The 41,102-nt window shown below is 71.2% G+C and carries 41 protein-coding genes; 19 read left to right on the top strand and 22 right to left on the bottom strand.

What is annotated here, in order from left to right:
- Positions 1 to 131: 131 nt before the first annotated feature.
- The 5 genes from AB0F10_RS20645 (at position 132) to AB0F10_RS20625 (ending at position 3,383) form a co-directional block, all read left to right on the top strand.
- Positions 132 to 1,352 (top strand): inorganic phosphate transporter, encoded by a 1,221-nt coding sequence (locus AB0F10_RS20645; protein ID WP_360627133.1) that lies wholly within the window; start codon positions 132 to 134, stop codon positions 1,350 to 1,352.
- Positions 1,353 to 1,363: 11 nt separating this feature from the next.
- Entirely contained in the window at positions 1,364 to 1,675 is a 312-nt protein-coding gene (locus AB0F10_RS20640) for a hypothetical protein (RefSeq protein WP_360627130.1), read from the top strand.
- 12 nt (positions 1,676 to 1,687) lie between these two features.
- Complete coding sequence (locus AB0F10_RS20635; protein ID WP_360627127.1) at positions 1,688 to 2,005, top strand: DUF3349 domain-containing protein; 318 nt, start codon at positions 1,688 to 1,690, stop codon at positions 2,003 to 2,005.
- 71 nt (positions 2,006 to 2,076) lie between these two features.
- The gene (locus AB0F10_RS20630; RefSeq protein WP_360627124.1) at positions 2,077 to 2,247 is read left to right on the top strand and encodes a hypothetical protein; all 171 of its coding nucleotides are present in this window, start codon (positions 2,077 to 2,079) and stop codon (positions 2,245 to 2,247) included.
- A gap of 77 nt (positions 2,248 to 2,324) precedes the next feature.
- Complete coding sequence (locus AB0F10_RS20625; protein ID WP_360627121.1) at positions 2,325 to 3,383, top strand: magnesium and cobalt transport protein CorA; 1,059 nt, start codon at positions 2,325 to 2,327, stop codon at positions 3,381 to 3,383.
- Positions 3,384 to 3,427: 44 nt separating this feature from the next.
- Here AB0F10_RS20625 and AB0F10_RS20620 read toward each other — a convergent pair whose 3' ends face one another.
- Positions 3,428 to 3,742 carry a helix-turn-helix transcriptional regulator gene (locus AB0F10_RS20620; RefSeq protein ID WP_360627118.1) on the bottom strand — a complete coding sequence of 105 codons (315 nt, stop codon included), beginning with the start codon at positions 3,740 to 3,742 and terminating at the stop codon, positions 3,428 to 3,430.
- A complete protein-coding gene (locus AB0F10_RS20615; RefSeq protein WP_360627115.1) occupies positions 3,739 to 4,032 on the bottom strand; it encodes a type II toxin-antitoxin system RelE/ParE family toxin in 294 nt (97 codons plus the stop codon). The genes AB0F10_RS20620 and AB0F10_RS20615 overlap by 4 nt, the downstream gene beginning before the upstream one ends.
- A gap of 29 nt (positions 4,033 to 4,061) precedes the next feature.
- Here AB0F10_RS20615 and AB0F10_RS20610 point away from each other — a divergent pair, with 29 nt between their 5' ends.
- The gene (locus tag AB0F10_RS20610; RefSeq protein WP_360627139.1) at positions 4,062 to 4,700 is read left to right on the top strand and encodes a class I SAM-dependent methyltransferase; all 639 of its coding nucleotides are present in this window, start codon (positions 4,062 to 4,064) and stop codon (positions 4,698 to 4,700) included.
- A 111-nt stretch (positions 4,701 to 4,811) separates the two neighbouring features.
- Here the strand turns inward: AB0F10_RS20610 and AB0F10_RS20605 are convergent, their stop codons facing one another.
- From AB0F10_RS20605 to AB0F10_RS20575, 7 genes are all read right to left on the bottom strand, one after another.
- A complete protein-coding gene (locus AB0F10_RS20605; protein ID WP_360627112.1) occupies positions 4,812 to 5,651 on the bottom strand; it encodes a hypothetical protein in 840 nt (279 codons plus the stop codon).
- Positions 5,652 to 5,662: 11 nt separating this feature from the next.
- The gene (locus AB0F10_RS20600) at positions 5,663 to 6,157 is read right to left on the bottom strand and encodes a SigE family RNA polymerase sigma factor (protein WP_360627109.1); all 495 of its coding nucleotides are present in this window, start codon (positions 6,155 to 6,157) and stop codon (positions 5,663 to 5,665) included.
- Between the two features lie 58 nt (positions 6,158 to 6,215).
- Positions 6,216 to 6,806, bottom strand: a complete 591-nt coding sequence (locus AB0F10_RS20595) for a hypothetical protein (protein ID WP_360627106.1) — start codon at positions 6,804 to 6,806, stop codon at positions 6,216 to 6,218.
- Positions 6,803 to 7,633 carry a carbohydrate ABC transporter permease gene (locus AB0F10_RS20590; protein WP_360627103.1) on the bottom strand — a complete coding sequence of 277 codons (831 nt, stop codon included), beginning with the start codon at positions 7,631 to 7,633 and terminating at the stop codon, positions 6,803 to 6,805. Before AB0F10_RS20590 ends, AB0F10_RS20595 begins: the two co-directional genes overlap by 4 nt.
- Positions 7,633 to 8,514, bottom strand: coding sequence for a sugar ABC transporter permease (locus AB0F10_RS20585; RefSeq protein WP_360627136.1), 882 nt, complete (start codon positions 8,512 to 8,514; stop codon positions 7,633 to 7,635). Before AB0F10_RS20585 ends, AB0F10_RS20590 begins: the two co-directional genes overlap by 1 nt.
- A gap of 104 nt (positions 8,515 to 8,618) precedes the next feature.
- A complete protein-coding gene (locus tag AB0F10_RS20580) occupies positions 8,619 to 9,956 on the bottom strand; it encodes an extracellular solute-binding protein (protein WP_360627100.1) in 1,338 nt (445 codons plus the stop codon).
- Between the two features lie 5 nt (positions 9,957 to 9,961).
- Complete coding sequence (locus AB0F10_RS20575) at positions 9,962 to 11,014, bottom strand: LacI family DNA-binding transcriptional regulator (protein WP_360627097.1); 1,053 nt, start codon at positions 11,012 to 11,014, stop codon at positions 9,962 to 9,964.
- 228 nt (positions 11,015 to 11,242) lie between these two features.
- Between AB0F10_RS20575 and AB0F10_RS20570 the strand changes: the two genes are divergently transcribed.
- The 5 genes from AB0F10_RS20570 to AB0F10_RS20550 are packed head-to-tail and all read left to right on the top strand — an operon-like array spanning position 11,243 to position 17,916.
- A complete protein-coding gene (locus AB0F10_RS20570) occupies positions 11,243 to 12,562 on the top strand; it encodes a Gfo/Idh/MocA family oxidoreductase (RefSeq protein WP_360627094.1) in 1,320 nt (439 codons plus the stop codon).
- A gap of 23 nt (positions 12,563 to 12,585) precedes the next feature.
- Entirely contained in the window at positions 12,586 to 13,989 is a 1,404-nt protein-coding gene (gene uxaC, locus AB0F10_RS20565) for a glucuronate isomerase (protein WP_360627091.1), read from the top strand.
- Positions 13,986 to 15,287: an enolase C-terminal domain-like protein gene (locus tag AB0F10_RS20560; protein WP_360627088.1), complete on the top strand. Its 1,302-nt coding sequence runs from the start codon at positions 13,986 to 13,988 to the stop codon at positions 15,285 to 15,287. Before uxaC ends, AB0F10_RS20560 begins: the two co-directional genes overlap by 4 nt.
- A complete protein-coding gene (locus AB0F10_RS20555) occupies positions 15,278 to 16,771 on the top strand; it encodes a mannitol dehydrogenase family protein (protein WP_360627085.1) in 1,494 nt (497 codons plus the stop codon). Before AB0F10_RS20560 ends, AB0F10_RS20555 begins: the two co-directional genes overlap by 10 nt.
- On the top strand, positions 16,768 to 17,916 hold the full coding sequence (locus tag AB0F10_RS20550; RefSeq protein ID WP_360627082.1) for a Gfo/Idh/MocA family oxidoreductase: 1,149 nt from the start codon (positions 16,768 to 16,770) through the stop codon (positions 17,914 to 17,916). Before AB0F10_RS20555 ends, AB0F10_RS20550 begins: the two co-directional genes overlap by 4 nt.
- An 87-nt stretch (positions 17,917 to 18,003) precedes the next feature.
- Here AB0F10_RS20550 and AB0F10_RS20545 read toward each other — a convergent pair whose 3' ends face one another.
- Entirely contained in the window at positions 18,004 to 18,822 is an 819-nt protein-coding gene (locus AB0F10_RS20545; protein ID WP_360627079.1) for a PmoA family protein, read from the bottom strand.
- 175 nt (positions 18,823 to 18,997) lie between these two features.
- Here AB0F10_RS20545 and AB0F10_RS20540 point away from each other — a divergent pair, with 175 nt between their 5' ends.
- A complete protein-coding gene (locus AB0F10_RS20540; protein WP_360627076.1) occupies positions 18,998 to 19,357 on the top strand; it encodes a hypothetical protein in 360 nt (119 codons plus the stop codon).
- Positions 19,358 to 19,401: 44 nt separating this feature from the next.
- On the opposite strand, the gene lpdA is transcribed toward AB0F10_RS20540, so the two are convergent.
- From lpdA to AB0F10_RS20515, 5 genes are all read right to left on the bottom strand, one after another.
- Positions 19,402 to 20,799, bottom strand: a complete 1,398-nt coding sequence (gene lpdA / locus AB0F10_RS20535) for a dihydrolipoyl dehydrogenase (protein ID WP_360627073.1) — start codon at positions 20,797 to 20,799, stop codon at positions 19,402 to 19,404.
- 61 nt (positions 20,800 to 20,860) lie between these two features.
- The gene (locus AB0F10_RS20530) at positions 20,861 to 22,264 is read right to left on the bottom strand and encodes a family 43 glycosylhydrolase (protein ID WP_360627070.1); all 1,404 of its coding nucleotides are present in this window, start codon (positions 22,262 to 22,264) and stop codon (positions 20,861 to 20,863) included.
- Between the two features lie 13 nt (positions 22,265 to 22,277).
- Entirely contained in the window at positions 22,278 to 24,812 is a 2,535-nt protein-coding gene (locus tag AB0F10_RS20525; RefSeq protein ID WP_360627067.1) for an alpha-L-arabinofuranosidase C-terminal domain-containing protein, read from the bottom strand.
- 137 nt (positions 24,813 to 24,949) lie between these two features.
- Positions 24,950 to 25,726, bottom strand: coding sequence for a glycerophosphodiester phosphodiesterase (locus tag AB0F10_RS20520; RefSeq protein ID WP_360627064.1), 777 nt, complete (start codon positions 25,724 to 25,726; stop codon positions 24,950 to 24,952).
- Positions 25,717 to 27,459: an acyl-CoA dehydrogenase gene (locus tag AB0F10_RS20515; protein ID WP_360627061.1), complete on the bottom strand. Its 1,743-nt coding sequence runs from the start codon at positions 27,457 to 27,459 to the stop codon at positions 25,717 to 25,719. Before AB0F10_RS20515 ends, AB0F10_RS20520 begins: the two co-directional genes overlap by 10 nt.
- A gap of 139 nt (positions 27,460 to 27,598) precedes the next feature.
- Between AB0F10_RS20515 and AB0F10_RS20510 the strand changes: the two genes are divergently transcribed.
- The 4 genes from AB0F10_RS20510 to AB0F10_RS20495 all read left to right on the top strand — a co-directional run bounded on the left by AB0F10_RS20510 (position 27,599) and on the right by AB0F10_RS20495 (position 30,594).
- Complete coding sequence (locus tag AB0F10_RS20510) at positions 27,599 to 29,557, top strand: S41 family peptidase (protein ID WP_360627058.1); 1,959 nt, start codon at positions 27,599 to 27,601, stop codon at positions 29,555 to 29,557.
- A 31-nt stretch (positions 29,558 to 29,588) separates the two neighbouring features.
- Positions 29,589 to 29,810 carry a type II toxin-antitoxin system VapB family antitoxin gene (locus AB0F10_RS20505; RefSeq protein WP_360627055.1) on the top strand — a complete coding sequence of 74 codons (222 nt, stop codon included), beginning with the start codon at positions 29,589 to 29,591 and terminating at the stop codon, positions 29,808 to 29,810.
- Positions 29,807 to 30,220, top strand: a complete 414-nt coding sequence (locus AB0F10_RS20500; RefSeq protein WP_360627051.1) for a PIN domain-containing protein — start codon at positions 29,807 to 29,809, stop codon at positions 30,218 to 30,220. Before AB0F10_RS20505 ends, AB0F10_RS20500 begins: the two co-directional genes overlap by 4 nt.
- A gap of 227 nt (positions 30,221 to 30,447) precedes the next feature.
- Positions 30,448 to 30,594 carry a hypothetical protein gene (locus AB0F10_RS20495; RefSeq protein WP_360627048.1) on the top strand — a complete coding sequence of 49 codons (147 nt, stop codon included), beginning with the start codon at positions 30,448 to 30,450 and terminating at the stop codon, positions 30,592 to 30,594.
- Here AB0F10_RS20495 and AB0F10_RS20490 read toward each other — a convergent pair.
- The 5 genes from AB0F10_RS20490 to AB0F10_RS20470 form a co-directional block, all read right to left on the bottom strand.
- A complete protein-coding gene (locus AB0F10_RS20490) occupies positions 30,577 to 31,149 on the bottom strand; it encodes an NADPH-dependent FMN reductase (RefSeq protein WP_360627045.1) in 573 nt (190 codons plus the stop codon). The two genes, AB0F10_RS20495 and AB0F10_RS20490, sit on opposite strands and share 18 nt — an antisense overlap.
- A gap of 92 nt (positions 31,150 to 31,241) precedes the next feature.
- Complete coding sequence (locus AB0F10_RS20485; RefSeq protein ID WP_360627042.1) at positions 31,242 to 31,655, bottom strand: MmcQ/YjbR family DNA-binding protein; 414 nt, start codon at positions 31,653 to 31,655, stop codon at positions 31,242 to 31,244.
- Complete coding sequence (locus tag AB0F10_RS20480) at positions 31,652 to 32,908, bottom strand: FAD-binding protein (protein WP_360627039.1); 1,257 nt, start codon at positions 32,906 to 32,908, stop codon at positions 31,652 to 31,654. The genes AB0F10_RS20485 and AB0F10_RS20480 overlap by 4 nt, the downstream gene beginning before the upstream one ends.
- Before the next feature lie 25 nt (positions 32,909 to 32,933).
- The gene (locus AB0F10_RS20475) at positions 32,934 to 34,139 is read right to left on the bottom strand and encodes an acyl-CoA desaturase (RefSeq protein WP_360627036.1); all 1,206 of its coding nucleotides are present in this window, start codon (positions 34,137 to 34,139) and stop codon (positions 32,934 to 32,936) included.
- 49 nt (positions 34,140 to 34,188) lie between these two features.
- Positions 34,189 to 35,247, bottom strand: a complete 1,059-nt coding sequence (locus AB0F10_RS20470; RefSeq protein WP_360627033.1) for a ferredoxin reductase — start codon at positions 35,245 to 35,247, stop codon at positions 34,189 to 34,191.
- Between the two features lie 83 nt (positions 35,248 to 35,330).
- Here AB0F10_RS20470 and AB0F10_RS20465 point away from each other — a divergent pair, with 83 nt between their 5' ends.
- On the top strand, positions 35,331 to 36,503 hold the full coding sequence (locus AB0F10_RS20465; protein WP_360627030.1) for a helix-turn-helix domain-containing protein: 1,173 nt from the start codon (positions 35,331 to 35,333) through the stop codon (positions 36,501 to 36,503).
- Here AB0F10_RS20465 and AB0F10_RS20460 read toward each other — a convergent pair.
- The gene (locus tag AB0F10_RS20460) at positions 36,484 to 37,062 is read right to left on the bottom strand and encodes a TetR family transcriptional regulator (protein ID WP_360627027.1); all 579 of its coding nucleotides are present in this window, start codon (positions 37,060 to 37,062) and stop codon (positions 36,484 to 36,486) included. The two genes, AB0F10_RS20465 and AB0F10_RS20460, sit on opposite strands and share 20 nt — an antisense overlap.
- 65 nt (positions 37,063 to 37,127) lie before the next feature.
- On the opposite strand from AB0F10_RS20460, the gene AB0F10_RS20455 reads away from it, so the two are divergent.
- The gene (locus AB0F10_RS20455; protein WP_360627024.1) at positions 37,128 to 37,571 is read left to right on the top strand and encodes a nuclear transport factor 2 family protein; all 444 of its coding nucleotides are present in this window, start codon (positions 37,128 to 37,130) and stop codon (positions 37,569 to 37,571) included.
- Positions 37,572 to 38,331: 760 nt separating this feature from the next.
- On the opposite strand, the gene AB0F10_RS20450 is transcribed toward AB0F10_RS20455, so the two are convergent.
- Positions 38,332 to 38,922 (bottom strand): hypothetical protein, encoded by a 591-nt coding sequence (locus AB0F10_RS20450; RefSeq protein WP_360627021.1) that lies wholly within the window; start codon positions 38,920 to 38,922, stop codon positions 38,332 to 38,334.
- An 820-nt stretch (positions 38,923 to 39,742) separates the two neighbouring features.
- Here AB0F10_RS20450 and AB0F10_RS20445 point away from each other — a divergent pair.
- On the top strand, positions 39,743 to 41,102 hold a 1,360-nt coding region (locus AB0F10_RS20445; RefSeq protein WP_360627018.1), incomplete at its 3' end, for an AAA family ATPase.

Raw genomic sequence — 41,102 nt, 5'->3', positions numbered from 1 at the left:
GGGCGCCCGTCGCCGAATGGCGGAAGGCCGGTTACCGGCGCGGGTTAAGGGAGGGTTGACAGGTATCGAACTCTTGGATTGGCCGCCCGCCCCGGCTTTCCATCGATCTTCGCCGGGATGACGATTCAGGAGTGACCGATACTGCCGTTCTTCTCACCCTGGTGGTCGTCACTGCGCTGGCGTTCGACTTCACCAACGGGTTCCATGACACCGCGAACGCGATGGCGACGTCCGTCGCGACCGGCGCGCTCCGGCCCAAGGTGGCGGTCGGCCTTTCCGGGACGCTGAATCTGATCGGCGCGTTCCTGTCCATCGAGGTGGCATTGACCGTCACCAATGCGGTGGTGAAGATTCAGAACCCGGACGGGACCCCGAAGCCGGACCTGATCGGCAACGGCGGCGCCGACCTTTTGTTGATCGTGCTGGCCGGGCTGGTCGGCGGCATCATCTGGAATCTGGTCACCTGGCTGCTCGGGCTTCCGTCGAGTTCGTCGCACGCGCTGTTCGGCGGGCTGATCGGCGCCACGATCGCGGGCCTCGGCTGGGCCGGGGTGAACTGGACCGGCAACGGATCGAAGCTCGACGGCGTGGTCGGCAAGGTGCTGCTGCCGGCGCTGATCTCGCCGGTGATCGCGGGTCTGGTCGCGACGGTCGGCACCTGGCTGATCTATCGGGTGACCACCGGTGTCGCCGCGCGGTTCACCGACAGCGGATTCCGATGGGGGCAGATCGGCAGCGCCTCGCTCGTGTCGCTGGCGCACGGCACCAACGACGCGCAGAAGACCATGGGTGTGATCACCCTTGCCCTCATCGCGGCGGGTGAATGGACCGACACCGGCAACATCCCGTTCTGGGTCAAGCTGGTCTGCGCCCTGGCGATCTCGCTCGGCACCTACCTGGGCGGCTGGCGGATCATGCGTACCCTGGGCAAGGGCCTGGTCGAGATCTCCCCGCCGCAGGGCTTCGCGGCCGAGTCGGCGTCGGCCGCGGTCATCCTGTCCTCCAGCCATCTCGGCTTCGCGCTGTCCACCACCCAGGTCGCCACCGGATCGATCCTGGGCAGCGGGGTGGGCCGGCGCGGCGCCGCCGTGCGCTGGGCGGTCGCCGGGCGGATGGTGATCGCCTGGGCCCTCACGATCCCGGCTGCGGCCGTGGTCGGCGGGGTGACGTGGTTTATCGGCGACCTGGTCGGCGGCCTCCTGGGCGCGCTGCTGATCTTCGTGCTGCTGGTCGTCGCGGCCACGGCGATGTATCTGCGCTCGCGCCGGGCGCCGGTCGACCACACCAACGTCAACGACGAGTGGCAGGAAACCCCCAGCGGGAACCGGACGCCGGTCGGCGCCGGCAACTGAGAGGTCGGACCATGGAGAACCTGAGATTCGCCGCCGACGGCGCCTGGCGGGTGCTCGTCGCCGGCCTCGTCCTCGGCGCCGGCCTGCCGGCGTTGTTCGGGCTCGGCGTGCGGGCGCTGGCCTACGGCGCCGGCGGCGACGCCGAGGTGCACGAGACCGGCGTGACCGGCCCGGTGCCACACCCCATCGGCACCGTCGTCGCCTGGATCCTGTTCGCGGCTGTGCTGCTCGGCGTCGTCCTGGGCATCACGTTCATCGTCGTGTCCGGCCTCGGCAAGACGCTGAGCTTCGAGCACGTCCTCCCGGCGATCGTCGACAAGTGAGGGTGGGCTCTGGTGAGTGACCTGCGGTCGAACTTCCTCAGCCGTGCCGTGGAGTGGCTGCGCGCCGGGTACCCGACCGGCGTGCCGCGGCAGGATTACGTGGTCCTGCTGGGGCTGCTGCAGCGCACCCTCACGGAGGACGAGGTGCACAGGATCTCGCGGGCGCTCGCGGACGAATCGGTCTTCAACGACGAGCCGGTCAGCGCGGACGACATCGAGAAGATGATCAAAGCCTCGGCCCTGCAGCGCGCCCGGCCCGAGGACGTCGCCCGGGTCTCCGCACACCTCGCGGCCGGCGGCTGGCCGCTGGCCGATCCGCCGCGCGACTGAGAGCACCGCCGTCTGTTCACCTTGCCGCTACCACATTGCGGTCACGTCAATCGATACTCGACGGGTGATACGTGAGAAGTTCCGCGAATACCTCGATCAAGAGCAACGACAAGAAGCGCGCCCGCATCAACGCGATGCGGTTCTTCCTCAACCAGTTCGACTACGAGGGCAAGGACACGTCGGTGGTCTACGCCGCGGACCCCCTGCTGGTGCAGCGCGGCCGGGACTCGATCAAGGACTGAGCCCTTTCAACGTGGCCAGGGCGGAGTTCCCGGGGCCAGGTTGAAATTGCTCACTGAGGCGATCGGCGGGAGGCATCATGATCGAGCAAGCGGGAGTGCACCTGCCGGTGGACGCCGAACCGGTCGACCCCGATCTGACGCCCGCGGTGGTGGATTGTGCGCTCTACCGGGACGGAACCCGCGATCCCGGCGTACCGGATGTGTCCGCGCTGTATGAGGAGGCCCGCCGCACCGAGGGCGCGTTCGTGTGGATCGGCCTGCACGAGCCGGACGAGAAGACGTTCGCCGGCATCGCGGAGATCTTCGGGCTGCACCCGCTCGCCGTCGAGGACGTGCTGCAGCAGGAACAGCGGCCCAAGCTCGAACGCTACGAGGACGTCACGTTCCTCATCGTGCGGGCGGCGCAATATGTGGAGCACGCCGAGCTCACCGACACCAGCGAGATCGTCCACACCGGCGTGGCCCGGATCTTCGTCGGCGAGGACTTCGTCGTGACCGTGCGCCACGGCGACGTCGGCGAACTGCGGCCGGTGCGCGCCGACCTCGAGGCCAGGCCGGAGCTGCTGGCGCAGGGCCCGTGGGCGGTCGTGCACGCCGTCTTCGACCGGGTCGTCGACGGCTACGTCGGCATCGCCGACGCCATGCAGACCGACCTGGACGCCGTCGAGGTGTCGGCGTTCAGCCGCAACCCGAACCTCGGCATCGAACAGATCTACCAGTTCAAGCGCGAACTGATGGAGTTCAAGGCGGCCGTCCTGCCGCTGCAGCGGCCCCTGGCCACCATCGTCGACCGGCAGGCCATCACGCTGCCCAAGGAGATCCGCCGCTACTTCCGCGACGTCGCCGACCACCACGCCCGCGTCGTGGAACAGATCCTCGGCTACGACGACCTGCTCACCTCGATCCTGCAGGCCCGGCTCGCGCAGGTGACCGTCGCGCAGAACAACGACATGCGCAAGATCGCCTCGTGGGCCGCGATAGCCGCGCTGCAGACCGCCATCGCCGGCATCTACGGCATGAACTTCGACTTCATGCCGGAGCTGCACTGGCGCTACGGCTACGTCGGGGTGCTCGCCGTCATGGTGCTCAGCGCCTTCGCCCTCCACCGCCGCCTACGCCGAGCCGGCTGGCTCTGACCACACCGGCCCGGCCACTCATCACAAGTCCCCGGGCCCATGTCTCAAGCGATCTGCCGAAGATCGTTGCCGTAGTCGAAGATGATCCGCATCCGGGCGCCCAGCGCCCGCGCGTACCGGCTCAGCGTCGCGACCTCGTTGGCGTCGAGGTCCCCGTTCTCGATCTGGCTGACCCGTCCCGGTGAAACACCCATCAACTCCGCCACCTGCCGCTGAGTCAAACCCAGTCGCTTGCGCTCCTCGGCCAGATGAAATGCACTGATCCAGGCCTCGGTCCGCGCCCGCTCGGCCGCAAGGGCATCGTCGTCCCCATCGTGCAGTTCCGCACGGAGGTCCTCCCAATCGTGGAACTCGCTCACGAGTCGTCCCTCCGCTTCCTCTCCGTAGCCAGCCAACCGTCGTACGCCGCTTCCGCGATCGGGATCGCCGTTTTGTACCACCGAGTCCAGGCGCCGGCCTTGTTACCGGCCACCAGCAGCACCGCCTGCGACCACGGGTCGAAGACGAACAACACGCGGATCGCGACGTCACGGCCCGATCGGGGTCGCAGTTCCTTGAGGTTGCTGATGACCGACCCGTGCAACGTGTCCACCATGGGACGTCCGAGTGCCGGCCCTACCTCGGCGAGCATTTCGATGGCGACGTTCACCGATCGGAAGACGTCCGGGGTTGTCGATAATCGTCGGTATGAGTGTTCGGTATGACGAGGTGCTCGATCCGCTGCGTCAGGCGTATGACACGCGTGCGGACTGGCGGGACGGGCTTGCCAAGGAGCCGTGGAAGGTTGAGGAGCGGCAGGCCTTCCGGGACCGGCTGGCCCCGGGCGCCCGGCTGCTGGAGGTCGGGGCGGGCACCGGGCAGGACAGCGTGTTCTTCCAGCGGGAGGGCCTGGCCGTGGTGGCGGCCGACCTGTCGCCGGTCATGGTCGAGCACTGCCGGGCCAAGGGCCTCGAGGCCCACGTGATGGACTTCCTGCACCTGGACTTCGCGGCCGGCTCGTTCGACGCGGTGTTCGCGATGAACTGCCTGCTGCACGTGCCCAACCGGGACCTGCCGGCGGTCCTCGCGGCGATCCGGGCGGTGCTGCGCCCCGGTGGCCACTTCTTCGTCGGCACGTACGGTGCCGAGGAGAGCCGTGAAGGCCCCATCGACGGTGACCAGCACGTGCCGCCGCGGTTCTTCTCCTGGCGTACCGATGAGCAGTTGCTCGGATTTGCCGCCGCCGCCCGGTTCGATGTCGTCGACTTCCACCCCGTCGACACCGGTCGCGGCTACCGGTTCCAGTCCTTGACGCTGTGCCGCCCTGCCGGCGATTGAGTGTTCCGCGCGGTGGCGAGTTGCGAGCGGGCGTGCGTCAGCGCGAATCCCAGCAGGTTGCCTCGCATGAGTCCCGGGGGCGGGGCCGGGACTCATGCGATCTGGGGTGCCTTACTGGAGGTGGAAGCGGTCGTCGGTGGCGAGGGCGGCGAGTTGCGGCACGGTGAGGGGCAGTTCGTCGAGGGGCTTCAGGCCGCTCTCGAAGTTCGTGGCGCTGCGGGACTGCGCGACGAAGACCACCGTGCCGTCCGGGTACCGGTACGCCGCCCACTGGTCCAGCCGCCGGTCGGTGCCGGGAGTGACCACCACGCCGACCGTCGCCTTTGCGACGGTGGTCCGTTCGCAGGTTCCGCCCAGGCCCCAGAATTCGCGGGCGAGCGCGCACGGCTCCTTGGCGAGCTTGTTGTCCTTGGTGTGCACCTCCACCAGCAGCCGCCCGGTGCCCTTGTCCTTGGCCACGGCGGCGGAGGCCAGGTAGCCCCAGGATCCGTCGCCCTCGACCGCGGCCTGGTGGTCCTGCAGCGGGATTCCGTCGCCTGCGTTGCCGGTGGGCGTGACGTAGCCGTCCGGCACTACCGCCAGGATGCCGTTCAGGACGCGTTTTCCCTGCTCGTAGCGGAGGCCGGAGCGGGCGGTCGCATCCTGCTGCGGCCTGCCGTCGCCGTCGATCGGCCACGACGGTTTGGTGTCGGTGGGCAGGGGGATCGCCGGTTCCGAGGCGGGGGCCGCCCAGGGGGTGGTGTGGTCGCCGGGGAGCAGGTTCAGCCCGGGGCCGGCGGCCGCGATGCCCAGCGTGGCCAGGACCGTTGCGGCTCCGGCGCCGGCCAGCGTCATCCGGCGCCGGGCGGCCCGGCGGCCCGCGGTGAGCGCGGTCGCGGAGTCCATCGGCGGCGGCTCCGGGGTGGCCACCAGGGTGCTGCGCATGGCTTCGCGCAGGTCGTTCTCGTTCACGGTGCCTCTCCTCATTCGGCGTTGACGGGTGGGGGCACCAGCGAGCGCAGCGAGGCCAGCCCGCGCGCCGCCTGGCTCTTGACGGTGCCGGGCGAGCAGTTCAGGGCCCTTGCGGCCTCCTCGACCGACATGTCCTCCCAGTAGCGCAGGACCAGCACCGCCCGCTGCCGCGCCGGCACCGCGGCCAGCGCCCGCATGAGCACCACCCGGTCGTCCGTGTGCGCCTGCGCCGCGGGAAGGTCGACGGGGGTTTCCTGCGGGCGTTCCCGCCGCCACCAGCCCCGCCGTCCGTCGTCGATGAAGGTGCGAATCAGCACCTTTCGGACGTACGGGTCAAGCGCCTCGTGCCGTGCCACCCGGTTCCAATGCACGTAGAGCTTGGTGAATGCGGCCTGTACCAGGTCCTCGGCCCGGTGCCAGTCCCCGCAGAGCAGAAACGCCGTGCCGCGCATGGCCCCTGACCTGGCCGCGAAGTACTCGGCGAACGCCGCGTCGCGATCGCTCATTCTCACCCCAATCCGTGCGGTCCCGGTAAACACGAGCCCGGCACGCCGCGGGGTTGCATCACTCGGCGAGAAATTCTCCCCCGTGGGCCGGCCGGGCGTACCGGCGGGCGACCACGTGGAGCGCGAACAGGGCGTAGCCGGCCAGCACCGGCACCAGGACCGGGTGCACCAGGGCGGCGAGCAGGCCGGCGAGCACGAGCACCCCGGTCGCCGCGGCCAGCGCCCGGGTCAGCGGCACCTCCCGGGCGGCCCAGCGCCACGGCCGCTCCGGGTGGGCGCCGATCGCCACGATCATCAGACCCGCGTACCCGGCGGCGGCCGCTGCCAGGACGGCGGTGAGCACCAGCAGGGGCGTGCCACCGGGCACCGCGCTCCGGCGTACGGCAAGGAGGTCGACGACGATCAGGGCGACCGCCGCCGCACAGGCCGGACCGGCGAGCAGGCCGGGCGCGAGGGCGCGGCGGAAGACGGCCCAGCTCAGGCGCGCCGTCGGCCACCGGTCGTGCTCGAGGTGGTGGTGCACCGCGGCGCTGCCGGCCGCGGCGGCGGCGCCCGCGGGGACCAGCGGGAGCGCCGCCACGGTGACGACCAGGCCGAGCAGCGCCAGGTCGGTCGCGACCTGTACGGTGTCGCGCCAGTCCCGTCTCATCCTTTGAGCCCGCTGGTGTTGATGCCCTCGACGAGCATGCGCTGGAACGCCACGAAGAACATGAACACCGGGATCAGCGAGAGCAGCGACATCGCGAACATCGGGCCGACCGAGCTTTCGCTCGTCGAGTCGATGAACAGGGTGAGCGCCACCGGCGCCGTGTAGTCCTGCAACTCGGACAGGTAGACCAGTTGCCGGAAGAAGTCGTTCCAGGTCCAGATGAACGAGAAGATCGCCGTCGTGACCAGCGCCGGGCGGCTCAGCGGCAGGATGACGTGCTTGAACACCGCGTACGGCGAGGCGCCGTCGATCTTCGCGGCCTCGTCCAGCTCGCGCGGGATGCCGCGCATGAACTGCACGATCAGGAACACGAAGAACGCCTCGGTGGCCAGGAACTGCGGCACCAGCAGCGGCAGGTACGGCCAGTCGCCGCCGACCCAGCCGAGCGTCCGGAACAGGATGTACTGCGGGATGATCAGCACGTGCCCGGGCAGCAGCAGGGTCGCGATCATGATGGCGAACCAAAACTTGCGCCCGCGGAACCTCAACCGGCCGAACGCGTACGCGGCCAGCAGGCAGGACGCCGTGTTGCCGACCACGGTCAGCGCGGAGACCATTGCGCTGTTCATGAAGAAGCGGCCGAATCCGACGTCGAACTTCTGCCAGCCCGCGGCGAAGTTGCCCGGGGTGAGATCGCGGGGGATCAGCCCGATGTTGCTGGCGATCTCCTGCGGTGACTTGAACGAGGTGCCCACCATCCAGACCAGCGGGTAGAGCACGATCGCCAGGATCACGATCAGGATGAGCAGGCGCAGCCGGCTACGCATCAGCGGTCCTCGCCGTCGGAGTAGTGGACCCAGAACCGGCCGGTGCGGAACAGCACCACCGTGATCAGGCCGATGGCGAGCAGGAACACCCAGGCCATCGCCGAGGCGTAGCCCATGTCCAGCTCGACGAAGCCCTTGATGTAGAGGTCAAGGGTGTACATCAGGGTCGAGTCGACGGGCCCGCCGGTGCCGTTGCTGAGCACGAAGGCGGAGGTGAAGCCCTGGAAGCCGTTGATCGTCTCCAGCACCAGGTTGAAGAAGATCACCGGGGACAGCATGGGCAGGGTCACGTTGCGGAACTGCCGCCAGGCCCCGGCGCCGTCGACCGAGGCGGCCTCGTACAGCTCCGTGGGTACCTGCTTGAGGCCGGCCAGGAAGATCACCATCGGGGCGCCGAACTGCCAGATGGCCAGCAGCATCAGGGTCTCCAGGGCCCAGGCCGGGTCGTTCACCCAGGGCGCGCCCTCGATGCCGAACAGCCCCAGGAAGGAGTTGAAGGCGCCGTCGCGGTTGAACATGTTGACCCAGACGATGGCCAGCGCCACGCTGCCGCCGAGCAGCGACGGCAGGTAGAACAGGCCCCGGAACACGCCGATGCCGCGGATGGCCCGGTTGAGCAGCATCGCCACCCCGAGCGCGGCGGCCAGCTTCAGCGGCACGGCGACGAACGCGAACGTGCACGTGACGACGACCGCGTGCCAGTAGGACGGGTCGGCGGTGAACATCCGCTCGTAGTTGGCCCAGCCCACCCAGTTCGCCTCCGACAGGGGGGTGAGCACGTCGTAGTCGGTGAAGCTGAGGTAGAGCGAGAGCAGCATCGGGACTGCCGTGATCGCGAACAGCCCGAGCAGCCAGGGTGAGAGGAACACGTACCCCGGCAGGTTCTCGCTGTGCCTTCGCCCGCGCGGGCCCTGCCGTTCGGCAGGGCCCGGGGGGACGGTTCGGAGTCGGCTCTGTGCCGGTCGCACCGTGGTCACGTCGACCGTCAGCCCTGCCCGATCGCGGCCTTGGCGGCGGCGACGAACGCCGCGGCGCCCTGCGCCGGCGTCTGCCGGCCGAACTGGACCTCCTCGGCGATCCGCACCAGCTCGCTGCGCACCTTGCTGTGACCCTTGATCGGTACGGCCGGAGCCGGCCCGAAGGTCTTGCCCAGCTCGTTCTGGAACGCGATGGTCTGCTTCATGTTCGGGTCGGTGGTGCTGTCCTCGACGAGCTTGCGGATGTCGAGGTTGGACGGCAGGCCCCGGTCGGTTCCGAGGATCATGCCGGCCTCGGGATCGTTGGCGAGGAAGTTCACCACGTCGACGGCGGCGTCCTTCTTCGGGCTGCCGCGGAACACCGAGAAGTACATCGAGGCGCGGGCCCACTGCGCCTTCTGGTCGCCGGGGTACGCGATGACGCCCAGTTCGCTCTCGGTGTTCTTCTTCAGCTCCGGCATCTGGTTGGCCCAGACCCAGGAGGTGTCGGCCTTGCCGGTGACCACCAGCTGCTTGCTGATGTCGGTGGCGTTGCCCTCGTGGATGACGTCCGGGGTGGGCGTGGCACCGCGCGCGCGGGCGCCCTTCCAGAGCTCGAACCAGCCGGTGACGTCCTGCTCGGTGAAGCCGAGCTCGTTGCCCTTGTAGAGGTCCTTGCCCTGCTGGCGCAGCCACACCCAGAACGCCTGGTAGACGGCGCTGGGGTCCTGGGTGCCGGGCACCTTCGTAACCTTGGAGACGTTCTCCGCCCAGGTGATGAAGTCGGCCCAGCTCATCCCGGTCTTGGGCGACGGCAGCTTGTGCTTGTCCAGCAGGGTCTTGTCGAAGACCAGGCCCTGGGTGTTCTCGCCGAACGCGACGCCGGCGAGCTTGCCCTCCACGACGCCGTAGTCGCGCAGGCCGGGCGGGAACTTCGACAGGTCGAGTTTGCCGTTGCCCGAGTACGGGGTCAGGTCGAGGGTGACGTTGCGGCTCGCGTACTCGGAGATGTAGTTGTCGTCGATCTGGAAGATGTCGGGCGCGTTGCCGCCCGCGGTGAGCGTGGCGAGCTTGTCGAAGTAGCCCTGGTTGGCCTGCCAGGTCTTCTTGAAGGTGACGTTGGGGTGCTTCGAGGTGTAGAGGTCGAGCGCCTTCTCGGTCAGCTCGGCGCGCTTCTCCGCGCCCCACCAGAAGATGGACAGCTCGATCTTGCCGTTCGGGTCGCTCGAATCGTCGTCACCGCCGCAGGCGGCGACGCCGAGGGCCAGGGGTATGACCAGGGCCGCGGCGAGAAGCCGTCGCCTGGTCGCGGTACGGTGGCCGCGCGTGGTTTGCGCGATCGCCGTCGGGGTTTTGTCGGGGTGCATGGCGCTCACTCCTTGGCGTAGGAGGCGACAGCGTCGGGGGCGGCGGCAGCCGCGTAGCCCGGATCCGCATGGCTGTGCGGATCCGGGCCCGGTCCCGTCGAGTCGCGGATGACCAGTTCGGTCTGAAGGCTCGCGTGTGCGGTGGTTCGGCGGTCGTCGCCGTGCGCTAGGAGCATGTCGACGGCCGCCCGTCCCGCGGCGGCGGCAGGTGTCGCCACCGTGGTCAGCTTGGGGTGGATCAGGCGGCTCAGCGCGATGTCGTCTATGCCGACGACGCTGATGTCCCGGGGGACCCGCGCGCCGTGTGCGTGCAGGCCCTCGATGAGGCCGATGGCCATGAGGTCGTTGTAGGCGAGCACGGCGGTGACGCCGCTGCGCAGGACGTGCTCGGCCGTGGCCGCGCCGCCGTGCTCGTTGGGCGGGTTGGGGCCGATGACGGTGAGCTCGGCGTCGGCGGCCCGGGTCGCGGTCGCCGCCGAGCGCCGGATCTCCTTGCTGGTCCAGGAGCCGCGCGGCCCGGCGATGAGGCCGATCGAGCGGTGGCCGAGCCCGGCCAGGTGCTCGACCGCGAGCCGGGCGCCCTGCGCCACGTCCATGACGACGGTCGGCAGGCCGGCGATCGCCCGGTTGACGACGACCAGCGGCACCTCCCGGCTGAGCAGCTCGATGAGGCTGTTGCTCATCCGGGGGCTGCACAGCAGGATGCCGTCGACCTGCTTGGCCAGGGCCCGGACCAGGTCCTCCTCGACCGCCGGGTCCTCATTGGAGTCGGCGACGAAGATGTGGTAATCCCGCTGCCGGGCCTGGCTCTCCGCGGCCTTGATCAAGGGTGGGAAGAACGGGTTGGCGATGTCGGCGACGATCAGGCCGACGTTGTACGTGCGGCCGGTGATCAGCGCCCGGGCCGCCCGGTTGGGCCGGTAGCCGAGTTGCTCGGCGCAGGCCAGCACGCGGGTCCGGGTCTCCGGGTTGACCAGGTGCGGCGCCGAGAACGTCCGGGAGACCGTGGAGATGTGCACTCCGGACTCCCGTGCGACGTCGCGAATCGTGGCTGGCACGCCGGCCCTTCCTTCGATGGAGGTGGATGTGGTCGGGGTCACTCTGGTGGCCAATTAATGCAAACGGTTGTAGCTCTGTCAACGGTCATTTATTGCGGCTTCGTGTCCGCTGTCCGCATTGAACTCGCGCCAACACGGATAAATCGCTACAAAGAGGTGCGGATTTCTTGACGACCGGGCATCGACGTGTTTAGTTCTGCTGCAAACGTTTGCAGGAGGTGAGGCGCGGTGGAGGAACGACGGCGCTACGCGTTGGTCGGTGCCGGTGCCCGGGCGGAGATGTTCGTGCGCGCCCTGGCCCTCGATCACGCCGGCACGGCCGAACTGGTCGGTCTCGCCGACGTCAACCCGAGCCGGATGGCGGCGCACAACCGCTGGCTGACCGAGCTCGGCGCCCGGCCGGTGCCCACCTTCGCGCCGGACGGTTTCGCCGCGATGCTCAGCGCGGAACGCGTCGACGAGGTGCTGGTCACCAGCGTCGACCGCACCCACGCCGACTACGCGGTGGCAGCCCTCGACGCCGGCTGCGACGTGATCACCGAGAAGCCGATGACCGTCGACGTCGAGGGCTGCCGGCGCATCCTGGACGCCGTCGAGCGGACCGGCCGCCGGGTGTCGGTCGCCTTCAACTACCGCTTCAACCCGCTGCACGAGGCCGTCCGGGAGGTGCTCGCCGGGGGCGAGATCGGCGAGATCGGCTCGGTCCACTTCGAATGGCTGCTCGACGTGCGGCACGGCGCCGACTACTTCCGGCGCTGGCACCGCGAGAAGGCCAACTCCGGCGGGCTGCTGGTGCACAAGTCCGGGCACCACTTCGACCTGGTCAACTGGTGGCTCGGCGCCGCGCCGACGCAGGTGTACGCCGACGGCCGGCTCTTCTTCTACGGGGAGAACGGGCGCCGGCACGGCTACGCCCGCGACTACCCGCGCGCGCACGCACACCCGGCCGCGCAGGGCGACCCGTTCGCCCTGAGCCTGCGGGACAACCCCCGGCTGCGCGAGCTCTACCTCGACGCCGAGGCCGACGACGGCTACCGGCGCGACGTGAACGTCTTCGCGCCCGGCGTGACGATCGAGGACGACCTCGCGGTGCTGGTGCGCTACGACACCGGCGCCACGATGACCTACCACCTGACCGCGTACGCGCCATGGGAGGGCTACCGGGTCATGTTCAACGGCAGCCGGGGCCGGCTCGAGCTCGAGGTGGTGGAGAGCGACCACGTCAGCCCCGGCGGGGCCGGCGAGGTCAAGGGCGCCGCGCTGCACGGGGTGACCGCCGCCGTCGAGCACGGCCGGGCCTCGCTGACGCTGCGGCCGTTCTGGTCGCCGCCGCGCGAGTTGCCGCTGCCCGCGGCGTACTCCCGGGGCGGGCACGGCGGCGCGGACGTCCGGATGACCGCCGTGCTGTTCGGCGCCGCCGAGGACCCCATGCACCGCTCCGCCACCGCGCGCGACGGCACCCTCGCCCTGCTCACCGGCCTCGCCGCCAACCGCTCCATCTCCACCGGAGCCCCGGTCCGCGTCGCGGACCTGCTCGACCTGCCCTGACCCGCTGCCGATCTGAGGTATCCATGTCCGACCTGCTGTTCGCGGCCGAACCCCGGCAGCGAGACATCGCCCGGGAGCTGTACGAGCTCGTCCGGGAGCTGCCGCTGATCTCCCCGCACGGCCACGTCGACCCCGGCCTGCTCGCCGGCGACGAGCCCTTCCCCGACCCGGCCCGCCTGCTCATCGTGCCCGACCACTACGTCACCCGGATGCTGCTCAGCCAGGGCATACCGCTCGCCCGGCTCGGCGTGCCCAGCCGCGTCGGCGTGCCCGTCGAACAGGACCCGCGGGCGATCTGGCGGCTGCTCGCCGAGAACTGGTACCTGTTCCGCGGCACGCCGTCGCGGCTCTGGATGGAGCGCACGCTGTCCGCCGTCTTCGGCGTCGGCACCCGGCTCGGCCCGGACACCGCCGACCAGATCTACGACACCGTCGCGGAACGCCTCGCCGAGCCCGCGTTCCGGCCCCGCGCCCTGTTCGAGCGGTTCGGCATCGAGGTGCTGGCCACCACCGAGTCGCCGCTGGACGACCTCAGCCGGCACGCCAAGCTGGCCGCGGACGGCTGGGGCGGCCCCGGCGGCCGGGTCATCACCACCTTCCGCCCCGACGACGTGGTCGACATGGAGTTCGACGGGTGGGCCTCGTCGGTGGCCCGGCTCGGCGAGATCACCGGCGAGGACACCGCCACCTACCGGGGATACCTCGCCGCGTTGCGGTCGCGGCGGCAGGCGTTCCAGGCCGCGGGCGCGACCTCGTCCGACCACGGCCACCCGAGCGCGCACACCGTCCTGCTGACCTCGTCCGAGGCGGCGCGGCTGTTCGAGCGGGGCCTGCGCGGGCGCGCCTCGGCCGCCGACGCCGAGGCGTTCCGCGGGCACATGCTCGTCGAGTTCGCCCGGATGTCGATCGAGGACGGGATGGTGCTGCAACTGCACCCCGGCGCCGTACGCAACCACAACCGCAGCCTGCACGCCATGCACGGCCGCGACGTCGGCGGCGACATCCCGCAGGCGACCGACTACGTGAACGCCCTCGCGCCGCTGCTGGAGGCGTACGGGAACGACCCGCGGCTGCGGCTGGTGCTCTACACCCTCGACGAGGACGTGTTCACCCGCGAACTCGCGCCGCTCGCCGGCGGCTACGCCGCGCTGTACCTCGGCGCGCCGTGGTGGTTCCTCGACTCCCCGGACGGCCTGCGGCGCTACCGCGACGCGGTGACCGAGACGGCCGGCTTCTACAACACCGCCGGCTTCGCCGACGACACCCGGGCGTTCTGCTCCATCCCGGTCCGCCACGAGGTGGCCCGCCGCGCCGACGCGGCCTACCTCGCCCGGCTCGTCGCCGAGGGCCGGCTCCCGCTCGACGAGGCCGCCGAGACCATCGCCGACCTCGCCTACCACCTGCCGAAGAAGGTGTTCCGCCTATGACCAGGATCGAATCGGTCGACGTGCACGACGTGCGCTTCCCGACCGCCGCGGCCGGCGACGGCTCCGACGCGATCAACCGCGGCGACTACTCCGCGACCTACGTCGAGCTGCACACCGACGGGCCGCACGCAGGCGCCGGGTTCACGTTCACCAACGGGCGCGGCAACGAGATCACCTGCGCCGCCGCACGCGCCCTCGCCCACCACGTCACCGGGCGCAGCCTCGCCGAGCTGAACGCCGACCCGGCCGGGTTCGTCCGGAGCCTGACCGCCGATCCGCAGCTGCGCTGGATCGGGCCGGAGAAGGGCGTCATCGCCATGGCGACCGGCGCGCTGGTCAACGCGGTGTGGGACCTGCGGGCGAAGTCCGCCGGCGTGCCGCTGTGGCGGCTGCTCGCCGAGCTCTCGACCGACGAACTCGTCGCCTGCGTCGACTTCCACCACATCGGCGACGCGCTCACCCCCGCCGAGGCGGCGGAGATCCTGGACAAGGGCCAGGCCGGGATGGCGGAGCGGCTGGCCGAGCTGACCCGGGACGGATTCCCGTCGTACACCACCTCGGTGGGGTGGCTCGGCTACCCCGACGACAAGGTCCGCGAGCTGGCCCGGGAGGCGTACGCGCAGGGCTGGCGGGCGATGAAGATGAAGGTCGGCGGCGACCTCGAGGACGACGTGCGCCGGGCCCGGCTCATCCGCGACGAGATCGGCCCGGACGCCCTGCTGATGATGGACGCCAACCAGGTGTGGGACGTCGACGAGGCGATCACCGCGATGGGCCGGCTCGCCGAGTTCGACCCGTACTGGATCGAGGAACCCACCCACGCCGACGACATCCTCGGCCACGCCCGGATCAACCGGGCCGTCGCCGGGCTCACCGGCGGGCGCTGCCGGGTGGCGACCGGCGAGGTCGCCGCGAACCGGGTGATCTTCAAACAGCTGCTGCAGGCCGAGGCGATCGGCGTCATGCAGGTCGATGCCTGCCGGGTCGCGGGCGTCAACGAGGTCCTCGCCGAGCTGCTGATGGCCGCCAAGTTCGGCGTGCCGGTCTGCCCGCACGCCGGCGGGGTCGGGCTCTGCGAGCTCGTGCAGCACCTGGCCGTCTTCGACTACCTGCGGGTCGGCACCGCGCTGGACGGACGGATGGTCGAATACGTGGATCACCTGCACGAGCACTTCGAGGATCCGGTACGCACCCAGGGCGGCCGCTACCTGCTGCCGGACCAGCCCGGCTACAGCGCCACCATGCGCGCCGCGTCCATCGCCGAATTCTCCTTCCCCGGCGGCCCGGCATGGCGGTGACCACCACGCCGCTGCTCGGGCTCGGCACCCTGAGCCGGCTGCCGCAGCACAGCCGGCCGCTGCTGCGCCCCGGCGGCGTACCGGCGGGGATCGTCCACCTCGGGCTCGGCGCCTTCTTCCGGGCGCACCAGGCCGTGTACACCGAGGAGGCCGTCGCCACGGCCGGCGGCGACTGGGGCATCGTCGGCGTCGCGCCGCGCTCGGCCGGCATCGTGGCCGGCCTGCTGGCGCAGGACCGGCTGTTCAGCGTGACGAGCCTGTCCGGCGCGGGCCCGCGTACCCGGGTGATCGGCGCCCTGTCCGGGGTCCGGCACGCCGCGGCCGACCCGGGCGGCATCATCGCCCTGCTCGCCGACCCGGCCATCCGGGTGGTGACGCTGACCGTCACCGAGAAGGCGCACCGGCTCGACCCGGTGACCGGCGAACTCGCCGTCGACCACACGCTGCTGGCCGACCTGGCCACCGCGGGGCCGCCGGCCACCATCCCGGGGCTGGTGGTCCGCGGCCTGCTCGCCCGCTACCGCGCCGACGCCGGCCCGATCGCCGTGGTCAGCTGCGACAACTTCTCGTCGAACGGGCGCCGGCTGCACGGAATGGTCGAGCAGGCCCGGGTGCTGGTGCCGGGCGGCACCGGGGCCTTCGGCGACTGGCTGCGCGACAGCGTCACCTTCCCCGGCACCATGGTCGACCGGATCGTGCCCGCGAGCACCCCGGCCACCCTCGCCGTCGCCGAGGCCGCCCTCGGCGCGCGCGACCTGGCCGCGGTGCACGGGGAGCCGTACCGGCAGTGGGTGATCGAGGACCGGTTCCCCGGCGGCCGGCCGGCGTGGGACCTGGCCGGCGCGGTGCTCACGACGGACGCCGGCCCGTGGGAACGGCTGAAGCTGCGCACCCTCAACGGCGTGCACTCGGCGATCGCGTACCTCGGCGCGGTGGCCGGGCGCGAGACCATCGCCACCGCCCTGGAGATCCCGGGGATGCGCGCGGCGGTGCGGCGCTTCGTCGCCGAGGACGTCGCGGTCAGCCTGAAGCCCCCGCCGGGCGTGTCCGTGGTCGAATACGGCGCATCGGTGCTGGACCGCTTCGCGAACCCCGCGATCGCGCACGCGACCCGGCAGGTGGCGATGGACGGCTCGCAGAAGCTGCCGCAGCGGGTGCTGAACACCATCCTGGACTGCCGCGCGGCCGGCGCCACGCCGCGCTGGGCCGCGCTGGTCGTCGCCGGGTGGATGCGGTTCGTCCAGGGCCGCACGGACGACGGGCGGGCCCTGGAACTCGACGATCCGCTCGCCGCCGAGATCCGCGAACGGCTGGCGGCGGCGCCGTCGTCGGCACCGCGGGCCGTCGCCGACGCGCTGTTCGGCCTGGACGCGGTCTTCCCGGCCGAGCTGACCGGCGACGACACGGTCCGCGAGCTCGTGATCGAATGGCTGACCGCCCTCGACCGGCACGGCGTCGAGGCGACGCTCGCCGGGGCGACATGACCGCCCGGGTGGCGCTCGTCGGCGCCAACGGGCACGGCCGGGCCCATCGGCGTCGGATCGCCGAGCTCGAGGCGGGCGGGGTGCTGCGGCTGGTCGCCCTGGCGGACGTCCAGCCGATCGACGAGGTGCCGCCCGGGGTGGCAACCTTCGCGGACCATCGCGCGCTGCTCGCGGCGACCCGGCCCGACATCGTGGTGATCTGCACGCCGCCGCACACCCACCTGGCGATCGCCCTCGACGCCCTCGACGCCGGCTGCGACCTGCTGCTGGAGAAGCCGCCGGTGCCCACCCGGGCGGCGCACGCGATCCTCGAGGCGGCCGCGGCGGAGGCCGGCCGGTCCTGCCAGGTCGGGTTCCAGGCGCTCGGCTCCCTCGCCGCGCGGCACCTCTTCGACGCGGTCGGGGCCGGCCTGCTCGGAACGGTCGGCGCCGTCGCGACGGTGGCCTCCTGGCGGCGCGACGACGCCTATTACGCTCGCGCGCCGTGGTCGGGGCGGCGCAGCGTCGACGGGCGGCCGGTGCTCGACGGTGCCCTGGTCAACCCGCTCGCGCACGCGGTGATGCAGAGCCTGGCGGTCGCCGCCGCGGCGGGCGCCGGCCATCCGGTCCTGCTGGAGGCCGAGCGGTACCGGACCCGGGACATCGAGGTCGACGACACCGCCTTTGCCCGGATCACCTTCGGCGGGGGACTGCGGCTGATGGCCGCGGTGACGCTCGCGGGGGAGGACTTCATCCCGGGCGAGGTCATGGTCACCGGCTCGGCCGGGCGGGCGGTGCTGGAGTATCCGACGGATCGGCTGGTCATGCCGGGGGCGGCGGCGCCGGCCGGCCGTATCGACCTGCTCGAGAACCTCATCGCCCACCGCCGGGATCCCGGCCGCCACCCGCTGGTGGCGCCGCTCGCGCGTACGGCGGACTTCACCACCGTGGTGCAGGCGCTGGCCGGTGCGGGGGTGCCCGCGCCGCATCTGGTCGACGAGGCCTTTGTCACCTCGGTCGGTGCGCCGCCGGGGCGGGTGCGGGTCATCGGGGGCATCAACGCGGTGCTGCGCGAGGCTGCTGAGACGATGCGGCTTCCTGCCGAGTCGGGGGTTGCCTGGGCTGTGCCCGCATTCACCGAGAGTCTGTTGCAGACAACGGGATAGCGGGTGGATTCCATTCGGTTGCGCTTTGACGGTCTGGGCCGGGGGTGGATAGCCGGGCCGTTTCTTTCGGGGGCGGTGCTGCCTGGGTCACGTTGGCAGGGGCTCGATCTGGTCGCGGGTCAATAGGCCGTCTGCGATCAGGACGGTCAGGGTTCGCGACAGTGGGGTGCCGGGGCGTAGGACCAGTTCCTTTTCGAAGGCCAGGGCTGCGCAGACGCCGGCGTAGCCGCCGTTTTCTGTTCGGACGAACCAGCGGTCGTTGTCGGTCAGGCCACGGAATACCAGGGTGTACGGGCCGGGGCCGGTCAGTGCCACCCAAGGGTCGGTGGTGCCGTTTACCTCGTCCTCGCCATCGTGGTTGGCGGTGAACGTGGTTGCGGGGCCGGGTGCGGCGCGCCAGAAGAAGCCGCCGTAGCCGGCGCCGTCCGGGCGGCCGTTCGTCGCCGGGCTGCCGAGCCGGATGTCGCGGGCGCTGCTCAGCTCGTACGAGAAGGTCAGGTTCCAGCCGAGTGGCGCGGGGTCGGCGCGTACCGTGCGGATCTCGGTGAGCAGGACCTCGTTCGCCGGGCTCAGCCAGTGCAGGCGTTCGGCGAAGCCGGCGCCGGGTGCGGGGTCGCCGGGCGTGGGTAGCCACTCCACGTGGGCGATGCGGCCGTGGTCCTCGAGCCAGGTGTAGCCCCGGCCGCGGACGTAGGTTCGGCCGCCCCACAGGTTGACGCCGTCGGTGTCCTGCATCGCGACCGAGACGCCGAGGTGCCAGGGGTGGTCCTCCGGGAGGGTGTCGGTCACCTGGACGCCGGCGAGGGTGCGCACCGGGTGCAGGAAGGGGCGGGGGCCGAAAAGGCGATCTATGTCCGGCTGGGCCTGATATTCCGCGACGACGGAATCGCCGACCATTATTCGCATTCCCGGACGGTATCGCGTTCGGCCGCTAAGGTCGTTACCGCCGCGCAATTTGATCCACTGTGCACCGCGCGGACCCCGTCCCGGAGCCTCCGGGCGGGGCGCGCGATCATCGGACCGGCCGAAGATCGCGGTCGGCGAGCCCCCACGGGCAGCCGGTAACAGAGAGGATGCGTATGTGGGCACCCGCGAAATACCGGATCACATTCTCGACCAGCTGTTCGTCGGCCTGGTGTTCTACGAGGCCGAGCTGACCCTCATGCACTTTGAACCCGGCGGCGCGGCGCTGATCAGCGACGCGTTCGGCGATGTGTTCACCTGGCTGTGGCGGGAGAGCCCGGCCAAGGCGACCATGCTTGTCGCGGACTACCTGGCCGAGCTGCGCTTCTATCACCACAACGCCAACCGGGCCCTCGGGCTCGAGGCGGTGCTGGAGGGCCTGCCGCCCGCGTTGCGCGCGGTGCCGGCCGACGAGGTGACGATGATGCGGGACATGCTGCGCCGCGACGTCCCGATGTACGTCAGCCAGAACGACTAGGCGCCCGTTCCCGGCCGAGCTGGGCCGGCCGGGAGACGAAGCGGCTAAAGATTGATCATGTGGCCGGTCAGGCCGTGGAACGCCTCCTGCAGGGCCTCGCTCAGCGTGGGGTGGGTGTGCACGTTGCGGGCCAGCTCATTCGCCGTCAGGTCCCACTTCTGCGCCAGGGTCAGCTCGGGCAGCAGCTCGGAGACGTCCGGGCCGATCAGGTGGCCGCCGAGCAGCTCGTTGTATTTCGCGTCCGCGACCAGCTTGACGAAACCGGTGGGCTCGGCGAGCCCGTGCGCCTTGCCGTTCGCCGTGAACGGGAACGACGAGACCTTCACGTCGTAGCCCTCGTCGCGGGCCTGCTGCTCGGTGAGGCCGAAGCTGGCGACCTGCGGCTGGCAGAACGTCGCCCGGGGCATCATCCGGTAGTCGCCCAGCGTCATGGTCTCGGCGCCGCCGATCGTCTCCGCCGCCACCACGCCCTGGGCCTCCGCGACGTGTGCGAGCTGCAGTTTCGAGGTGACGTCGCCGATCGCGTACAGGTGGGGGATGTTTGTCCGCATGTGATCGTCGATCTCGATCGCGCCACGGTCGGTGAGCTTGACGCCGGTGTTCTCCAGGCCGAAGCCCTCGACCCGGGGCGCGAAGCCGACGGACATCAGCACCCGCGCCGCCTCGATCGTCTCGCTGCGGCCGTTCTTCGTGTAGGTCACCACGACCGACGAGCCCTTGTCGGTCACCGTCTCCACCTTGGCCGACGCCACGATCGGGATGCCGAGCTTGCGGTACTGCTTGGTGATCTCCTTCGACACGTCGGCGTCCTCGTTGGGCAGGGCCCGGTCGAGGTATTCGACGATGGTGACGTCGACGCCGTAGTTCTTCAGGACGTAGCCGAACTCCATGCCGATCGCGCCGGCGCCGACGATGACGATCGACTCCGGCAGGTCGCGGTCGAGGATCTGCGTCTCGTAGGTGACCACGTTGTCGCTGAGCTCGACGCCGGGCAGCAGCCGGACCGTCGACCCGGTGGCGATGATCGCGTTGTCGAAGGTGATGGTCTTCGAGCCGCCGGAGCCCAGCGCGACCTCGAGGGTGTTCGCGTCGCGGAAGGTGCCCCGCCCGTCGTACTCGGTGATCTTGTTCTTCTTCATCAGGTAGTGCACGCCCTTGACCCGGCCGTCGGCGACCGTGCGGCTGCGGTCGAAGGCGGCACCGAAGTCGAAGCTCACCTCGCCGGTGATGCCGAACGTCTTCGCCTGGGTGTGGAAGATGTGCGCCAGCTCGGCATTGCGCAGCAGGGCCTTCGACGGGATGCACCCGACATTGAGGCACACACCACCCCAGTACTTCTCCTCCACGACGGCCGTCCGCAGGCCGAGCTGGGCCGCACGGATCGCGGCGACGTAGCCGCCCGGTCCCGCGCCGAGGACGATCAGGTCGTAGTGCTCGCTCATGGTGAGTGCTCTTCCGCGTCGACGTCAGATCGGTACGGAAGCAGTATCCCGCAGTACCCGCTCAGCCGAGCAGGAAGACCGAGGCGTCGCCCGTCACCACCGTCTGGTTCCGGTGCCGCAGGTACCGGGTGGCGTCGTCGGCGAGCTGGATCTTGACGCCCCGGCCCTGCGGCAGCCTGCGGAAACGCGTCGGCGTGCCGGCATCGAGGCGCACCACGCCGTCCACCACCCGCACGTGCCGCTCGGGGAGATCGACCGACTGGATCGCCTCGGTGCCGTCCCCGGCGGCGACGAACCGGAACTGGGTGTCCGCGAGCGCGTGGCCGGGCGGGCCGACGACCAGGGAGGAGTCGTCGTGCCGCACGAACCACGCGCTCGCGTCCGCGGGCGAGAGCCGGACGATCGGCCCGCCCGCACCCACCGGCACGCCGAACAGCGGTGTGCCGTCCGGGTGCCAGTAGAGCCGCTGCACCCGGGTGTGCCGGTTGGGGTCGTAGAGCGGGTCGCCGACGATGTCGCGGTAGTCGCGGGCGTGGTAGACCAGCACGTCGGTGACGCCGTCCTCGGCGACGGTGAAGCTGTTGTGTCCCGGCCCGTACCGCCCGGTCGCGGTGTCGGTGACGAAGACCGGGTCCGGCGTCTTCTTCCAGGACGCGTTCGCCAGCAGGTCGGCGCGGGCGTCCGCGGTCAGCAGGCCCATGCAGTAGCGGGCGTCGGTCGCGCTGGCCGAGAAGGTCACGAAGACCCGCCCGTTGCGGACCAGCACCGCCGGGCCCTCGTTGACCCGGTAGCCCTGGATCTCCCAGCTCCGGGTGGGTGTCGCGATCCGGACCGGCTTGCTCTTCAGCGCCCAGGGCGAGCCCATCTCGGCGATGTAGAGGCTGGAGTTCACCGCGATCTCCGGCTCGCTCTGCGCCCACACCAGGTAGCGGCGGCCGCGGTGCGCGAAGGTGGTGGCGTCCAGCGAGAAGCCGTCCCACTCGGTGGCGACCTGGCCGCGCAGCGTCCAGCCGGCCGGGTCGGCCGGGTCGGCCAGCGCCGACTCCAGCACGTACATCCGGATCCGGAAGACGTCGCCGGCGTCGCCCGCGGCGAAGTAGATGTACCAGCGGCCGTCGATGCGGTGCAGCTCCGGCGCCCAGATGTGCCCGCCCATCGGTCCCGTCGCGGGGCGGCGCCAGACCACCGATTCGGTCGCCGTGGCGAGCCCGGCGATGGTGGTCGCCCCCCGTACGACGAGACGGTCGTACTCGGGCACCGAGCCGGTGAAGTAGTAGCGCCCCCGGGTCCGCGGCGTGATGAACGGGTCGGCGCGCTGCTCGATCAGCGGGTCGGCCGTCGGCACACCGTAGATCCGCGCGTCGGAGGGCACGCCACGGTCCAGGGCCGGCCCGGCGAGGGCGCCGACGCCGGCGACGCCCAGGCCGCCGCGGAGCAGGTTACGGCGGCTGATGTCGTTCGTCATGACGGTCTTCCCCTCACTTGGTCCGCAGGCGCAGGAAGGTGACGGAGTTCGGGGCGAACGTCCGGGTGAAGGTGGACGCGATGCCGCCGACGGTCGTGGTGACCGGCTGGATCGGCTCGGCGGAGCGGGTGTTCTGCTCCTGCGGGTCTCCGGTGATGACGGTCATCCGGGCCCGGTCGGCGACCCGGCGGCCGCCGAGGTCGATCGCGGTGACGGCCGGGGTGTCCTGCGCGTTGACGACCTTGACGATGAGCTCGCCGGTGGCGTCGTCGTGCGTGATCACCTGCGCGAACGGCTCGGTCACCTGGTTGTCGGTGAAGCTGCCCCACTCGGTGCCGTTGAGGAACAGCCGCACCTCGGTGCCGCGTACCTCGATCCGGATGTCGTAGGTGGTCCCGGTGGCGATGCTGTTCGGCTTGGCGATCACGATCTCCTTGCCGCCGCCGGCGCCCTTCTGGACGGCGCCCTGCGTGTTGTTCCAGCCGCCGAGGTTCCACCAGTAGAGCTCGCCGGAGTCCTGCACCCCGAACGCGACCAGGAAGCCCTCGGCGCCGGCCTGCTTGGTGGCCTTCAGCGTCAGGTCGTAGTCGGTGGCCGTGATGTTGCCGGCCTTGACCAGGGTGTCCAGCGCGGCGGTGTCGCTCTGGCGGTAGCCGCCGTCGACCACGGACCAGGTGCCGCGGGGCTCCACCGGCGACCACTGCCCGGCGCCGCCCGCGAAGTCGTCCTCGAACAGGACCGCGCCGCCGGGCGTGGTCACCTTGATGTCGTCGTAGGTCGCCGCGGTGGCCCAGGTGGAGAGCCCGATCGCGCCGGTGATCGGCTTCGGCGTGACCACCCTGCCTGTCGCGCGGCTGGGCACCACGCGGTCGCCGACGTTGTTCATGAACAGCTTCTGCATCTGGTAGCTGGTCGAGCCCCAGGACTCGTCGTTGTCGAACCAGATCAGGTCCGGGCGCCACTGCACGTTGTCGACGTTGGCCAGCAGCGGCGCGTACGAGGCCATCCGCACCACGTCGGCGTTGCGCTCCAGCCCGGTCATGTACGACGCCTCGGCGAGCGAGTTGAACAGCTTGCTGTCCAGCGAGGCGTACTCGCCGAGGAAGACCTTCGGCCCGGCGCGGTCGTAGCTGTCGTAGCGCCGGTTGTTGCCGAGGAACCACCCCGGGCTGTTGTAGTAGTGCTCGTCGACCATCGCGACCCCGGCGGCCTTGTTCTTGGCCCACAGGGTGTCGAAGGTCGCGCCCTGGTCGTCCGGCCCGGAGTTGCTCACGACCGTGATGCCCGGGTATTTCGCGGCGATGGCGTCGCGGAACTGCAGGAAGTTGGCGAAGTAGGCGTCGGGCAGGTTCTCCTCGTTGCCGACCGCCACGTGGGTGAGCCCGAACGGCTTCGGGTGGCCCATCCGGGCGCGCAGAGCGCCCCACTCGGAACTCGCCGGCCCGTTGGCGAACTCGATCAGGTCCAGGGTGTCCTGGATGTGCCGCCGCAGCAGCGCCGGGTCGTCGGTCGCCCGGTTCTGCCCGCAGCCGGTGACCAGCGCGGGAACCACCGGCAGCGGCATGGCGCCGAGGTCCTCGGAGAACTGGAAGTACTCGTAGTAGCCCAGGCCGTACGACTGGTTGTAGCCCCAGAAGTTGGCGTTTGTCGCGCGGGTCTCGACCGGCCCGACGGTGTCCTTCCACTGATAGGAGCGGGCCCGCGGGAAGTTCGAGGCCGCGTCGTAGCCGTAGTGGCTGCCGGTGTTGACCAGGCAGCCGCCGGGGAAGCGCACGAAACCGGGCCGCAGCGCCGCGATCTTCTCGGCGAGGTCCCGGCGCAGCCCGTGGCCCTTGAACGTGTCGCGCGGCAGCAGCGAGACCATGTCGAGGCGCAGGGTTCCGGTCCCGCCGGCCAGCACCGACAGCCGGCCGGCGTCGCTGGTCCGGCTCGCCCGCACCGGTACGGCGTAACGGGCCCAGCCGTCGCCCCGCACGGTCAGCCGTACCGGCGCGGCCAGGGGCTCGCCCGCGGCGTCGCGCAGCAGGACGGACACCGTCGTCGGGGCGGGCGAGTCGCTGCGGGCCCACACCGAGAAGTCGTACGCGGCGCCGCGCCGCACCGCGATCCCGGCGTTGTAGCCGGAGTTGGTCACGCCGTACCGCCCGCCGGCCGGGTTGGTCAGGGCGAGCTTGAGGTAGGTGCGGTTGCGCTCGTTGAGGCGGTCCGCGTCGTTCACCGTGGTCGCGGTGCCCGCGCCGCCGGAGTCGCCGCCGGGCGTCCAGCCGGTCAGCCCGTGGTACGACGTGTTGTCCACCGGCAGGAACTCGAACGAGCGGTTGCGGACCAGTTCGGCGTAGAGGCCGCCGTCGGCCGCGAAGTTGATGTCCTCGAAGAACACCCCGTACATGGAGTCGCCGATCGCCGGCCCGGTGGCCGCCGGGTCGACGGTGATCGTGTAGTCGGGCGCGCCGGCGCGTGGTTGTGCCAGGACCGGTGCGGCTCCGCCGGTGGCCGCGATCAGCGTCGCGGCGACGGCGAGTCCGAGAAGACCGCGTGACGGGGACATCAGTGTCCTCCTGTGCAGGGGTGATCGAGCCCCGGGTCGCGGCGTCGACCTACGCCGATGGCAGCGATGGAGGCGATGTGAACGTTAACAACGCGGGTCGATTATCATCGATGTGTCACGCGCCGTCAATGGTCGCGTTACCCGCCGGGCCAGGCGCCCCGGGCGGCGTAGACGTCGCGAAGCACGTCGATCCGGTCGGTCATGATGCCGTCGACGCCGAGGTCGAGCAGCCTGCGCATCTCGGCCGGATCGTCGATCGTCCACACGTGCACCTGCAGCCCCAGGCGGTGTGCCCGGGCCACGAACCGGCGATCGACGACGGTCACCGGGCCGAACCGGACCGGCACCTGCGCCGCGGCGGCCGACGCCGGCAGCCGCGGCCCGGCGCCGGCCAGCGAGGAGACGCGCAGGCGCAGCACCTCGCGCCGGCCGAGCGACGTCGCGATCCCGGGGCCGGCCAGGTCGCGGATCCGGGCCAGCCGGGCGTCGCTGAACGAGGCCAGCAGGACCCGGTCCGCGGCGCCCGCCCGGCGGATCGCCTCCACAGTGGGCCCGGCGGCGTCGTCGGCCTTGACGTCGATGTTGAAGCGCACCCGCGGCCACGCGGCGAGCACGTCGTCCAGGCGCGGCACCGCGCCCGCCCCGCCGACCCGCAGTGCGGCCAGGTCGGCCCAGCGCAGGTCGGCCACCCGCCCCGCGGTGCCGGTCAGGCGCTGCAGGGACGGGTCGTGGAACACCACCGGCACGCCGTCCGCGGTCGCGTGCACGTCCGTCTCCACGTACCGGTAGCCCAGCGCGACAGCGCGCCCGAACGCCTCGGCGGTGTTCTCGTCGCCCTCGGCGGCACCGCCGCGGTGCGCGAACGCCAGCGGGAGGCGCGCGTCGAGAAACGGGAACCGGACCCCTACAGACACGCGTCGTCCAGGTCGGCGAGCAGCGTGTCCCGGCTCTCCAGCAGGTCGAACCAGGTCGTGGTCCGGGGAAGCTCGTGGGTGAAGAAGTAGCGGGCCGCGAGGCGCTTGCCGTCGTAGAACGCGCCCTGCCGGCCGGCCGCGGCCGTCGCCTGCTCCAGCCACATCCACGCGACGACCAGGTGGCCGGCCGCGTTCAGATACGCGGTCGAGTTGGCCAGGGCGGTGGTCGGGTCCGCGTCCGACCACAGCTTGCCGGTGACCTCGACGAGGCGCGCGCAGCCGGCCTCGAGCCGCTGCGCCATCCACTCGAGGTCGGCAGGCGCGCGCCCGGCGGCCGCCCGGATGGTCCGCACCAGCAGGCTCAGGCCCGCGCCGTCCTGCATGATCACCTTGCGGCCCAGCAGGTCGAGGCCCTGAATGCCGTCGGTTCCCTCGTGGATCGGGTTGAGCCGGTTGTCGCGGTAGAACTGCTCGACCGGGTACTCGCGGGTGTAGCCGTAGCCGCCGTGCACCTGGATGGCGTGGTCGTTGGCCTTCAGGCACCACTGCGACGGCCACGCCTTGACGATCGGCGTCAGCACGTCCAGCAGCAGGGCGGCGTCGGCGGTGTCGCCGGTCTCCTGCTCGTCGACGAGCTTGGCCGCGTACAGGATGAGGGCCATGCCGCCCTCGACGTAGGTCTTGGACGCCAGGAGCATCCGGCGCACGTCCGGGTGCCGGATGATCGGCACGGGCGGCGCCACCGGGTCCTTGCCGGCCACCGGCCGGCCCTGTAGCCGCTCCCGGGCGTAGGAGAGCGCGTGCAGGTAGCCGGTGTAGCCGAGGGCGACCGCGCCGGCGCCGACGCCGATCCGCGCCTCGTTCATCATCTGGAACATGTAGGCGAGGCCCCGGCCCTCCTCGCCGACCAGGAATCCCTCGCTGTCGGCGAAGGACAGCACCGCGTTGGTCGTGCCGCGGAAGCCCATCTTGTGGTTGAGCCCGACCAGCTCGACGCCGTTGCGCTCGCCGGGCACGCCGTCCGGGCCGACGACGTGCTTCGGCACGATGAACAGCGACAGGCCCTTGACCCCGGCCGGCGCGCCGGCGGCGCGGGCCAGCACCAGATGCACGATCGTCTCGCTCAGCTCGTGATCCCCGGCGGAGATCCACATCTTGCTGCCGGTGACCCGGTACGTGCCGTCGCCCGCGGGCACCGCGCGGGTGGTGACGTCGCTGAGCGACGAGCCGGCCTGCGGCTCGGACAGGCACATGGTGCCGGTGAACCGGCCCTCCACCATCGGCCCGACGAATCGCGCCACGTGCTCCGGCGCGGCGTAGGTGCGCAGCAGGTTCGCGTTGCCCATGGTCAGCATCGGGTACGCGGAGGTGGCGATGTTCGCGGCCTGGAACCAGGCGAAGCAGGCCCGGTGCACGACGTGCGGCAGCTGCAGCCCGCCGTCCTCGGCGTCCAGCGACCCGGCGAGCAGCCCCGACGCGTTGAACGCGGCGAGCGCCGCCTTGACCTCGGGGATCACCCACGCCCGGCCGTCGGCGAAGCGCGGCTCCTCGGCGTCGCCGCGCTTGTTGTGCGTGGCGAACTCGCGCTCGGCGATCTGCGCGGAGACCTGCAGGAACGCGTCGAACGTCTCCCGGGAGTGGTCGGCGAAGCGGGGCCGCGCGGTCAGCGACTCGACGTCGAGCCATTCGTAGAGCAGGAACTCGAGGTCACGCCGCGAGAGGATGTCGGACACCGTTGCACACCGCCGTTTCACGTTCGGGCACGTCAGCCTCACACTAACGGCGCAATCTCCAGTCAGAGGCCCGACAGGTCTCTCGTGCGGCTCCGCACCGGCTCGTACCGTCACTCTGAGTCGCTATGGAGGTTGCGCTATGTCGATCATGGTGGAAGTCAAGCTGGAGGCCGACCACGGCCTGGGCACGGTGCGGACGATGCCGCAGTTCCGCAGCGCCGCCGAACAGTCGGCGCTGACCGCGGCCGACCGGCAGCTCCTGCTGGACCAGGCCGCCCTGCTCATCGACACCGTGTACGTGCACCTGCTGCACAAGCGCGCCATGTACGCGATCGAGCCCACCCAGCGGCTCAGGCTGCTGCGCCACCGGCTGACCCGGATGAGCGACACGCAGTTCCACGCCGAGCTGCTGCGGATCTTCATCGAGCTGCGCGACCTGCACACCAACTACGTGCTGCCGCGGCCGTACCAGGGGCCGTTCGCCTTCCTCGGCGTGCTGCTCGAGCAGTTCTGGCGCGACGGCAAGCCCGCCTTCCTGGTGTCCAAGACGTTCCCGCACCTCACCGGCGACCCGCAACTGGTGGACGGCGCCGAGATCACCCACTGGAACGGCGCGCCGATCGCGCTCGCCGTGGTCCGCAACGCCGACCGCGAGGCCGGCAGCAACACCGACGCCCGGCTCGCCCGCGGGTGCGAGAGCATGAGCCTGCGCACCCTCGCCCTCTCCGCGGTGCCGGACGAGGACTGGGTCGACCTGCGCTACCTGGTCGACGGCACCGCGCACGAGAGCCGGCTGCACTGGCGGGTCTTCGACACCAGCGCCGACCTCAACGGCCCGCTGCCGGACAACGGCCCGTTCGCCGGACTGACCGTGCCGTCCGCGCACCTGGTCGGCCTCGACCTGCGCACCGAGGTGGTCCGGCAGGCGAAGAAGCTGCTCTTCGTGCCCGCCGCGGTCGACGAGGAGCGCCGGGTCGCCGCGCGGGCCGGCGACGTGCCGGAGCCGACCGCCGAGCAGCTCGCCGCGGGCGAGATACCGACCACCCGCCCGGACGAGCTGCGGGCCCGCGTCGTCACCACGCCCGCCGGCACCTTCGGCCACCTGCGGATCTTCACGTTCCACATGAAGGACCAGGGCATCGAGGCGTTCCTCAACGAGGTGATCCGGCTGCTGGACGTGCTGCCGAGGAACGGCCTGATACTGGACGTCCGCGGCAACGGCGGCGGCTACGTCGTGGCCGCCGAGTTCCTGCTCCAGTTCCTCACCCCGCGCCGGGTCCAGCCCGAGCCGATGCAGCTGATCAGCACGGACGCGACCCGGCAGCTCTGCGCGAACGTCGAGGACCTGGCCGCCTGGCGGGATTCGGTCGAGCAGGCCGTCGAGACCGGCGCGCAGTACTCCAGCGCGATCCCGCTCTACCCGGCCGACGTGGTGAACAGCGTCGGGCAGGTCTACCACGGCCCGGTCGTGCTGATCACCGACGCGCTCTGCTACAGCGCCACGGACATCTTCTCCGCCGGCTTCCAGGACCACGAGATCGGCAAGGTGCTGGGCATCGACGAGGCCACCGGCGCCGGCGGCGCCAACGTGTGGACCCAGCAGAACCTGGTGGACGGCTGGGCCGCGGGCCCGTTCCGCAAGCTGCCCGCCGGCGCGCAGTTCCGGGTGGCGCTGCGGCGCTGCCTGCGGGTGGGCACCCGGGCGGGGGAGCCGGTGGAGGACCTCGGGGTGCGCCCGGACGAGCTGCACCGGATGACCAGCCGGGACCTGCTGGAGGGCAATGTGGACCTGATGGAGCGGGCGGGCGCGATCCTGGCCGCGGGCACGCCCCGCCGCCTCGACGCGGAGGCCGGGCCGCGGACCGCCGCGGGCGTGGCGCTGTCGCTGACCACCGAGGCGCTGACCAGCATCGACGTGTACGTGAACCGGCGGCCGGTGAAGTCCGTCCCGATCACCGACCAGAAGCCGACGCTGCAGGTGCCGCTCCCGGCGGACGGCCCGGCGTCGATCCGGCTGGAGGGCTTCGACGGCGACACCCTGGTCGCGGCCCGCACGGTGGACGTGACGTCCTGGTCGCCGAATGTTGGTAATGTTTGAGAGGATCACACATTACCAACAGGGGGCAGCCGTGGCCGTCACTCAAATCGATCTGGACGATGAGGCACTCGCCGAGGCGATGCGGCTGTCCGGAGCCAAGAGCAAGAAGGAAACGGTCAACCTGGCACTCCGTGAGTACGCGGCCCGCCATCGGCGGATCGCGGCGCTCGATCACCATGCAACGGCCGCCCGGGGATGGGACTACGAAGGCTGGCAGGACCTGCACCGCGCGAACAAGGCACCGACCGAGTGATTCAGTATCTGATCGACTCGTCCGCTGTCTGGCGGATCCTGCGAGACGATGCCCTGCGAGAACGTTGGGCTGATGTCATCTCGGACCACGTGATCGGATCGTGCCGTCCGCAGCGCACGGAGTTCCTCCGCTCCGCTCGCGGACTGGATGAGTACGAGGAAATGACCTCGATGTTCGCCGATCTGTATCCGGACGTCGCTGTGCCCAAGAGCGCATGGCAATGGGTGGACTCCGCTCAGTACCGCCTGCTCCGGGCCGGCGCGCACAGAGCGCTGTCCTGCGTCGATCTGTTGATCTGCGCCTGCGCCGCCATCGGCGGCCTGACGGTCCTGCACGACGACAACGACCTCATCACCGCGGCCCGGCACCTTCCCGACCTGTCCGAGCGCCGGGTCCTCAACCTTCCTTGACGCACCAGTGGCATCGTCAGGCGTCGCCGGCCTCGCCATGAGGCCCGGCGTGGCGCACCCGAGCGGGCCGGTAATCTGCGGGGATGGATGTGAGTGGATGGGTGCTCGTGGCCTGGTGCCGCGCGTCGAGTTACCGCGACGAGAACCCCTGGCGCGTTTGACTGTGCAGCTGGGGCATCGACTGGGAGCCGTTCCGCGGCGACGAGGTGATGCGCACCATGCCTCGCGTGCAACATCCGGACGGCACGTTCGGCTGCCAGCTGGGCTGGTACGTCCGCCAGGCGGCCCTCGACCGCCTGGGCGTCACTCCCGGGCCCGGCCCCGCCGAGCGGATCGGCTGGTGGAGGGCGGGGCCGTCACGACTGCCGGGGTAGCACCGTCAGCACCCGGGCGATGTGGTCGCGGAACTCCGCCAGATAGTTGGCGAGGAATTCCCTGGTGGACTCGTTGGTGACCTGGCCGTCGCCGGGGAAGGTCTCCGGCGTGAAGTGGAGATAGGCCTCGGGTGAGGTCATCTGCCGGGCGTTGCAGAAACTCAGCACCGCGCGCAGGCTCTGCTGCGCGAGCGCGGTGCCGATCGCCCCGATGGAGGCGCCGATGACCGCGGTGGGTACGTGGTCGAAGGAGTTCGTGCCCCACGGCCGGGAGGCCCAGTCGATCGCGTTCTTCAGGGCCCCGGGGATGGAGCGGTTGTACTCCGGGGTCACGAAGAGGATCGCCTGCGAGCGCTGGATCGCGTCCTTGAGGGCTACCGCCTCGGGCGGATAGCTCGCGTCGTAGTCGGGGCTGTAGAGCGGCAGGTCGCGGATCGGGATCTCGGTGAACTCGAGGTCGCCGGGCGCCAGCCGGACCAGGACCTTCGACAGCTCCCGGTTGATCGACTTCGACGAAAGGCTGCCGACGAAGTAGCCGACCTGGTAAGTGGACATCGTTCTTCCTAACCTCGGCTGATCAGAGTCATCCTCCCCACCGCCGAAGCGTCGCGCAGGAGAACCGCGGCTTGGGGCTCCGGCCGGGTGGATCAGCCCGGCGGGTTCGCGCTCAGCCACGCCGCCGCCCGGCGCGGCGACGCGCGGGACAGCCAGGCGTCCTGGATCACCTCGGCCAGTTCCCCGCGGGTGAGCTCGCCGACGCGGGCGGCACGCAGCAGCACGGACGGGTGGCCGTTGAAGTGCGCGGTGGTGAAGAACGGCGACGCCGGGTCCTGGACGAGGGCCTGCTTGTCGGCGTCGGACGGCACCCAGAAGACGATGACGTCGGGGTAGCGCTCCCCGGTGGCGGGGTCGACCGCATCCGGGCGGGGGTTGCGGAAGAACACGAACGACTTGCGGCCCACCTGGTAGACGGGATTGTCGCCGCTGCCGTACTCGATGGTGACGTGTGGCATGCCCGAGGCCAGCTCGTGCACGTCCTCGATCCGGGCGGGTCTGTTCATGGGCGTTCCGGTCGGTCCAGGATCTCGTTCAGCCAGGCGTTGCCGAAGGTGCCGGCCGGGTCGTAACCGGCGACCAGCGCCCGGAAGTCGTCGAAGCGTTCGTAGCGGGAGCGTACCGCCGCCGGGTCCATGGTGAACACCTTGCCCCAGTGCGGGCGGGCCCGCAGCGGCGCGAGCTGCTCCTCCAGCGCCGACACGGCCGGCAGGACCGCGGCGGTGTCGGCGATCCAGGTGAAGTGCAGGCCGAGGCTGTCGCGGTGGTAGTTCATGCTCAGCCACAGGTCGTCCGCCGCCACCGTGCGGATCTCGTTCACCTGCAGGACCGGCGCGATCGTCTCCCGCACCCGGGCGACGGCGTCGATCGCCTCCAGGGCCCGGTCGAGCGGGACCATCCACTCCGACTGGAGCTCCGCGCCCGTGCTCGGGCTGAACTCCATCCGGAAGTGCGGCAGCCGGGCGTGCCACGGGCCGGGCACGCCGAACTGCTCGGTGCTGTTGTCCGCGGGTACCCCCGGAACCGGATGGCGGGGGCCGTCCGCCGGCCGCGCGCCGAACCACGGGCCGTCCGGCATCGCATCGGTGCGCTTGAGCCAGGCGTGGTTGATGTCCGGTCCCGCCCAGTTCGTGAACAGGCTGACGCTGTAACCGGCGCCGAGGATCTCCGGAAGGTCGGATTCCAGGCGTACGCGGGGCAGGTCGTCGAAGACGTACTGGCGGATCTCGAAGGCGGGGACCACGTCGAGGGTCAGCGCCGTGACCACGCCGAGCGCGCCCAGGCCCACCACGGCGCCGTCGAAGCCCTCGTCACCGCGGCGGAGCGTCACCAGCTCGCCGTCGCCGCGGATCAGCTCCAGGGCGGCCACGGCGGTGGCCAGGTTGCCGTTGCGCACGCCCGAGCCGTGCGTGGCGGTGGCGACCGCGCCGGCGACCGAGATGTGCGGCAGCGACGCCATGTTGTGCAGGGCCAGGCCCTCCGCGTGCAGCCGGTCGGCGAGCTCGCCGTACCGGATGCCGCCGTCGACCCGGACGGTCCGGCGGTCCGCGGCGATCTCCACGACGCGCGGCAGGCCGCCGAGGCTGACCAGGTCGCCGGTCGTGTCGGCCATCCGGTTGAAGGAGTGGCCGCTGCCCAGGACCCGCAGCGGCCCGCCCGCGGCGACCAGCTCCTGCAGCCGGGGCACCGTCACCCGCCGGTGCACCCGGCTCGCGCCGAACGTGATGTTGCCGGCCCAGTTACGCACGACGTCGCTCACGGGGCCAAGCGTAGGCGAGATTCGCTCAGGAGCCGACGGTCGCCGGTGCGGCCTCGGCCGCCGGGCGCTGCCAGCGGGTGGCGGGCTGCTTGCGGCCGCTGGCCGGCCGGGGAGCCGCCGCGGCGATCTTGCCGGCGCCGCGGTTGGGCAGCGAGAGCCGGAAGACCTTCGCCCAGGCCGAGCCGACCTGCTTCGGCATCGGGCCGCTGACGTAGTTCAGGCCGTAGCGCTCGAACAGGTCACGGATCTTCGGCGCGACCTCCTGATAGCGGTTGCTCGGCAGGTCCGGGAAGAGGTGGTGCTCGATCTGGTACGACAGGTTGCCGGTCATGATGTGCATGAGGCGGTTGCCGTCGATGTTGGCCGAGCCGAGCATCTGCCGCAGGTACCACTCGCCGCGGGTCTCGCCGTCGATCGAGGTGCGCTCGAAGGTCTCGACGCCCTCGGGGAAGTGGCCACACATGATCACCGAGTGGGTCCAGAGGTTGCGGACCAGGTTCGCGACGGCGTTGGCGGCGAGGGTGTGCAGGAACGAGCCGGTCGCGGCCGACAGCGCCGGGTGCACGACGTAGTCCTTCAGCACCTGCTTGCCGATCTTGCGGCGCACCTGCTTGAGGCGGGCCTTGAACTCCGGCGCCCGGCGCCGCTTCTTGCTCTTGAGGTTGCGGCCGAGCTCCAGGTCGTACGCGGCGATGCCGTACTCGAAGAAGCAGGCGTTGACGAAGTTCCACAGTGGCTGCCCGAGGTAGATCGGGTGCCAGCGCTGGCCCTCGTCGACGCGCATGATGCCGTAGCCGAGGTCGTTGTCGCGGCCGACGACGTTGGTGTAGGTGTGGTGCAGCTCGTTGTGCGAGTGCTTCCACTGCTCGGCCGGCGAGGCGTTGTCCCACTCCCAGGTGGTCGAGTGGATCTTCGGGTCGCGCATCCAGTCCCACTGGCCGTGCATGACGTTGTGCCCGATCTCCATGTTCTCGAGGATCTTGGCGACCGACAGGCCCGCGGTGCCGAGCAGCCAGGCCGGCGGGAACAGCGAGAAGAGCAGGACCGCGCGGCTGCCGAGCTCGAGGCGCCGCTGCACCTTGATCACTCGCCGGATGTACGCGGCGTCGTGCTCACCGCGGCTGGCCACGATCTCGTCCCGGATGGCGTCGAGCTCGAGCCCGATGGCCTCGATGTCCTCGGGGGACAGGTGTGCGATCGGGTTGACGCTCTTGCGCTGCAGCGTGGTCACGGGGGGTCCTCGGTTTCTTCGGGTGCGGGAGCTGGAGCGGGGAGAAGGCTCAGACGTCCAGGTGGCAGGGGCCGGCGGCGGCCGAGATGCAGGTCTGCACCAGCACGTTGTCGCCCTCGACGGCGGTGGTTATCGAGCCGTCGCGCAGGTCGCGGACGGCGCCCTCGGTCATCGGGAGCACGCAGCTGAAGCAGATGCCCATCCGGCAGCCGGACGGCATCAGCACGCCCGCCGCCTCGCCCGCCTCCAGCAGCGGCACGCCGCCGCCGGACTCGATCACGGTGCCGGACCGGGCGAAGGTGACCTTGCCGCCGTCGCCGGTCGCGATCACGGTCGGCCGGAAGCGCTCGACGTGCAGCTGCTCGGTGGCGCCCGCCAGGGCCCAGTGCGCGCCCAGGTCGTCGAGCATCTCGTTGGGCCCGCAGGCCCAGGTCTCCCGGTCGAACAGGTCGGGGACCAGCTCGGCGAGCTCGGCCGGGGTGATCCGGCCGTCGGCGCGGGTGTGCCGCTCGATCAGCCGGATGCGGCCGTCGGCGGCTAACGTGCGCAGCTCGTCGCCGAAGACGACGGCGTCGCGCTCCGGCGCCGAGTGGACGACGACCACGTCGCTCAGCTCGTGCAGGGCGCTGCGCAGCATGCCCATGACCGGGGTGATGCCGCTGCCGGCGGTCACGAACAACACCCGGTCGGGGCGGGACGCCGGAAGGGTGAAGTCGCCGGCCGGGTTGTCCAGGTGCACGATCATCCCGGCCCGGGCGTTGCGGATCAGGTGGTTGCTGACCGCGCCGTCGCGTACGGCGTTGACGGTCACCGACAGCCGGCCGGGCGCGCAGGTCACCGAGTAGGCCCGCCACAGCCGTACGCCGTCGACGTCGACGCCGATCCGGACATACTGCCCGGGCTCGTGCGGGCGCCAGCCGCGGCCGGGCCGCAGCACCAGCGTGACGCTGTCGCGGGTCTCGGGCCGGACGGACACGATCCTCGCCCGCAGCACGCCGGCGTTGCGCAGCGGCGCGACCACGTCGAGGTAGTCGGCCGGCACCAGCGGCGTCGTCAGCAGCTCGACGACGCGCCACGCGCCCGATCGCAGGGTCTGGGTAACGGCCATGCCACAAGGGTGCGGCGTTTTCCCGGCAATCGCCTGACCTGATCTACGTGAATCGGGGCAGCGTTATTGTTCGCAGCGAACAAATGGAGGCTAGTGTGAGTGATGCTCAGTACTTCCAGCTATCCGCGGAGGCGGTCGCTCCCCTGAAGCATGCCCTGCCGGTGGTAGCGGCGCAGACGGTTGAGGCGATTACCCGTGGCGTTCCCGCGTACGCGAAGGCGTTCACCGGCCCGCTCGGCCCGCGGATCGAGCAGGCGGTGCGCGCGGCGCTGGGCACCTTCCTGAACCTCGTGTCCCGGCCGGAGCGGCCGGCCGTGGGTTCGCCGCTCGCGCCGGCGCTCGAGGCCGCGTACGCCCTCGGCCGGGGCGAGGCGCGCAACGGCCGCAGCCTGGACGCGCTGCTCGCGGCGTACCGGCTGGGCGCCCGGGTGGCCTGGCGTGAGCTGGCGGCGATCAGCGTCCAGGGCGGCGAGGACTCCGTGACGATCGCGCACTTCGCTGAGCTGGTCTTCGCGTACATCGACGAGCTGTCGGCGGCGAGCGTCGCCGGGCACGCCGACGAGCTGGCCACCTCCGGCCGGGCCCGCCGCCGGCACCTGGAACGGCTCGCCCAGGCGCTGCTGGCCGGCGAGTCCGAGCACGTGGTCACCGCCGCCGCCGAGCGTGCCGAATGGGTGCCGCCGCAGACCCTGACCGCGGTCCTGGTGCCGGAGCCCGCCACCCGCGCGGCGCTGGAACTGCTCGACGCCCGCACCCTGCAGGCGGCCGAGGGCGGCCCGGAGGAGACGTCCGTGCTGCTCGTCCCGGACGCGCACGGCGTGTCCCGGGCCCACCTCATGCGGCTGCTGGCGGGCCGCGGCGCCATCGTCGGCCCGGCGCGGCCCTGGCAGCGGGTCCGGGAGTCGCTCGCCCGGGCGGTGCGCACCGCCCGGCTCGCGCCCGGCGACGGCGCGGCGGCGGTGGACACCGAGGATCACCTGGTCGCGCTGGTGCTGAGCGCGGACCCGCAGGCGCTGGCCGATCTGCGGGAGAAGGCCCTCGCTCCGCTCGCCGGCGAGCGGGACCCGACGGCCGCCAAGCTCGCCGAGACGCTGCGCGGCTGGCTGCTCCACCACGGCCGCCGCGACGAGGTGGCGGCGGCGCTCTTCGTGCACCCGCAGACCGTCCGCTACCGGATGACCCGGGTACGGGAACTGTACGGCGACCGCCTCCGCGACCCGCAGTGGCTGCTGCTGCTCACCGTCGCCCTGGCGTAGCGGCGGCCAGAAGCTGGAAGCACGGGCGCAGCAGGTCGACGATCTGCTCGGGCGAGGCGCCGGCCAGCCCGCCGAGCCGAAGCAGGTAACGCTCGATGATCACGCCGTGGACGATGGCGCCGAGCAGGCCGGCGCGTAGCTCGGCGTCCGCGGTGGGTATCGCGGCGGCGATCCGGCTGAGCTGGGGTTCGCCGGCCGCCCGGTAGCGGTCGGCGGCGTCGGCGTTGGTGAGCATGGAGCGCAGGACGGCCAGCGAGGCCACCGGCTCGCCGTCCAGCCGCCTGGCAAGCGAGGCGAGCAACGCCTCGGCCACCTCCTCGGCGGTGCCGGCGGGCAACTCGTCGGCGGAATGACGCGTGGCGCGCGAGAAGAGCTCGTCCTTGCTGCCGTAGTAGTGCATGACGAGGCCGGGATCGACGCCGGCCGCCCTGGCCACCGCGCGGATCGTGGTGCGCTCATAGCCGAGTTCGGCGAACATCTGGCGGGCCGCGACGAGGATGTCCTCCTCGGTCCTGCGGCGTTGCTGCGCCCGGGTCGGCTTGGGGCTCGGATCGGTCACCCGTTCATTCTACGGCTGTTGACTGAGGCGATCCTCCCGTTCTACGGTCGTTCAATGAACGCGCGTTGAACGACAGGGGAGCGATGACCGCCACGTCACGCGAGATCGTCGAGCGGCTGCTCCGGGCGGGCCGCGACCTGGATGTCGACACGTTCGTCGACCTGATGGCGCCCGACGGATACATCGAATGGCCGTACCGGCCGCCGGGCGTGCCGGGGCGGCTGCGGGGCCGCGCGGAGATCCGCCGGCACCTGACCGCGGTGGCGAAGGGATTCATCAGGTTCGACGAGTACCGCGACCAGGTGATTCACGAGACCACCGACGCCGAGGTGATCATCGTGGAATACGAGGCGCGCGGAGTCGTCGTCGCGACCGGCGCGCCGTTCCACCAGACGGTGATCGCGGCGATCCGGGTTCAGAATGGCCAGATCCTGTCCTACCGCGACTACATCAACCCACTGCCGTTGATCGAGGCACGCGCCGCCCCGGCCCAGGCCACGGAGCACTAGCCGAGATCTGAACCCCGGTGGCGTTACCTGGCCGACTGGAGCCCGCCGGCCATCGGCCCGCTCTCAGGCCCACCGGCCTTGGCTCCCGACTCGGCGATGGGAGCGGTTCGTGTGCTCGGCGTCGGCGACCTGCCGTCAAACGCCAGAATCACTACGGCACAGCTCTGATCGATCGCGGGAAGCGGCACGTTGCTGGTCGATCGCGTGAAGCGGCACGTTGCTGGTCGACCGCGAGGACCGGCACGTCGCTGATCTGGTCCCGGGATGATCCGGACGTCGCACGACCACATGCCCCGGCCCCGGCGCATCAAGCAGAGAACACGACGGATCGACAGAGACCCGAAGGCCGATGTCACCAACGAAGACCTTGCACCCGAACCGGTCTGGCTCGCGGTGGCCGGTCGCGAAGGTGCGGGCCGAAGCGATGCGCCACCTGTGCGCTGGATGGCGCTCCCATGCCGGTGCGAGTGTGTATGTCGCGTCGGAAGATCTCGGCCCCGGGTAGATGAATTCCGGTGGGGCGCGATTGCGGCGCATCCTTCGCGCGACCCATTTCGCCCGCCGATCGGTGACCCATATCATCCGCCGAGTGGCGGCCCATATCGCTCGTCGAGCGGCGGCGCATTTCACCCACCGTGCAGGCGTCGAATATCGGCATGGCGGGCAACAAATTGTGTTTGGCTCTGGGTCGGCGTTCGCACGGCGACCGTCTCGGACCTGGAAATATTCGATATGATGGAGTGTCACCGCGCCCACCGATTCACAGCGGCCACCCGAATTCAGGAAAAACCCACCGGGACCCGACCGCGGCAGAAGTAGTGCCGGAGGCCCCGCCCGGGAACCGGACGGCGAGGCTGTCGGGCACCCCGGCCACGACGACCGAGGCGCTGCCGCCGGTCGTGACACAAGCCGCATCGGCACCGATGCCGCCACCGATGCCGGTAATGCCGTCCACGGCTGCCGAAGCGATGTCCGAGGTGGCAGCGCCTGCCATGAGGCGTGCCCTGCCGGCGGTGACAGGCGGGCCGGCGACCGAGATGCTCGCGGTTGCCGGAGTGCTGTTGGGCCTGGTGCCGAGCCCGGCGCCGCCGCTGGCTGCGGCGGCGTGACCGGCTGCGGTGCGATACAGGGCCGCGATGCGGAGGGCGCGTGCGATGCGGAGGGCATTCGCGATGCAGGTGGCGACACGGGTGGGGTGGGCACTCGCGGTGCGGCGGTCACGCGCGGCGCGGCGGGTGGGGTGAGTGACTTGGGTGCGGCGGGCTCTCGCGATGCAGATGGCGGCCCGGGTGAGGTGGGAACGCGCGGTGCGGTGGGCACTCGTGGCGCAGGAGGCGACGCGGTGGGGCATGCCGGCCCGCTCTCGGGGGTCGCCGCTGCCAGGGCTGCGGAGCGGCTCAGGCGCAGGCGGCGAAGCTTCTCGCTGTGGCGTTGCTGAAGGCCCCATTTGCGATGACGCTCGTGCTCACGACGAAACTCTTCAGCGGCGGCTGAATAGTTCCGCCTCGCGGCCCGGTCCCGCATCGCCGCCAATTCCGACCTGCCGAACAATGACAACTGTCCCACCGAATAATTCTCCCGCACCCCGCCACGAAATGCCCGTGAATGATCATGCCAACCTTCATTTCGGCAATGCCGGGTCGGTGCGACAATTCCGGCGCGGCTTCACGCGCGTCGAAATGGAACCTGCCATGCCGCCAACGGAACACAGTGCGCTCGCGATTCCATGCCGCAACAGAATACAGTGCGTTCGCGATTCATTACTATGCGTGATTGAGGAGGTGATCACAGCGCGGGGCGCGGGCCCGCTCAGCCGCAAGGGAGGCGCCGGCGGCGAGTTCTGCCGACCACCGGGTCACCCGTGCGGTGCGGGTCTGGCCCGGTGCGGACGACAGCGGGAAGGGCACGGTCCGGCCGGCCGGCGGCGGGGCGCCCGCCCAGCTGCCCAGCTGCTTGATGATCACCGTCGGGCAGGTGACCAGCCGATCAGCACGCCGAGCCCGGCGACCTGCCCGCTGGCGCCGACGAAGCGCACTGTGGACGCGGCGGGATCGTTTCCCGTTGCGGCGACCATCCGTGGCACGCTCCCCGCTGGGCCGGCGCTGCAACGATCCCTATGATTTCTACCGTACTGCTGGGCGAGTGCCGGCCGGGCAAAAGGGATGGTGCGGTTGAATACCGAGATCCGCCCGGCGCAGGTGCACGCGAACGTGCCGATGGTGTCCGCCGCCGACGCCGACCTGCTGCGGGTCCCGCCGGCCACCGGCGGGTGCGGCCTGCCCTCCGGGCATCCACTCGCCGAGATCGTGGGTCGCGCGGAGACCGACCGCCTGGTCGAGGCGATCGACTCCGCTCAGCGGGTGCACGTCCTGACCGGGCCGGCCGGCATCGGCAAGACCACCGTGGCCCGGGCCGCCGCGCTGACCCTGCGGGAGCGCGACCCGGATCGGGCGCTCTGGTGGATCTCCGCCCGCGATCGTGGGTCCCTCGTGGAGGGCCTGGCCGCGTTGGCCGCCGAGCTCGGCGCGGACGACGCCGAGGTCAGCCGGGCGCGGGAGTCCGGTTCCCGCCGCACCATGTGGCGGATCGTCGAGCGGGCGCTCACCGGGCCGGCCGGCGACCCTCGGCGGCTGCTCGTGGTCGACGGCGCCGACGACCCGGACGATCTCCGGTCCGTCCTGGACGGCTCCCGCCGGCTGGTCGCCAAGAATCTGCTCGTGGTGGTCACCACCAGGCTGGGGGACGCCGGCGCCGGCCTCGTCGGCGTGGACCGTACCCCGGTCGTGCTGCTCGACCGCCGCGGCTGCGCGGAGCTGCTGCGCAAGCGGCTGCCCGGCATGGGGCAGGCTCGGTTCGAGGAGATCGCCGATCTCGCCGGCGACGTGGCGGAACGGCTGGACCGGCTGCCCCTCGCCCTGCACGTGGCCGGCACCCGGCACGGCAGCACCCCGGTACAGCACACCCTGCGGGGCCTGCTCGACGCCCTGGACGGGTTGGGTGCGGCGGCCGGGCCGGGCGATGATCCGGTGCGCTGCGTCTGTTTCGCGGTTCAGGTGGCGCTGGAGGATATCCCGGACGCCGGCAAACCCGCCGCGGAGGTGGTCCTGCACCTGCTCGCCGCGCTGGCGCCCGGTCAGCCGTTTCCCCTCGCCGCCCTCGAGGTCGCCGTCCGGCCGCTGGTCGCCGCCGACCTCACCAGCGACGAGCCGTGGATCCCGCTGCTGGAGCGCGGGCGGCGCACGCTCGTGCACTCCGGGCTGGCCGCGCTGGCCGCGTTCGGGATGGACGGGGGGAACCCGGTGGCGTCGGTTCACCCGCTCGTCGCCGAGGCGGTTCGCCGCGCGCCGACGCCGGCCGGCGCGGACCCGTCGGCCCGGTTCGCGGCGACCGCGGTGGACCGGGTGACCCGGCATCTCGGGGACCGCCCGGTCAGCGATGCGACGCTGTCGCTGTGGCGGCTGGTGATTCCGCACGTCGACCACGTCCTGGCCGGCGCCGGCACGGCCGCCGACGAGGTCGCCCTGCGCGCGG

Source organism: Actinoplanes sp. NPDC026623, from assembly GCF_040638275.1.
GTDB lineage: Bacteria > Actinomycetota > Actinomycetes > Mycobacteriales > Micromonosporaceae > Actinoplanes.
The sequence above is the reverse complement of the archived record's forward strand: the minus strand, read 5'-3'. Positions and strand labels throughout refer to the sequence as shown.

Excerpts from the sequence above, each read along its gene's own strand:
- AB0F10_RS20640 (WP_360627130.1), top strand. The coding sequence starts at position 1,364 with ATGGAGAACCTGAGATTCGCCGCCGACGGCGCCTGGCGGGTGCTCGTC.
- AB0F10_RS20625 (WP_360627121.1), top strand. The coding sequence starts at position 2,325 with ATGATCGAGCAAGCGGGAGTGCACCTGCCGGTGGACGCCGAACCGGTC.
- AB0F10_RS20600 (WP_360627109.1), bottom strand. The coding sequence starts at position 6,157 with ATGAGCGATCGCGACGCGGCGTTCGCCGAGTACTTCGCGGCCAGGTCA.
- AB0F10_RS20595 (WP_360627106.1), bottom strand. The coding sequence starts at position 6,806 with ATGAGACGGGACTGGCGCGACACCGTACAGGTCGCGACCGACCTGGCG.
- AB0F10_RS20590 (WP_360627103.1), bottom strand. The coding sequence starts at position 7,633 with ATGCGTAGCCGGCTGCGCCTGCTCATCCTGATCGTGATCCTGGCGATC.
- AB0F10_RS20580 (WP_360627100.1), bottom strand. The coding sequence starts at position 9,956 with ATGCACCCCGACAAAACCCCGACGGCGATCGCGCAAACCACGCGCGGC.
- uxaC (WP_360627091.1), top strand. The coding sequence starts at position 12,586 with ATGTCCGACCTGCTGTTCGCGGCCGAACCCCGGCAGCGAGACATCGCC.
- AB0F10_RS20560 (WP_360627088.1), top strand. The coding sequence starts at position 13,986 with ATGACCAGGATCGAATCGGTCGACGTGCACGACGTGCGCTTCCCGACC.
- AB0F10_RS20555 (WP_360627085.1), top strand. The coding sequence starts at position 15,278 with ATGGCGGTGACCACCACGCCGCTGCTCGGGCTCGGCACCCTGAGCCGG.
- AB0F10_RS20550 (WP_360627082.1), top strand. The coding sequence starts at position 16,768 with ATGACCGCCCGGGTGGCGCTCGTCGGCGCCAACGGGCACGGCCGGGCC.
- AB0F10_RS20545 (WP_360627079.1), bottom strand. The coding sequence starts at position 18,822 with ATGCGAATAATGGTCGGCGATTCCGTCGTCGCGGAATATCAGGCCCAG.
- lpdA (WP_360627073.1), bottom strand. The coding sequence starts at position 20,799 with ATGAGCGAGCACTACGACCTGATCGTCCTCGGCGCGGGACCGGGCGGC.
- AB0F10_RS20530 (WP_360627070.1), bottom strand. The coding sequence starts at position 22,264 with ATGACGAACGACATCAGCCGCCGTAACCTGCTCCGCGGCGGCCTGGGC.
- AB0F10_RS20525 (WP_360627067.1), bottom strand. The coding sequence starts at position 24,812 with ATGTCCCCGTCACGCGGTCTTCTCGGACTCGCCGTCGCCGCGACGCTG.
- AB0F10_RS20510 (WP_360627058.1), top strand. The coding sequence starts at position 27,599 with ATGTCGATCATGGTGGAAGTCAAGCTGGAGGCCGACCACGGCCTGGGC.
- AB0F10_RS20490 (WP_360627045.1), bottom strand. The coding sequence starts at position 31,149 with ATGTCCACTTACCAGGTCGGCTACTTCGTCGGCAGCCTTTCGTCGAAG.
- AB0F10_RS20485 (WP_360627042.1), bottom strand. The coding sequence starts at position 31,655 with ATGAACAGACCCGCCCGGATCGAGGACGTGCACGAGCTGGCCTCGGGC.
- AB0F10_RS20470 (WP_360627033.1), bottom strand. The coding sequence starts at position 35,247 with ATGGCCGTTACCCAGACCCTGCGATCGGGCGCGTGGCGCGTCGTCGAG.
- AB0F10_RS20465 (WP_360627030.1), top strand. The coding sequence starts at position 35,331 with ATGGAGGCTAGTGTGAGTGATGCTCAGTACTTCCAGCTATCCGCGGAG.
- AB0F10_RS20450 (WP_360627021.1), bottom strand. The coding sequence starts at position 38,922 with ATGCCCCACCGCGTCGCCTCCTGCGCCACGAGTGCCCACCGCACCGCG.